Origin of the sequence: Pandoraea sp. SD6-2 (genome assembly GCF_000389825.1) — a bacterium.
GTDB classification, from domain to species: Bacteria; Pseudomonadota; Gammaproteobacteria; order Burkholderiales; family Burkholderiaceae; genus Pandoraea; species Pandoraea communis.
In genome coordinates this window covers 1-57,000 of the sequence record NZ_KB944431.1, presented here as the reverse complement: position 1 = coordinate 57,000, position 57,000 = coordinate 1, and the positions used below count along the sequence as shown (strand labels likewise).

The 57,000-nt window shown below is 63.5% G+C and carries 54 protein-coding genes and 2 rRNA genes; 31 read left to right on the top strand and 25 right to left on the bottom strand.

Translation table 11 applies throughout. The features are described from left to right. The first annotated feature begins 247 nt into the window (after positions 1-247). Positions 248-910, top strand: a complete 663-nt coding sequence (locus C266_RS27315) for a hypothetical protein (RefSeq protein WP_144265748.1) — start codon at positions 248-250, stop codon at positions 908-910. A gap of 12 nt (positions 911-922) precedes the next feature. Here the strand turns inward: C266_RS27315 and fba are convergent, their stop codons facing one another. The 5 genes from fba to C266_RS07760 all read right to left on the bottom strand — a co-directional run bounded on the left by fba (position 923) and on the right by C266_RS07760 (position 6,225). Further along, positions 923-1,987 carry a class II fructose-bisphosphate aldolase gene (fba, locus tag C266_RS07780; RefSeq protein WP_010808468.1) on the bottom strand — a complete coding sequence of 355 codons (1,065 nt, stop codon included), beginning with the start codon at positions 1,985-1,987 and terminating at the stop codon, positions 923-925. A 134-nt stretch (positions 1,988-2,121) separates the two neighbouring features. After that, positions 2,122-3,555: a pyruvate kinase gene (pyk, locus tag C266_RS07775; protein ID WP_010808467.1), complete on the bottom strand. Its 1,434-nt coding sequence runs from the start codon at positions 3,553-3,555 to the stop codon at positions 2,122-2,124. Positions 3,556-3,788: 233 nt separating this feature from the next. Next, complete coding sequence (locus C266_RS07770; protein ID WP_010808466.1) at positions 3,789-4,994, bottom strand: phosphoglycerate kinase; 1,206 nt, start codon at positions 4,992-4,994, stop codon at positions 3,789-3,791. Between the two features lie 86 nt (positions 4,995-5,080). Beyond that, positions 5,081-5,404, bottom strand: coding sequence for an AzlD domain-containing protein (locus C266_RS07765; protein WP_010808465.1), 324 nt, complete (start codon positions 5,402-5,404; stop codon positions 5,081-5,083). Continuing rightward, complete coding sequence (locus C266_RS07760; protein WP_010808464.1) at positions 5,401-6,225, bottom strand: AzlC family ABC transporter permease; 825 nt, start codon at positions 6,223-6,225, stop codon at positions 5,401-5,403. The genes C266_RS07765 and C266_RS07760 overlap by 4 nt, the downstream gene beginning before the upstream one ends. A gap of 456 nt (positions 6,226-6,681) precedes the next feature. Here C266_RS07760 and C266_RS07755 point away from each other — a divergent pair, with 456 nt between their 5' ends. The 5 genes from C266_RS07755 (at position 6,682) to C266_RS07735 (ending at position 10,267) form a co-directional block, all read left to right on the top strand. Next, positions 6,682-6,879 (top strand): zinc-finger domain-containing protein, encoded by a 198-nt coding sequence (locus C266_RS07755; protein WP_010808463.1) that lies wholly within the window; start codon positions 6,682-6,684, stop codon positions 6,877-6,879. A 111-nt stretch (positions 6,880-6,990) separates the two neighbouring features. Next, positions 6,991-8,016, top strand: a complete 1,026-nt coding sequence (gene waaF, locus C266_RS07750; protein WP_010808462.1) for a lipopolysaccharide heptosyltransferase II — start codon at positions 6,991-6,993, stop codon at positions 8,014-8,016. A 60-nt stretch (positions 8,017-8,076) separates the two neighbouring features. After that, complete coding sequence (locus C266_RS07745) at positions 8,077-8,532, top strand: nuclear transport factor 2 family protein (RefSeq protein WP_010808461.1); 456 nt, start codon at positions 8,077-8,079, stop codon at positions 8,530-8,532. Positions 8,533-8,548: 16 nt separating this feature from the next. After that, complete coding sequence (locus tag C266_RS07740; protein ID WP_036662111.1) at positions 8,549-9,580, top strand: YheT family hydrolase; 1,032 nt, start codon at positions 8,549-8,551, stop codon at positions 9,578-9,580. Positions 9,581-9,589: 9 nt separating this feature from the next. After that, the gene (locus C266_RS07735) at positions 9,590-10,267 is read left to right on the top strand and encodes a DUF2946 family protein (RefSeq protein WP_010808459.1); all 678 of its coding nucleotides are present in this window, start codon (positions 9,590-9,592) and stop codon (positions 10,265-10,267) included. A gap of 5 nt (positions 10,268-10,272) precedes the next feature. Here the strand turns inward: C266_RS07735 and C266_RS07730 are convergent, their stop codons facing one another. After that, on the bottom strand, positions 10,273-11,508 hold the full coding sequence (locus tag C266_RS07730; protein ID WP_036662052.1) for an MFS transporter: 1,236 nt from the start codon (positions 11,506-11,508) through the stop codon (positions 10,273-10,275). Between the two features lie 120 nt (positions 11,509-11,628). Between C266_RS07730 and C266_RS07725 the strand changes: the two genes are divergently transcribed. Beyond that, positions 11,629-12,126 (top strand): hypothetical protein, encoded by a 498-nt coding sequence (locus C266_RS07725; RefSeq protein ID WP_144265746.1) that lies wholly within the window; start codon positions 11,629-11,631, stop codon positions 12,124-12,126. A 173-nt stretch (positions 12,127-12,299) separates the two neighbouring features. Here the strand turns inward: C266_RS07725 and C266_RS07720 are convergent, their stop codons facing one another. Next, a complete protein-coding gene (locus tag C266_RS07720; RefSeq protein WP_246831156.1) occupies positions 12,300-13,787 on the bottom strand; it encodes a M48 family metalloprotease in 1,488 nt (495 codons plus the stop codon). A 378-nt stretch (positions 13,788-14,165) separates the two neighbouring features. Between C266_RS07720 and moaC the strand changes: the two genes are divergently transcribed. Then, a complete protein-coding gene (gene moaC / locus C266_RS07715; RefSeq protein ID WP_010808455.1) occupies positions 14,166-14,645 on the top strand; it encodes a cyclic pyranopterin monophosphate synthase MoaC in 480 nt (159 codons plus the stop codon). A 7-nt stretch (positions 14,646-14,652) separates the two neighbouring features. Here the strand turns inward: moaC and C266_RS07710 are convergent, their stop codons facing one another. After that, positions 14,653-15,528 (bottom strand): EamA family transporter, encoded by an 876-nt coding sequence (locus C266_RS07710; RefSeq protein ID WP_010808454.1) that lies wholly within the window; start codon positions 15,526-15,528, stop codon positions 14,653-14,655. Positions 15,529-15,605: 77 nt separating this feature from the next. On the opposite strand from C266_RS07710, the gene C266_RS07705 reads away from it, so the two are divergent. Next, positions 15,606-16,178 carry a MarR family winged helix-turn-helix transcriptional regulator gene (locus C266_RS07705; RefSeq protein ID WP_010808453.1) on the top strand — a complete coding sequence of 191 codons (573 nt, stop codon included), beginning with the start codon at positions 15,606-15,608 and terminating at the stop codon, positions 16,176-16,178. Between the two features lie 55 nt (positions 16,179-16,233). On the opposite strand, the gene C266_RS07700 is transcribed toward C266_RS07705, so the two are convergent. Next, positions 16,234-17,448: a nitrate/nitrite transporter gene (locus tag C266_RS07700; protein WP_010808452.1), complete on the bottom strand. Its 1,215-nt coding sequence runs from the start codon at positions 17,446-17,448 to the stop codon at positions 16,234-16,236. Positions 17,449-17,551: 103 nt separating this feature from the next. On the opposite strand from C266_RS07700, the gene C266_RS07695 reads away from it, so the two are divergent. Then, entirely contained in the window at positions 17,552-18,523 is a 972-nt protein-coding gene (locus tag C266_RS07695; protein WP_010808451.1) for a LysR substrate-binding domain-containing protein, read from the top strand. A 141-nt stretch (positions 18,524-18,664) separates the two neighbouring features. Here the strand turns inward: C266_RS07695 and groL are convergent, their stop codons facing one another. Both groL and groES read right to left on the bottom strand, forming a co-directional pair. Next, entirely contained in the window at positions 18,665-20,311 is a 1,647-nt protein-coding gene (gene groL, locus C266_RS07690; protein WP_010808450.1) for a chaperonin GroEL, read from the bottom strand. A gap of 50 nt (positions 20,312-20,361) precedes the next feature. Next, entirely contained in the window at positions 20,362-20,652 is a 291-nt protein-coding gene (groES, locus tag C266_RS07685; protein ID WP_010808449.1) for a co-chaperone GroES, read from the bottom strand. Between the two features lie 335 nt (positions 20,653-20,987). On the opposite strand from groES, the gene C266_RS07680 reads away from it, so the two are divergent. Then, positions 20,988-22,088 carry a hypothetical protein gene (locus C266_RS07680; RefSeq protein ID WP_144265745.1) on the top strand — a complete coding sequence of 367 codons (1,101 nt, stop codon included), beginning with the start codon at positions 20,988-20,990 and terminating at the stop codon, positions 22,086-22,088. Here the strand turns inward: C266_RS07680 and C266_RS07675 are convergent. Both C266_RS07675 and C266_RS07670 read right to left on the bottom strand, forming a co-directional pair. Further along, positions 22,072-23,562 (bottom strand): HAMP domain-containing sensor histidine kinase, encoded by a 1,491-nt coding sequence (locus C266_RS07675; protein ID WP_036662045.1) that lies wholly within the window; start codon positions 23,560-23,562, stop codon positions 22,072-22,074. The two genes, C266_RS07680 and C266_RS07675, sit on opposite strands and share 17 nt — an antisense overlap. Then, positions 23,559-24,299, bottom strand: coding sequence for a response regulator transcription factor (locus C266_RS07670; RefSeq protein ID WP_010808446.1), 741 nt, complete (start codon positions 24,297-24,299; stop codon positions 23,559-23,561). Before C266_RS07670 ends, C266_RS07675 begins: the two co-directional genes overlap by 4 nt. A 332-nt stretch (positions 24,300-24,631) precedes the next feature. Here C266_RS07670 and msrB point away from each other — a divergent pair, with 332 nt between their 5' ends. From msrB to msrA, 3 genes are all read left to right on the top strand, one after another. Next, positions 24,632-25,153: a peptide-methionine (R)-S-oxide reductase MsrB gene (gene msrB, locus C266_RS07665; protein WP_010808445.1), complete on the top strand. Its 522-nt coding sequence runs from the start codon at positions 24,632-24,634 to the stop codon at positions 25,151-25,153. A gap of 123 nt (positions 25,154-25,276) precedes the next feature. After that, complete coding sequence (locus tag C266_RS07660) at positions 25,277-27,139, top strand: cytochrome c biogenesis protein DipZ (protein WP_010808444.1); 1,863 nt, start codon at positions 25,277-25,279, stop codon at positions 27,137-27,139. A 116-nt stretch (positions 27,140-27,255) separates the two neighbouring features. After that, positions 27,256-28,047 (top strand): peptide-methionine (S)-S-oxide reductase MsrA, encoded by a 792-nt coding sequence (gene msrA, locus C266_RS07655; RefSeq protein WP_010808443.1) that lies wholly within the window; start codon positions 27,256-27,258, stop codon positions 28,045-28,047. Between the two features lie 64 nt (positions 28,048-28,111). Here msrA and C266_RS07650 read toward each other — a convergent pair whose 3' ends face one another. From C266_RS07650 to C266_RS07625, 6 genes are all read right to left on the bottom strand, one after another. After that, positions 28,112-28,486: a VOC family protein gene (locus tag C266_RS07650; protein ID WP_010808442.1), complete on the bottom strand. Its 375-nt coding sequence runs from the start codon at positions 28,484-28,486 to the stop codon at positions 28,112-28,114. A gap of 159 nt (positions 28,487-28,645) precedes the next feature. Beyond that, positions 28,646-29,329, bottom strand: coding sequence for a YafY family protein (locus C266_RS07645; protein WP_010808441.1), 684 nt, complete (start codon positions 29,327-29,329; stop codon positions 28,646-28,648). A gap of 46 nt (positions 29,330-29,375) precedes the next feature. Continuing rightward, positions 29,376-30,626 carry a cytochrome c gene (locus C266_RS07640; protein WP_144265752.1) on the bottom strand — a complete coding sequence of 417 codons (1,251 nt, stop codon included), beginning with the start codon at positions 30,624-30,626 and terminating at the stop codon, positions 29,376-29,378. A 187-nt stretch (positions 30,627-30,813) separates the two neighbouring features. Next, on the bottom strand, positions 30,814-31,500 hold the full coding sequence (locus tag C266_RS07635) for a (2Fe-2S)-binding protein (protein ID WP_010808439.1): 687 nt from the start codon (positions 31,498-31,500) through the stop codon (positions 30,814-30,816). Further along, entirely contained in the window at positions 31,497-34,481 is a 2,985-nt protein-coding gene (locus C266_RS07630) for a xanthine dehydrogenase family protein molybdopterin-binding subunit (RefSeq protein WP_010808438.1), read from the bottom strand. Before C266_RS07630 ends, C266_RS07635 begins: the two co-directional genes overlap by 4 nt. 554 nt (positions 34,482-35,035) lie before the next feature. Continuing rightward, positions 35,036-35,539, bottom strand: coding sequence for a GNAT family N-acetyltransferase (locus tag C266_RS07625; protein ID WP_036662101.1), 504 nt, complete (start codon positions 35,537-35,539; stop codon positions 35,036-35,038). An 89-nt stretch (positions 35,540-35,628) separates the two neighbouring features. Between C266_RS07625 and C266_RS07620 the strand changes: the two genes are divergently transcribed. Then, positions 35,629-36,219, top strand: a complete 591-nt coding sequence (locus C266_RS07620; RefSeq protein WP_010808436.1) for a helix-turn-helix domain-containing protein — start codon at positions 35,629-35,631, stop codon at positions 36,217-36,219. Continuing rightward, positions 36,219-36,770 (top strand): GNAT family N-acetyltransferase, encoded by a 552-nt coding sequence (locus C266_RS07615; RefSeq protein WP_010808435.1) that lies wholly within the window; start codon positions 36,219-36,221, stop codon positions 36,768-36,770. Before C266_RS07620 ends, C266_RS07615 begins: the two co-directional genes overlap by 1 nt. A 27-nt stretch (positions 36,771-36,797) precedes the next feature. On the opposite strand, the gene C266_RS07610 is transcribed toward C266_RS07615, so the two are convergent. Together C266_RS07610 and C266_RS07605 are read right to left on the bottom strand one after the other, a co-directional pair. Next, positions 36,798-37,793, bottom strand: coding sequence for an alpha/beta fold hydrolase (locus tag C266_RS07610; protein WP_051126192.1), 996 nt, complete (start codon positions 37,791-37,793; stop codon positions 36,798-36,800). Positions 37,794-38,057: 264 nt separating this feature from the next. Beyond that, positions 38,058-38,366, bottom strand: a complete 309-nt coding sequence (locus tag C266_RS07605; RefSeq protein WP_010808433.1) for a DUF4148 domain-containing protein — start codon at positions 38,364-38,366, stop codon at positions 38,058-38,060. A 213-nt stretch (positions 38,367-38,579) separates the two neighbouring features. Here C266_RS07605 and C266_RS07600 point away from each other — a divergent pair, with 213 nt between their 5' ends. After that, the gene (locus C266_RS07600) at positions 38,580-38,792 is read left to right on the top strand and encodes a hypothetical protein (protein WP_144265743.1); all 213 of its coding nucleotides are present in this window, start codon (positions 38,580-38,582) and stop codon (positions 38,790-38,792) included. 348 nt (positions 38,793-39,140) lie between these two features. After that, positions 39,141-39,869 (top strand): GntR family transcriptional regulator, encoded by a 729-nt coding sequence (locus C266_RS07595; protein ID WP_081636210.1) that lies wholly within the window; start codon positions 39,141-39,143, stop codon positions 39,867-39,869. A gap of 26 nt (positions 39,870-39,895) precedes the next feature. Here the strand turns inward: C266_RS07595 and C266_RS07590 are convergent, their stop codons facing one another. Beyond that, complete coding sequence (locus C266_RS07590) at positions 39,896-40,447, bottom strand: DUF4019 domain-containing protein (RefSeq protein ID WP_010808430.1); 552 nt, start codon at positions 40,445-40,447, stop codon at positions 39,896-39,898. Between the two features lie 119 nt (positions 40,448-40,566). Here C266_RS07590 and C266_RS07585 point away from each other — a divergent pair, with 119 nt between their 5' ends. Then, positions 40,567-41,745 carry a GGDEF domain-containing protein gene (locus C266_RS07585; RefSeq protein WP_036662041.1) on the top strand — a complete coding sequence of 393 codons (1,179 nt, stop codon included), beginning with the start codon at positions 40,567-40,569 and terminating at the stop codon, positions 41,743-41,745. 48 nt (positions 41,746-41,793) lie between these two features. Here the strand turns inward: C266_RS07585 and C266_RS07580 are convergent, their stop codons facing one another. Continuing rightward, entirely contained in the window at positions 41,794-42,513 is a 720-nt protein-coding gene (locus C266_RS07580) for a glutathione S-transferase family protein (protein ID WP_010808428.1), read from the bottom strand. A 146-nt stretch (positions 42,514-42,659) separates the two neighbouring features. Between C266_RS07580 and C266_RS07575 the strand changes: the two genes are divergently transcribed. The 12 genes from C266_RS07575 (at position 42,660) to C266_RS07520 (ending at position 55,900) form a co-directional block, all read left to right on the top strand. Next, positions 42,660-43,184 carry a DUF2471 family protein gene (locus tag C266_RS07575; protein WP_010808427.1) on the top strand — a complete coding sequence of 175 codons (525 nt, stop codon included), beginning with the start codon at positions 42,660-42,662 and terminating at the stop codon, positions 43,182-43,184. Between the two features lie 38 nt (positions 43,185-43,222). Then, positions 43,223-44,920 carry an exonuclease domain-containing protein gene (locus tag C266_RS07570; RefSeq protein ID WP_246831155.1) on the top strand — a complete coding sequence of 566 codons (1,698 nt, stop codon included), beginning with the start codon at positions 43,223-43,225 and terminating at the stop codon, positions 44,918-44,920. A gap of 385 nt (positions 44,921-45,305) precedes the next feature. Beyond that, positions 45,306-46,286 (top strand): LysR family transcriptional regulator, encoded by a 981-nt coding sequence (locus C266_RS07565; RefSeq protein ID WP_010808425.1) that lies wholly within the window; start codon positions 45,306-45,308, stop codon positions 46,284-46,286. Beyond that, the gene (locus C266_RS07560; protein WP_010808424.1) at positions 46,283-47,776 is read left to right on the top strand and encodes an NAD(P)/FAD-dependent oxidoreductase; all 1,494 of its coding nucleotides are present in this window, start codon (positions 46,283-46,285) and stop codon (positions 47,774-47,776) included. The genes C266_RS07565 and C266_RS07560 overlap by 4 nt, the downstream gene beginning before the upstream one ends. Beyond that, the gene (locus tag C266_RS07555) at positions 47,773-48,747 is read left to right on the top strand and encodes an ABC transporter permease (RefSeq protein ID WP_010808423.1); all 975 of its coding nucleotides are present in this window, start codon (positions 47,773-47,775) and stop codon (positions 48,745-48,747) included. Before C266_RS07560 ends, C266_RS07555 begins: the two co-directional genes overlap by 4 nt. Further along, positions 48,747-49,688, top strand: coding sequence for an ABC transporter permease (locus C266_RS07550; protein ID WP_010808422.1), 942 nt, complete (start codon positions 48,747-48,749; stop codon positions 49,686-49,688). The genes C266_RS07555 and C266_RS07550 overlap by 1 nt, the downstream gene beginning before the upstream one ends. Then, positions 49,685-50,692: an ABC transporter ATP-binding protein gene (locus C266_RS07545; RefSeq protein ID WP_010808421.1), complete on the top strand. Its 1,008-nt coding sequence runs from the start codon at positions 49,685-49,687 to the stop codon at positions 50,690-50,692. Before C266_RS07550 ends, C266_RS07545 begins: the two co-directional genes overlap by 4 nt. Before the next feature lie 68 nt (positions 50,693-50,760). After that, positions 50,761-51,759, top strand: coding sequence for an ABC transporter ATP-binding protein (locus tag C266_RS07540; protein ID WP_036662088.1), 999 nt, complete (start codon positions 50,761-50,763; stop codon positions 51,757-51,759). 80 nt (positions 51,760-51,839) lie between these two features. Beyond that, positions 51,840-53,408, top strand: a complete 1,569-nt coding sequence (locus C266_RS07535) for an ABC transporter substrate-binding protein (RefSeq protein ID WP_010808419.1) — start codon at positions 51,840-51,842, stop codon at positions 53,406-53,408. Positions 53,409-53,424: 16 nt separating this feature from the next. Then, complete coding sequence (locus C266_RS07530; protein WP_010808418.1) at positions 53,425-54,771, top strand: acyl-CoA thioester hydrolase/BAAT C-terminal domain-containing protein; 1,347 nt, start codon at positions 53,425-53,427, stop codon at positions 54,769-54,771. After that, positions 54,768-55,304, top strand: a complete 537-nt coding sequence (locus tag C266_RS07525) for a CMD domain-containing protein (RefSeq protein ID WP_010808417.1) — start codon at positions 54,768-54,770, stop codon at positions 55,302-55,304. The genes C266_RS07530 and C266_RS07525 overlap by 4 nt, the downstream gene beginning before the upstream one ends. Next, positions 55,301-55,900: a peroxidase-related enzyme gene (locus C266_RS07520; RefSeq protein WP_010808416.1), complete on the top strand. Its 600-nt coding sequence runs from the start codon at positions 55,301-55,303 to the stop codon at positions 55,898-55,900. The genes C266_RS07525 and C266_RS07520 overlap by 4 nt, the downstream gene beginning before the upstream one ends. Positions 55,901-56,369: 469 nt before the next feature. Here the strand turns inward: C266_RS07520 and rrf are convergent. Then, positions 56,370-56,482 (bottom strand): 5S ribosomal RNA (gene rrf / locus C266_RS07515). A gap of 146 nt (positions 56,483-56,628) precedes the next feature. Next, positions 56,629-57,000, bottom strand: a 23S ribosomal RNA gene (locus C266_RS07510); the annotation flags it as partial.

Sequence of the window (57,000 nt, the reverse complement as noted above, 5' to 3'; positions counted from 1 at the left end):
CGAGGCAACAGGCAACCACTTTGGTCAGGGATATGGGCATAGGCATTCTCCGGATGGTCTTGAGGGCGCGAGGGAATTTCCAGGGGGGCTCAGGAGCCTGCCACGCTGCCCGGCACCGATCTTCAGGATTCGGGGGATGACTGTCGTTTTGCTCCAGCCCCGGACATCGGCGCTGACGTCGTTACGCGCCGGCGGAGGCCGGGATTTCTCTGCCCTTCGTCTTGCCCGGATGTTGCCTAGAATGGAAATGCTCACCCGAACCAAGGGGACTGCCGTGACGAACCCATCGAATCCGAAAACTGTCCGGCAGACCTATGCCGGCAAGCTTGCCGCATGCCACCCCGGCGTCCGCCCCTGCACTTGCCTGGGAGCCCGTCTGGCGCTTGCTGCGGCGATAGCGTTCGCCGGCCTGCCCGCGTTTGCGCAGTCGACTCCCCCCGGTGCAACGCCGCCGGCAGCGTCGGCCCATGCCCCGGCCCATCGGCCCGGCACGGCACACACCGCCCCCGTAAGTCCCGCACCCCCTGCGGTCGACACCGCCGAGCGGCCCGTGCTGCCGCGCCTCGTCGCCATCGCTACCTCGGACGACGACGAGATTCCGCGTTTCGCCTTGTTCGCCGCGCGCGATATCGAGCTGTTGGGCTTGCAGTTCCCGGCACAAAAGGGCGACACGTACAGCGATACCGACGTCGTCATCACGATGAGCCTGCGCGAAGGCGCGACCACCCGGATGCGCGACTTCTCCCGTCAGCACATGAACGAGCCGATGACGCTGATTGTCGATGGCGTGGAAATGCTCACCGCCACGATCCGCTCGGAACTGGGTGGGAAGTTCCAATTACAGATGCCAAAAGAAAAGGCCCGGCGCTTGTTCCAGCGAGTGCTGGCAAAAGCCGGGCCTGCGACCTGAGCGGCGCGCTGATTACTTCACGATCTGCGCGAGATCACCGCTCTTGTACTTCTCTGCCATCTTCTCGAGGGCGACCGGCTTGATCTTGCCTGCCTGACCTTCGCAACCGAACGACAGATAGCGCGCCTTGCAAACCAGCTTGGCGGCTTCACGGGCCGGCTTGAGGTAATCGCGCGGGTCGAACTTGCTCGGATTTTCGAACAGATAGCGACGGATCGCGCCGGTCATCGCCAGACGGATATCGGTATCGATGTTGATCTTGCGCACACCGTGCTTGATGCCTTCGACGATCTCTTCGACCGGCACGCCATACGTTTCCTTCATATCGCCGCCAAATTCGCGGATCTCGGCGAGCAACTCTTGCGGCACCGACGACGAACCGTGCATCACCAGGTGGGTGTTCGGAATGCGGCGGTGGATTTCCTTGATGCGGTCGATGGCGAGAATGTCGCCCGTCGGCTTGCGACTGAACTTATAAGCGCCGTGCGAGGTGCCGATGGCGATGGCCAGCGCGTCGCACTGCGTCTGATGCACGAAGTCGGCCGCCTGATCCGGATCGGTCAGCAGTTGTTCGCGAGTCATCGTGCCGTCGGCGCCGTGGCCGTCTTCCTTGTCGCCCTTCATCGTTTCGAGCGAACCCAGCACGCCCAGCTCGGCTTCCACCGTCACGCCGATGTAGTGCGAGAACTCGACCACCTTCTTCGACACTTCGACGTTGTACTCGTAGCTGGCGACCGACTTGCCGTCGGCTTCGAGCGAGCCGTCCATCATCACGCTCGAGAAACCGCTCTTGATCGCGGCCATACACACCGCCGGCGACTGGCCGTGATCCTGGTGCATCACGACCGGAATGTGCGGATACGCTTCCACGGCCGCCGAGATCAGGTGACGCAGGAACGCTTCACCAGCGTACTTACGGGCACCGGCCGAGGCCTGCATGATGACCGGCGCACCGACTTCGTCGGCGGCGGCCATGATGGCGGAAACCTGCTCCAGATTGTTAACGTTGAAGGCCGGCAGACCGTAGCCGTTTTCGGCGGCATGGTCGAGCAGCTGTCGCATAGAGACTAGGGGCATGATGTTCTCCTTGGAATCACAAAACTAAGCAAATCTTTCCTCGATCCAGAGGCGCCCCTCATGACGACGGCTCGCGGGCGGCGCAGCGTGCGCTTTTGCTCGCACGCCTCGCCGCACTCGCGCGGCTCCTTTCATCATGCCTGGCCCACCTGGACGATCTTCAACGTATTCGTGCCGCCGGGTTGCCCCATCGGCTCGCCTACCGTCAATACGATCGTGTCGCCGCGCTTGACCACCCCACGCGCGAGCAGCAATTGCTCGGCTTGCTTGAGCGCGTGATCGCGCTCAAGCGTGGCGTCGGCCCGCATGGCGTAGACGTTGCGGTACAGCGCCATTTTGCGGTGGGTGCCGAGCTGCGACGTCAGGGCAAAAATCGGTACATGAATCTTGTGCCGGGACAGCCACAACGCGGTCGCACCCGACTCAGTGAGTGCCACGATCGCTTTCGCGCCAAGATGATACGCGGTAAACAGGGCACCGGCGGCAATCGTTTGGTCAATGCGCGTAAAAGTCTGGTTGAGCCAGTCGCGGTCGAGTTCCAGCATTTCCGAGCGTTCGGCTTCGACGCAAATCGCCGCCATCGTCTCGATCGTTTCGACCGGGTACTTGCCCGCCGCACTCTCGGCCGACAGCATGACGGCGTCGGTGCCGTCGAGCACTGCGTTGGCGACGTCCGACACCTCGGCGCGGGTCGGCACCGGGTTGTGGATCATCGACTCCATCATCTGCGTGGCCGTGATCGTGAGCTTGTTCATCTCGCGCGCGAGCTTGATCATGCGCTTTTGCAGCCCCGGCACCGCCGCATTGCCCACTTCGATGGCCAGATCGCCACGCGCGACCATGATGCAGTCCGACGCCGCCAGAATTTCTTCGAGCGCCGGAATCGCTTCGGCACGCTCGATCTTGGCGATCATGCGCGGCTTGATGCCGTAGGGCTCGCCCGCCACGTTGGCCAGACGGCGCGCCATTTCCATGTCGGTGGCGTTCTTCGGGAAGGAGACCGCAACGTAGTCGGCGCCCAGCGCCATCGCCGTCTTGATGTCTTCCATGTCCTTGGCCGTGAGCGCCGGCGCCGTCAGCCCGCCGCCCTGGCGATTGATACCCTTGTTGTTCGACAGATCGCCGCCGACCTTCACCGTGGTGTGGATCTCACTGCCCAACACGCGCTCGACGATCAGCACGATCAGGCCGTCGTTGAGCAGCAGCACGTCGCCCGGACGCACGTCGCGCGGCAGTTCCTTGTAGTCCAGGCCGACGCGCTCGTCGTTACCCAGTTCGCAATCGGCATCCAGAATGAACTTGGCGCCCGCCTCGAGCGTGGTCTTGCCGTTCTCGAATTTGCCGACGCGAATCTTCGGGCCCTGAAGGTCGGCCATGATGGCCACTTCGCGGCCCGCCGCCTTGGCAGCCGCACGCACCATCTCGGCACGCTCGATGTGATCCTGCGCCTTGCCGTGCGAGAAGTTCAGCCGAACGACGTCGACGCCTGCGGCGATCATGCGCGAGAGCACTTCCGGCGTGCTCGATGCCGGACCGATGGTGGCGACGATCTTGGTGGAGCGGTTCATTACATCCATCTCTTCATCCTCTTTTGGTGACAGCGCGTTCGACATTGCTGGCGCTTAGAGGTTTGTAGCGCATTTAGGCCACCGCAGGTTAACCAAAAAGTTCGTATTGTCCGTACGAAATCGTTTGATTCGATCTCTGACGTTCGCAATAAGACGACCAAGATCGCCGTTTGCCAACGGCTTCCGGACCGTCGAACCGGCCTGCGAGCCCCGCTCCACCTGGCTTTACGCGATCAGTTGGCTTGCGCCGCGCGTTGTTGCAGCACGTCGACGGCCGGCAGCGTCTTACCCTCGAGGAATTCGAGGAAAGCGCCGCCACCGGTCGAGATATAGCTGACCTGATCGGCAATGCCGTACTTGGCGATGGCGGCGAGCGTGTCGCCGCCCCCGGCGATCGAGAACCCCTTGGCGGCGGCAATGGCGCGCGCCAGCGTCTCGGTGCCGTGACCGAATTGGTCGAATTCGAACACGCCGACCGGACCGTTCCACACGATGGTGCCCGCGCCCGCCAGTTGCTCGGCGAGCTTGGCGGCCGTTTGCGGGCCGATGTCGAGGATCATGTCGTCGGCGGTCACGTCGGCGGCAGCCTTCACCGTTGCCTGCGCCGTGGCACTGAATTCCTTGGCGCACACAACGTCCGTCGGGATCGGCACCGACGCGCCGCGCGCTGCCATGGCGTCGATGATCGCCTTCGCCTCACCGACCAGATCGGCCTCGGCGAGCGACTTGCCGATGGGCAGACCGGCGGCCAGCATGAACGTGTTGGCGATACCGCCGCCCACGATCAGTTGATCGACCTTGTCGGCGAGCGTCTTCAGAATGGTAAGTTTGGTCGACACCTTGGAACCCGCCACGATGGCCACGAGCGGACGGGCCGGGGCGTTCAGCGCCTTGCCGAGCGCTTCGAGTTCGGCGGCGAGCAGCGGGCCGGCACAGGCGACCGGCGCGTACTTGGCGATGCCGTGCGTCGTGGCTTCGGCGCGGTGAGCGGTGCCGAAGGCATCGTTCACATAGATGTCGCACAGCTTGGCCATCTTCTGCGCCAGTTCGTCGTTGTCCTTCTTCTCGCCCTTGTTGACGCGGCAGTTCTCCAGCAGCACAACCGTGCCCGGCGCCACGTCGAAGCCGCCGTCGACCCAGTTAGCAATCAGCTTCACGTCGCGGCCGAGCAGTTCCGACAAACGCTTCGCCACCGGCGCGAGCGAGTCGGCAGGCTTGAATTCGCCTTCGGTCGGACGGCCCAGATGCGAGGTGACCATCACGGCAGCACCGGCGTCGAGCGCCATCTGAATGGCCGGCACCGAGGCACGAATACGCGTGTCTTCCGTGATACGGCCCTCATCGTCTTGCGGCACGTTCAAATCGGCGCGAATGAAGACACGTTTGCCTGCCAGGCGGCCTTGAGCAATCAAATCGGAAAGACGTACGACGGAAGCCATGAGAATCCGGAATAAATAGTGGGAAAAACATGCATTTTAACTGATCCCACCCGCCGGTTGCCCATTTTGGAGCTTGGGGGTTCTGCCTACAGAAACAAGCGGCCGAGCGTGTACACGGCCATGCCGACGACGATCATCTCGATCATGTTGCGGCGCCAGACGAACCAGCCCGTGGCCGCCACGGCCGCCGCCAGCTTGTGGTTGCCCAGATGCAGCGCGAACTGGTGATCGAGCAGCAGCACCTCAGGCACCACGATCACGGCGAGCGCCGCCGCCGGAGCGTAGCGCAGCGCGCGTTGCAGCCGCTGCGGCAACGTCACCCGGTCGCCCGCGAGCAGGAAGAAGGTACGGGTGACGATGGTGATCGCCGTCATCGCCACGAAGGCAAACCAGATCTCGAAGGTGCTCATGAGCGCCGCTCCCCTGTGGCACGGTTTTTCGCACTCTCTTGTGCGTCATCGCGCGCCCCCACGTGCGCGCTGCCGTCGTTCGCCGCCGCTTTCGGACTCGCCAGGGCAAGACGCTTCGCGTGCCGCGCGGTCAGTTCGTCGCAGACCATACCGGCGGCGAGCGCACCGAACACCCCGAGCACGAGGTTGAGGCGATAAGGCAGATCGAACGCGAGCAGGCCGATGACCGACGCGAGCGCGACGGTCAGCAGGGTCGAGCGGCTCGTGATCGTGTGAACCATCATGGGAATGAGGGCGAGCGTGCCCGCGAATCCCAGCCCCCAGCTATCGGGCACGAGCGCGCCGAGCATGATGCCGAGGATCGACGACACATGCCAGACGGCCCAGTTGCTGATCGTGATGCCGTAGTAGGTCCCCTCTTTGCCCGGTACATACCCGCTCGCGAAGTTCTGGTTCATGAACATGACGAAGCCGAGATCGCCATTCACGTACCCGAGCACGATGCGCCGAGGCAGCGACAGATAGGAGAAATGAGGCTGGAGTGCGGCACTGAAGATCACGAAGCGCAAATTGACGATGCCGACCGTGAGCAGGATCGTCCACAACGGCATGCCGGCAGCGAATAACGGCAGCGAGGCCAACTGAGCGGAGCCCGCGTAGAGCATCAGGCTCATGCCGATGGCCTGCGGCACTGTCAGTATCGACTTGCTCATGGCGACCCCGGTCACGAGTCCCCACGAGAAGATGGCAGGCAGGAGCGGCGAAATAATGCGGAAACCGGCCGCGAACCCTTGACGTTCGGCGGCTGGCAGACGAAGCATTGGCATGGTCTGTTGGGGGGCAAGCGCCGAAGCGTCCGGCACAGTGTCTGGCATTGCGGGGCAAAGCGGTCCCGACGGCGCCCGGCACGCCCGAAATGGCCGCTAGCGGCCATGGCACCCGCCAGGGTTGCCGGAGTATCTCCTGAATATATTCATCGTTGGCGGCGGGCGACAGCCCATTATAGCTATGGTAAATACTTGCTTACTACGTTACCGGCGTATATCTGTTCGTTTTTGCAGGTGCAACACGCGAGGTGTCGCATACGCGCCACGCGGTGGGTTCTCTGTGAGGCCGAAACGGGTAGGCGGCGCGTCTGCTGGCGCTGCGAGCCATCCGCAAAGGGCTGCGGCTGCTTTACAATAGCGTCTTTTGGTGGGCAGACAGCCAGCGGTTTCATCCTTGGCGCCGGCCCTGCAATCCCCGAAATTCCGAATACCCATCACGGTCCGAACCCCATGAGCGAAGTCAAACAAATGCCGGTCGTCGAAGTCGGCGCCGAAGATCTGCCTGTGCACTGCCCGAATCCGAAGATGGAAGCCTGGAGCGCCCATCCGCGCGTGTTCATCGATGTGACCCACGGCGAAGCGGCTTGCCCGTACTGCGGCACGCGCTATCGTGTAAAGGCGGGTGTCGTGCTCAAGGGCCACCACTGAGCCGGCTGCCGTTGCCCCGACCGGTCAGGCGCCGTGCCAAGCTGGCGCAATGCGCCGCCCGGTCGCCTGTCCGTTTCATCGCTACGCTTAACGTTTTGAGTCTCCGCCACGATGCATAAAGCCTTGGTGATCGCCCCCAACTGGATTGGGGACGCGCTGATGGCGCAGCCGTTGTTCACCCTGCTCAAGCGTCTGCATCCGCGTCTGACCATCGACGCGATCGCGCCCGGCTGGGTCGCCCCGGTTCTGGAACGCATGCCGGAGATTTCGCGCGTCGTCGCTACCGACCTCGCGCACGGCAAATTGCAGCCGCTCGAGCGCTACCGGCTCGCGAGCGTGCTCGCCGACGAGGGTTACGACGCCGCCTATGTGCTGCCGAACTCCCTGAAGTCGGCGCTGATTCCGTGGCTGGCGCGCATTCCGTTGCGCATCGGCTACAAGGGCGAGCAGCGCTACGGCCTGCTCAACGTGCGCCACGCCAATCCGCGCAAAGACGAGCGCCCGCCGATGGTGCGGCACTACGCTGCGCTCGCGTTCGCCCCCGGGGCCAAGCTGCCCGAGACGCTGCCCACACCGCGCATTGAGGCCGATCTGAACGAGTCGGCCCGTGTCTTCGCGCGCTTCGGCCTGGATCTGCGCGTGCCGCTCGTGGTGTTTTGCCCAGGTGCCGAGTTCGGGCCGGCCAAGCGTTGGCCGCCGGGTCATTTCGCGCAGTTGGCCCAGTTGGTGCGCCGCTCGTTCCCGTATGCGCAGATCGTCGCGCTCGGCTCGGGCAAAGATGGCGCACTGGCACAGCAAATCGCCCTGGACGCCCCGTTCGTGCGCAATCTGTGCGGACAGACGTCGCTGGCCGAAGCGTGCGCGCTGCTGGCACGCGCCAATGCCGTGGTGAGCAACGATTCGGGGCTGATGCACGTGACGGCGGCGTTGCGCCGCCCGCAGATTGCCCTGTTCGGTTCGTCCGATCCGCGCCACACTCCGCCGCTGTCCGACCAGGCGCATATCCTGTGGCTACAATTGGAATGCAGTCCGTGTTTTGCCCGCGAATGTCCGTTGGGCCATACGCGCTGCCTCAACGAGCTGATGCCTGAGCATGTGTTCGCGAATGTGCGCAACATTCTGCTCACGCAGCGCTGATCCAGCCTACGGCGGAGCCGCGTTCAGCCCGATCCCGGTAACACTCAACGGTAAATTCTCATGCCACGTTTTGTCCGTCTGTTCGATGCCGCCGGTGAGACCATCATCGCTTTTTATGACGCGCTGAGCCGTGGGCAGACGGATCGCGTGATGTCGCTTTGGGCCAACGAGGATTTCGTCAGCTACATTCGCGCCGACGGCACCCGCTGGGACGGTCTGGAACAGATTCGCAGCGGTCTGGTTGCCCAGTTCTCGCAAAGCGTGGTGCTAATCGATTCGCTGGACACGACCGAGTACGACACCGTCGGCACGGTCATGCACACGGCGACCGAAGCGATGCGCGTCGGCAAGGAAGACGCCGGTCAGACGGTCGCCCAGCTCATCCACACAACCTATGTGCTGGTGCATGAGCAAGGCGACTGGCGCTTCGCCCATATCCACTCCAGCCCGTTGCCGCCGCAAGCCGTTGAGCAATTCAGCCTGATGATGCACGCGCGTCCGGATGGGCTTCACTGACCGGTACGGTACGACGATGACGGCGCGTCAGGCGACGTTTCTTCCCCTGGACTACCAGCCGCCGCGGTGGCTGCCCGACGGGCACAGCCAGACGATTTACCCGGCATTGCTCGGCCGCCGCCCGTCGGTCGAATTCCGGCGCGAGACGTGGGACACGCCCGACGGCGACTTCGTCGATGTCGACTGGCTAGTCGCCCCGCCTGCCGCAGAGAAATCTCCGCCCGCCCCCGAAGGTCTGGTCGAAACGCCGCTCGTCGTGCTGTTTCACGGCCTCGAAGGCGGCTCGGGCAGTCACTACGCCCGCACCTTGATGCGCGAGGTCGAAGCGCGGGGCTGGCGTGGTGTGATCCCCCACTTTCGCAGTTGCAGCGGCCGCATGAATCACGCGCCGCGCTTCTATCATTCAGGCGACAGCACCGAGGTCGACTGGATGCTGCAACGGTTGCGCGCGAACACCTCGGGCCCGATCTTCGCGGCCGGGGTGTCGCTGGGTGGCAATGTGCTGCTGCGCTGGCTGGGCGAGCGCGAGGGGCATGCAACGCAGGTGGTGAGTGCCGCGTGCGCGATTTCGGCACCGCTCGATTTGCGGGCGGGCGGACTGGCGCTCTCGCACGGCTTCAACATGGTGTACACACGCAATTTTCTGGGCACGCTCAAGAAAAAAGCGCTCGTCAAGCTCGACCAGTACCCTGGGCTTTACGACCGGCACCTGATGATGGCCGCGCGCGATCTCGGCGAATTCGATCATGTGGTAACGGCGCCATTGCACGGTTATCACAGTGCGTTCGATTACTACACGCGCGCGTCGAGCAAGCCGATTCTGCCGGCAATCGAAGTGCCGACGCTGGTGATCAATGCGCGTAACGACCCGTTCCAGCCCGCCAATGTGCTGCCCGGCCAGGACGATGTCGGGCGTTATGTCCAGTTGCTGCAACCGGCCAACGGCGGGCACGTCGGCTTCATGAGCGGTCCGTTTCCCGGCGGCATGACGTGGATGCCGCGCACGGTGCTCGACTACTTCCGTCAATTTCTGCCGAGTGCGGCCTGAGGATGCACCATGGATGAAATCGTTCGACAGGCGATGGCCAAATGGCCCAACGTACCGGATTGCTACGGCTGGCTCGCCCTCGACCGGCGCGGACAGTGGCGCATGCGCGATGAAGCGGCGCAGGCGGCGGGCACCGCCGGCGATCCGATCCGTCATGCGGCATTGATCGCGTTCATTGCCCGCAACTATGCTAGCGACGACGCCGGGCGATGGTACTTCCAGAACGGGCCGCAACGCGTGTACGTCTCGCTCGCCTATGCGCCGTTCGTGGTGCGGCTCACGTGGGACGCCGCCGCGAACGACGGCCGCGGCGCGCCGGAGCTGACGGACCAGTTGGGGCATCGGTTCGTGCCGCAGGCGTGTCTGCTGGACGAAGACGGGAATGTGGCGTTCGTGGGTGCGCCATCCGGCGGCGGGGGAGATGGCACGACGGTGGAAAAAACGCAGAGGAGCGCACCGCTCGCGTTGCTGCACGATCACGACATCGATCTGCTCACGCAGGTGTCCGATCTGGCGCAAGCCTTCGAGATCGAGCAAACGTCGGACGACACCGCCGACGCCAAAGGTGCAGTACGACTGCATTGGCGCAATGGCACCTCGCTGCCCTTCGCGACCGTTCACGCCGGCACTCTGCCGCAGGCCTATGGATTCGAGCGCGATCCGCAGGCCGACGGTCAAGGGGCATGATTTCGTTACGCCGCGCCGTCCCGCGCCATAGGGTCAGCCTCGTCAAACGCTTCGGGATATCGGTCGGTATAGAACGTCTCAACGGCGTCGCCTGCGTCATTCTCGGCAAGTAGTTTCCACGGCTCACTTGCGAGGCACGACGACAGCGCAGCGATGGCAACCAGGCCGCCATACAACCACCATCGCCCGTCCAAGGTATCGGCTGAATAGGTGACGCCGTACAGCGAGAACGACAGCATGCTCGCCATCTGTGTCGTCAGCAACGTTGCACTGGCGACTCTGATACGTACGGAAGATGGCATCGCGATCACGCGCCGGTCGATGCCGTTCATAGACAGGCATGCGCCGAACACGCCCGCTGACATCAAACTCGCCCCCAGCAAGACGACGCTGTCTGCAACGGTTGCGACTGCGAGGCTAATGCCCAGTGCCGCCCAAATCACGACATAACCCAACCTTCGTCGCAATACACCGGAGAGGACCGGGTGAAAAATGACGACGCCCGCGATCGATCCAACGACGAATATCGCGATCAGCCAACCCGCCTGCGATGCCGGCAATGCCGCCTGTTGCACGAGTTGAGGTATCAACATCGGCACAATCCCCGCCGTCGCGACACCAAGCAACATATCGCAGAGCGTGAAGCATCGTTCTGCCGGCAGCCGGACTTTCAATGCGAATCCGGCAAACGCGCGACGAAACGCCACGCTTATAGTAGCGGGGGCCGATGTTCCAGGGGGACGCGACGTCGGGAGTCTTGGCAGTCGCGGCAAAAGGAGCAGCGCACAACACCCGAGCGCTGCGACGCACCATAAAGCGTATTGTCGGGGAAAGAAAAGTAAAGCCGTACCGGCCAATAATGGCCCACCGATACGACCGAGATTGGCCGTGACTCGCTTCAGGCGAAATGCGGCTAACACGCGGGTCTTCTCGACAGTCTCTGCCGGATAGACACCAAGCAGCGGCTGCACGACGGCGAAGGCCACCACGGCAATCATGTCGTTCAGTATCCAGAAAGTGACGCCATGCGTTACGCCCGCAATGACCATCCGCGATATGCCTGATAGCGCGATGGTCACGCACGCGCACTGCATGACCCGGCCACGCGGCAAACGCTCCGTCCATGAGGCCGCCACCGGCAGTGCGATGACGGCACACGCGGCAAGCGCAATCTCATACGCCACGACACCTGCGGTGCCGAAACGGTCGAGCAACACGATGGGCACCATCGCGTTCCACATACCGAGGTAGGCCGCGAGGAGGAAATCCAACGACAGGTAAGCGAAGAGTGGAGACACGGTGTGAGCCGGGAGAATCGCCACGACCGAACGTAGATCGTGGCGACCATGAGGCGAAAATTAGTGAGAAGCTACGAAATGCTCAACGTTTGCGTCGGCCATATCGACACCAAATTGATTCAGCAACCGCTTATGCATTTCGTTCAGATAGACATCCCTATGCTCGGAAAAATACTTGGCATCAAACCAGCGCACGCCAAAATGCAGAGTATTTCCTCGAACCCCGACTGGATTTTGCCAATCGTACTGGACGTCCTCCTCCGGCCTCAAACTCAGCCTAAGATCAGACTTTCGAATCTCTTCAACACATTGGTGCAGACTATCGCGATCACGGAATTTGATTTGGCATTTAGTCAACGCAACCACCGGCTTGTTGATGAACCGCTCATTGTCTATCACGACTTCGTAACTGCAATTCTCTATACTTCACCCCACTCCGTGAATATTGGTCGAAAAGCTCGCGGCGAGAATTCACTGCGAGGCAAGCACGGTACCGTGTCGTCATACTCGCCAAAGGGGGCACTGTTCGCAATGGGGAATGTCAGAATCCCAAATAGGTAAGATCCGAACTTTCCATCTTGTTTCGATCCTACAGAATCATCATTCAATGGACCACTAAAAGATGGTGATCACCTTGCTTTGCATACTGCGTATAGATCGCAAATTTCGAAAGCTTCGAAGCGTTGTTTTTGCGCTCAACCCAACGATGTACGTAACTACGCGGTATGCACCCCTCACCCGAACTGCTTGTTGAAGTCCTTCTCGTCTTCCTTGTCTTCCCGGTAGCGACGCTGGAACTCGTGCAGTCGGGCGTCGATCGTCGACATCTCGTAGAAATCGGCGTCGCCCGCGTCGCGTGCGAGTTTCAACTGACTGATGGCCGCCATCCACTGGCCTTGCAGCGCGTACTGCTCGGCTAACGCGGCGTGCTGACGCGCCTGCCTGCCACCCGCAGCCCATGCCCCTGCGAGAGCCCGCCACCAGATCGGCTCGCCGCGATAGCGCTCCACCTGCGCCTGGAGGAACTTCGTCGCCTCGGGAATTCGCTGGCTGGCGACCAGCGCGTCTGCATAGGCCATGTCGGCAGCCTGAGACAGCGGGAACGCGGCGCGCGCCTGTGTGGCCATCTGCAGCGCTTCTTGCGCGTGCCCCGACGAGCGTGCGATATCCGAGGCCAGAACAGCCAGACTCGGCGTACCCGGCCCGGTGCCACCGAACGCCGCACGCGACTTCTCAAGCGCCTCGCGTGCAGGCTCCCAACGGTGCTGCTTGAACTCCGCGAGCGCCACCGCATACCAGGCCCCCGCCACACTCGGCGCAGTCTGCGAACGGATCGCCGTGCGTTGTGCCTCGGCAATCGTCGCGAAATCGCTCGCCGACTTCTGTTGCAGGACCAGCGAACGCGCACGCACAAATACATACTCGGGCGACTGTTCGGGCTGGCGATATCCGGCGTTGCGCGAGCGATTGAGCATGTCGGCAATGCGATCGGTCGTGAGCGGGTGAGTCCGCACATATTCCGGCACACCGGCTTCGTTGATGGAGTCCGCACGTTGCAGGCGCTCGAAGAACGTCGGCATGGCATACGTGTCGAATCCCGCCGCCTGAAGCAACTGGAAGCCCACGCGATCGGCTTCGCGCTCCGCATCGCGCGAGAACCGCAACTGCCGGTCGACGGCCAGCCCCTGCCCGCCCATCGCGATCCCCATGCCGAGATCCGAGCTGCGTGCGCCGATCCCGGCGAGCAAACCGAGCAGCAGGCCGCCAAGCGCAATCCACGAGTTCTGAGACTGCTGGCCGAGCATCCGCGCGATGTGATGTTGCAGAACGTGACCCGTCTCGTGTCCCACGACCGACGCCAGTTCCGACTCGGTGCGCGTGGTCACGATCAGTCCCGTGTTGATGCCGATAAAGCCGCCGGGCAGCGAAAAGGCGTTGATCGCGGGATCGCGCACAACGAAGAACTCGAAGCTCTGACTGGCGTCAAGCCCGACTTTGCGCGTGGCCGACACGAGCTTGCTGCCCAACGCATTGACGTAATCGGAGAGCAGCAGGTCGGACAGATAATCGGGATCGGCGCGAATCTCGCGCATCACGCGCTCGCCCAACTTGCGCTCCATGGCGGGGGAGAGATCGGAAGCCGAACTTTGGCCCAGCGTAGGCAGCGACTGCGCCGCAGCCTGCGTCGGAAGCACGGCCGCGGCAAACGTCGCCGCGGTCATGACGGGAAGCATCGCCCACGCGAAAACGCGCCGCCAGCGAGCATCAACGCGCGTGCACCGATCTGACGGACGTGAACGCCTCGACATGACGGTCATGCGCGCCATGAGCGACGTGACGAGAAAAAGCGAAGCACGGGAATCATGCGGGATATGCCAATGGAGGCGCTGAACGAACGTGACGAACGCGTCATGGAAATGGGCGCCGCGTGGCGCTGATCATTCGGGGCTGCTGCTATGATAGCAGCCAGACGTGGACGTTCCGCGGCATCGACCGAACGTCCGGAATGCAGACGAAACATCGCCGAATTCACGCTCGCGAGCCGCGCAACTGTGCCCCCTCGTGCCAGAACTTCCGCAATACCTTCTCAGCATCGACTCATGGCAGAACTCACCCATTTCGACACCGCCGGACAGGCCCACATGGTTGACGTCGGCGGCAAGGACAGCACGCATCGCATCGCAGTCGCGCGCGGCACCATTCTGATGAAGCCGGAAACGCTCGCGCTGATTCGCACCGGCACGGCCAAAAAAGGCGACGTGCTGGGCATCGCACGCATTGCGGCCATTCAGGGCGCGAAACGAACCGCCGATCTGATTCCGCTGTGTCATCCGCTGGCACTCACGCGCGTGACGGTGGAGTTTCTGGTGGACGACGGCGCGAACGCCGTGCATTGCCGCGCGCAGGTCGAAACCATCGGCCGCACGGGCGTCGAGATGGAAGCCCTCACGGCCGTTCAGGTGGGCCTGCTGACGATCTACGATATGTGTAAAGCCGTCGACCGCGGCATGACCATCACCGACGTGCGCGTGCTGGAAAAGCACGGCGGCAAGTCGGGCGACTGGGTCGCGCAGGACTGAGGCGGCATCAGGAACGCGACGCCGTCCACTGCACCGCCAGAATGCTCGCGAACACCATCGCGAGCCCAACGAATGCGACACCCTTGATCGCCTGACCCAGCAATACCCAGCCCAGCACCACGGCGGTCAACGGGCTCAGCAAGCCGAGCGACAACACCGCCACCGGCGCCAGACGCGCAATGCCGCGAAACCACAACGCATAAGCCAGCAGCGCCCCCGCGATCGATAGATACAGGTAGCCCAGCGTCTGCCACATCGTGAGCGCGGGCAGCGGCGCATCGGCCAACCATGCAACGGGCGCGAGCATCAATCCCCCCAAGAGCAATTGCCATCCCGTGAGGGCGAGCACCGGCATGTCCAGACGCCACCGGCGCGTGAGATAAGTGCCCATCGCCATACTCGCCGCGCCCGCCAGCGCTGCCAGAATACCCACCGGCTCGAACACCGTGCCCGGCGACAGCAACAAAACGCCCATACCGACAACGCCCGCGAGTGCCGCCCAGGCCGTCGTCGCCAACGGGCGCCGCTGCTCCACGCCCCACGCCAACCCCATCACCAGTAACGGCTGAATCGCCCCGACCACGGCCGCCAGCCCGCCCGGCAAGCGATACGCCGCCACAAACAGCAATGCCTGGAACGCGCCGATGTTGAGTGCCGAGAGCACCACCAACCGCCCCCAATCGCGACGCGCGGGCCAACGCCGTGCGTAAAGCAGCAACAGCAGACCGGACGGCAGCACACGAATCAACGCCGCCGTAAATGGCCGGTCCGGCGGCAACAGTTGCGTTGTCACGATATAGGTCGAGCCCCAGATCATTGGCGCCAGCGCCGTGAGCAATGCATCGGCCCAACGGATCGGCAACGGGGAAGTTGTAGTCGTCATCGCCATTTATCTTCAATTCAAGATAAATGGCAGTTTGGTATCCTTTTACCTTGAAGTCAAGATAACTGGAGTCACCCATGGGAAACCGGCCAAAGGGAAGCCGCACAACGCGCGCAGCAACTGAGCCCCATCAGACGGCGCAGCTCGAAGAGAGGCATGGCGATGCCGTCGACAGCATCCTCGCGCAATGGCATCGCGAGCGCCCCGATCTGGATGTGTCGCCGATGGGCGTCATTGGCCGCCTCAAGCGCTGCGCGGCGCTCATCCAGCAGCAACTCGATGTCACGTTCGCCGAGTTCGACATGAGTGGGTGGGAATTCGACATGCTGGCGACATTGCGTCGCTCGGGCGCGCCCTATCGTCTCGCACCGACCGCCTTGTTCTCGACGCTGATGGTGACCTCGGGGACGATGACGCACCGGCTGCAACGTTTGGAAGCGCGGGGCTGGATTGCCCGCGTGGCCAATCCGGACGATGCCCGCAGCACGCTGGTGCAACTGACTGCCGCCGGATTCGCACTGATCGAACGCGCCGTCGAGGCGCACGTCGCCAACGAGCATCGAATGCTGGCGCCGTTGCCGAAAGCGGCCCTCGCGGACATCGAGTCGGGCTTGAGCGTCTGGTTGCACGCGCTCGAAAACGGGCATTGAGCAAGACGGCGGCGCCACAGTACGGCCCGCCGCCTCACATCGCGTCAGGCATGCATCATGCTGCCGCGGCCACCTTCCCGACGCGCTGGCGTTGCGGCCAGAAGTACCACACTGCCCCCAGCACCTGCAGCACGATCAGCACCGTCCACGCAGAGAAGTGCGCCTGTGTACTGTGCGCGGCATAAGCCCCGAGCATGGCCCCCACGCCCACCTGACAAAAGAAGATCAGCAGGAAGATGACTAGCGTGAGCGAGGTATTCACACGTCCGATCAGGGTACCGTGGAAGTGCTCTGCGAGCACCGCGTACGACAGAATGCCCGAGCCGCCGAAGATGCCATACGCCGCCCACAGCCAAACCGGCGGAATCGGCGCACGCATCATCAGCAGTGACTGCACGACAACGAACAGCACCATGCCGACGCCGGAAAACGCGAATACGCTCACACCGCGACGCTCGAGCCAGCGCGCAGCCGCACCGAAGACCACGCTGCCGCCCATCATCGCAAGCCCCACGACCGACACCAGCGACGCCGCCTGCACTTCCGACAGCCCCTCTACATCACGCATGAACGGCGCCATCCAGAGCGATTGCATCGCATAGAACACGCCCTGGGTGATACCGGAGAGCGACGTCACTTTCCAGAACATACCGCTTCCCAGCACCTGACGAACCCCCTTGAGCGCCTCGAACAGGCCTCCTTGCGCATGTGAACCCGGTTTCTCCGGCGCACCGAACCACAGCGCGACCGACATGAAGACTGTCAGCGCCGACAGTCCGAATGACACGATGCGCCAGTCCGTTAGCCCAAGCAGCCAGTTCAGCGGCGTGCCGACCACAACACCGCCCATACCGCCCACGGCCATCACCAGACCGTTGAGCAATGGCAGACGCGCCACCGGAAACCATTGCGCCAGCGCCTTGAACGCACTGCCCAGACACACCGACACGCCCACGCCGATGAGCAGGCGTCCCACCATCAGCGCGCCGACGCCGTGCGCCAGACCGAATAGCGCAGCGCCGGCAGCCGCCAACAGCAGCACGAGCGACGCCACCCGGCGCGGGCCGAATTTGTCGAGCAGCACGCCGGCAGGCAATTGCGCGCCCGCGAAACCAAGGAAATAAAGGCTCGTCAGCAAGCCGAGATCGGCGGGCGAGAGACCGAGTTCGCGTGTCATAAATGGTGCAAACCCAATGTTCACACCGCGATACACGTATGAGACGAAGTATCCGCAGGCGAACAGCACGAAGATGCGAAGTGCTTTCGACATGAAGCCATACCCAAGTAAATTGCTCGGGTATGGATTGTCGGCGGAACGACGCCATGAATCCAACGAAACCTTTGCGCGCACATTGTGAGTAGAATTTGACATCATGTTCAAACACCTCCCTCCCCTCCAATCGCTGCGTGCGCTTGAAGCGGCTGCGCGCCACCGCAGCTTTACGCGTGCGGCAGAGGAATTGAATTTGACGCACAGTGCGGTGAGCCATCACATGCGCTCCCTCGAGCAGCAGCTCGGCACGGCGCTGTTCCGTCGCGTGGGCGCCCGGATGGTACCGACGAGCGTCGGAGCGCGTCTGGCAGAGCGGGTGCGCATCGGTATGTCGGAACTCGACGAAGCGATCACCGAAGCGCGGGCAGGCACGGCGCCTGGGGCGTCGCCGGCCACGGTGCGCCTGGAAATCAGTGTGATGACCGATCTGGCGGCACAGTGGCTGATACCCCGGCTCGACCGCTTTGGCGAACAGCACCCCGGCATCGACCTGATGGTGCGAATTCACGCAGACATTGCGGCCCCCGACCCGTATTCGGTCGACGTGGGTATCTGGCATCAACGCGTGGAAGAGACAGGATTCGTCACGCGCAAACTGCTCGACGACTACGTGATTGCCGTATGCCATCCCGACCTGATCGCACGCGTGCCGGGGTTCACTATTGCGGATACGGACAAACTGCCGATGCTGCGCTTCGCACATCGATCGTGGCGCGACTGGCAAGTCGCTGCGGGTTTGCCACCGCACGAACCCACGCGCGGACCGATTTTCGACGATTCGGGGTTGCTCTTGCGGGCGGCGATTGCCGGACAGGGCGTCGCCACGACACGCAGTTTGCTCGTGCGCGATGCGCTCGCAGCGGGTGAGTTGGTGCAAATCGGCGATGTGCGCATTCCGCCGAGCCTCGAATATCACGTGAATTGGCGGGAAAATCATCCGCGCGAGCGCGCGATTCACGCCTTCTGGCAGTGGCTGCAGGACGAGATCGCCGCCACGACACCGCTCGTCGCACCGCGCATCCGAGGCGGCAACGACAGTGCACCTGACGCTGCGACATCCACTCAGGCATAAAAAAAACGGCAACGAATTCCGGAGAACTCGTTGCCGTTTGGTGCGGGCTTCAACCGCGGAATCGAAGATTCTGTGGCGAAGCCCGGCGACCCGGCATTCGGGGTGCCTTGCGCCCCCCCGTCATGCAGTCTCTTGCGAGACTTACATGCCCATGCCCATGCCGCCCATACCGCCCATGTCACCCATGCCGCCAGCCATCGGAGCATCTTCCTTCGGCAGTTCGGCAACGGCGCAGTCGGTCGTGAGCAGCAGGCCCGACACCGAAGCGGCGTTTTGCAGTGCGGTGCGGGTGACCTTCGTCGGGTCGACAACGCCCATTTCCACCAGATCGCCGTACTCGCCGGTCGATGCGTTGTAGCCGTAGTTGCCCTTGCCGGCAATTACGTTGGCCACAACGACGCTGGCTTCTTCGCCGCCGTTGGCGACGATCTGGCGCAGCGGCTCTTCCATGGCGCGCAGAACGATCTTGATACCGGCGTCCTGGTCAGCGTTGGCGCCCTTGATGTCGGCCACGGCCACGCGAGCGCGCAGCAGTGCAACACCACCGCCGGGGACAATGCCTTCTTCCACGGCAGCGCGGGTAGCGTGCAGTGCATCTTCCACGCGAGCCTTCTTTTCCTTCATTTCGACTTCGGTCGCAGCGCCGACCTTGATCACGGCAACACCGCCGGCCAGCTTGGCCACGCGCTCTTGCAGCTTTTCACGGTCGTAGTCGCTCGAAGCTTCTTCGATCTGAGCACGGATTTGCTTGACGCGCCCTTCGATGTTTGCGGCTTCACCGGCACCGTCGATGATGATGGTGTTTTCCTTGCCGATTTCGATACGCTTGGCTTGACCCAGCTCGTTGAGCGTGGCCTTTTCCAGCGTCAGACCGATTTCTTCGGCGATGACTTGGCCGCCCGTCAGGATGGCGATGTCTTCCAGCATGGCCTTGCGGCGGTCACCGAAGCCCGGAGCCTTGACGGCGCAGGTCTTCAGAATGCCACGGATGTTGTTCACCACCAGCGTTGCCAGGGCTTCGCCCTCGACGTCTTCCGCGATGATCAGCAGCGGACGGCCAGCCTTGGCGACTTGCTCGAGCACCGGCAGCAGATCACGGATGTTCGAGACCTTCTTGTCGAACAGCAGGACAAACGGGTTCTCCAGGATCGCGACTTGCTTTTCCGGGGTGTTGATGAAGTACGGCGAGAGGTAGCCGCGGTCGAACTGCATACCTTCGACGACGTCCAGCTCGTCTTGCAGCGACTTGCCGTCTTCGACGGTGATCACGCCTTCCTTGCCGACCTTGTCCATCGCCTTGGCGATGTAGTCACCAATCGAGGTGTCGCTGTTGGCCGAGATCGAGCCGACTTGTGCGATTTCCTTGTTGGTCGTGCAGGGCTTGCTGATCTTGCGCAGTTCTTCGATGGCGGCAGCAACGGCCTTGTCGATACCGCGCTTCAGGTCCATCGGGTTCATGCCCGAGGCCACGAACTTCATGCCTTCGCGCACGATCGACTGGGCGAGCACCGTTGCGGTGGTGGTACCGTCACCGGCGTTGTCGCTGGTCTTGGAAGCCACTTCCTTGACCATTTGCGCGCCCATGTTCTGGAGCTTGTCCTTGAGTTCGATTTCCTTGGCGACCGACACACCGTCCTTGGTCACGGTCGGGCCGCCGAAGCTGCGCTCGAGCACGACGTTACGGCCCTTCGGGCCCAGGGTCACCTTGACGGCATTGGCGAGGATGTTGACACCCTCGACCATCTTGGCACGAGCGGCATCGCCGAAAACGACTTCTTTAGCTGCCATTGCAATAACTCCTTGAATACTTTACGTAAGATGTCTGGGGGCAGACAGACTTAGGCGGCCACGACGGCCATGATGTCTTCTTCGCGCATGACCAGCAGTTCCTGGCCATCGACCTTGACGGCCTGGCCGGCGTACTTGCCGAACAGAACACGGTCGCCCACTTTCACGTCGAGTGCGATCAACTTGCCTTGATCATCGCGCTTGCCCGGGCCAACCGCCAGGATCTCGCCCTGATCCGGCTTTTCAGCAGCGGCGTCAGGGATCACGATGCCCGATGCGGTCTTCGTTTCGTTGTCCAGGCGCTTGACAATAACGCGGTCATGCAAGGGACGAAGGTTCATTACAAGCTCCTCTTTCTCTCAGTGTGAGATCGTCAAAACTAAATATGCAATCATTTGCATATTGGGTGAATTCATGGCGTTAGCACTCTGCGCCAACGAGTGCTAATTATAGGGACGGGGTTTTACGATTTCAAGACGCGGGGTTTTCCCTAACGCAAACTCTTTTGCCATTTCCCTGAACCCGAGTCCCTGGAACGGGCATAAAAAAGCCCCGAGAAGCCCTATTCCAGGCCTTGCGGCAGACACGTCACACGGAGCCGGTACAATCGGGGAAGAAATTTCTCCGGCAATTACCTGCGATGACGTCAGCTTTATCTGTCCGAACTGTCCGTTCCGTGCTTTCCCGATGTCCTGCCCGTAGTGCACTCGCACTCGTCACGCTGGCCGCAGCGCTGGCCGGTTGCGCTGGCCCTCCGCCGGGCACCGCCCCAGTGGTGAGTCTCCCGGCAGCCAATACACCGACACCCCCGCCCCAGAATCCTCAGACGGCCGCCGAGGCGCCCCAGGCCACCGTCCCGTTGCCGTGGTGCGTACAGACCTCCCTGCGCGAGGAAGACGATCTGATGCGCAACTTCGGGGGGATTCCCGCCGGTGTCCGCCGTATCGAGGAAACGCGCTTTATCGCCAGTTATGACCGCAACACCGGTAAAGTCGGCCCACTCGACAACGGCAATCGCTTCGTCATGGAGTTCGACGCGCAAGGTCATCTGCTCTCGAGCACCGACCGAGGTCGATATACGTACGACACCGACGGGCGGCTGCACAGTATCGACGGCGCTCCGGTCGATTGGCAGAGTGCCGATGCCTGGATCGTGCGCGGCGCCTCACGACGCGGGACATGGAAAGAACAGGTGCATCAGGAAAGCGACGGTCAACTGGAATGGACCCGTCGCATCGTCGATGCGGCGAACGGCGCACACCATCGCCGCGCAGGCAGCCTGCAAGCGCGCCTGTTCGACGACGAATGCTTCGCGCTCTCGCGCCAGTGGGAAGCGCCCAACGAGGCACGTCAGGTGGTCACCGCAGACGGCAAGGCACGCCCCGCGCCGAAGGTCGTCTCCTACCGCACCTTTGCGAGCGTGGAGCGCAAGCCCGACGGCGGCCGCATCGTGCGCGACAACGGCGCGGCGGCCTTCATCGACGGGCAATGGCTCCCGCTGGCATGGGACAACGAGGTTTCGGAATACTCACCTCGCCACGAGTTGACGCGTGTCACCCGCACCGACGCCGCCACCGGCGAGCGTCATGTGTCCGAGTATCACTACAAGTACGACAGCCACGGCAATATCGTGCGCGTAGTCATCACCTCACCTGCCGCCCCCGGCGAAAAGGTCGAAAAGATCGACCCGTTCGCCAATGTCTTCGTGCGCAAGCTGACCTATTTCGACGCCGTGCCGAGCGCATCGGCAGACAACAGGATCACGTCGGCAAAGTGAAGCGGAACGTGGCGCCCTGCCCTGCGTGACCGGCAGCGTCCACCAACGTAATGCGCCGGCCGTGCAGTTGCAGAATGCGGTGCACGATACGCAAGCCCAGCCCGCCCTCGCGGCGGGCGCCTCCCACCGTGAACGGCCGCTCGAAGAGACCTTCTCGCGCACTCTCGGGAATGCCCGGTCCGGTATCGCTCACCTGCACCTCGATTTCCGTGCCGACGGGGGCCACCGCCACCGTGATCTCCCCCCCTGACGGCGTGTAGCGCAGCGCGTTGTCGAGCAGGTTCGTGAAGACTCGCTCGATCAGCCCAAGATCGGCACAGGCGACGGGAATTTGCGGTGCGAGTTGTGCACGCAGCGCCACGCCGCGCGACTCGGCGCTCAGCTCGAATTTCTGGAAGACGTCCTGTATCAGATCCGTGACAGAGAACGGCTCGGCCTCGGGCTGCACGAAACCATGTTCGAGACGCGCCAGTTCGAACAACGACTGCGCCAGCGCACCGACCTTGCGGCTCTGATCGAGCGCAATGCCCAGATAGCGCCGCCGCTCGGCCGGTGTCAGCGTGGCGTCCTTGAGCGACAACGTTTCCAGATATCCATGCAGCGACGACAGCGGCGTGCGCAAGTCGTGCGAGATGTTGGCGATGAGTTCACGCCGCTCCTGATCCTGACGCGTGAGCGTGCGCCATTGCGCCCCCAATCGCTCGACCATCTGCCGGAAAGCGCGCTCCAACACCACGATCTCGTCGCTCGGACGCGCCTGCTGCGACGCCAACTCGTCGGCCGATACCGCAGGCAGCGGCATCGGGGCCGCGTCGATATCGAACTCGCGTACCGAATCCGTCAAGCGCCGCAACGGCCGGGTGATGAGCGCGAACGCCGCCAAACCGGCGATCAGACACAGCGCAGCCACCAGTCCGATAGACCACAACGCGGTATTGAGCGCGACGCTCGTCGCCCCTCGCTCGGCGAATCGGTCGTGCGCTTCGCCCAGCAGCACAACGTACACGTACCCGACCTCCCGACCGTCCACACGTAGCGGCGCGGCGCTGAATACCTTGCGCACATCGGTGTTACGCGGATCATCGCCGTAAATCGGCAACGCCTCGCCATCGAGCAGCCGGTGCACGGGCGCCAGATCGACCTGCATGCGCCGCAAATGGCCTTCGGGTGCGGCGTGACCGGTGATGCGCCCTTGCATGTCGAGCAGATAGACCTCGACACTCGGATTCACGACCATCAACTGGCCGAACAGACGCCGCACGGCATCGGGCTTCATGCCGTTCGAATCCATCAGTTGCGCGTTGGCGGCAATGTGCTCCGCAAGCCCGCGCGAGAGCCCTTGAATCACCTCGGCTTCATGCATGCGGTTGGCGCGCACCTGCATCCAGGCCGACGTACCGCAGCACACCAGCAGCAGTGCGGCGAAGACTAGCGACAGGCGCTGGGTGAGTGTGAGATTCCAGCGGCGCATCATGCGGCTCCTGCGTCGGCACTCTGACCGTCCGGCGCGTCGGTCGCGAACTTGTAACCCCGCCCCCAGACCGTGAGAATGCGTGTCGGCTGCGCCGGGTCCGCTTCGATCTTGGCGCGCAGTCGATTGATGTGCGTATTGACGGTGTGCTCGTACCCCTCGTGCTGATAGCCCCACACCGCATTGAGCAGGTCCATGCGCGAGAACACCTTGCCGGGCTGACGGGCGAAGAAATACAGGAGATCGAACTCACGCGGCGTGAGATCGAGCCGCTTGCCGCTGAGCGACGCCTCGCGGGCGATCGGATCGATGAACAGCCCCGCCATCGCCAGACTCCCTGCCTCCATGCGTGCGTTGCGGGCCAGCGCATCCACCCGCCGCATGAGCGCCTTGACCCGCGCCACCAATTCCAACACGGAAAACGGCTTGGCCAGATAGTCGTCCGCGCCCAGCTCCAGCCCGAGAATGCGGTGGACCTCACTGGAGCGCGCACTCGTGATGATGATTGGCGTGTAGCGGGTCATTTCCCGCGCCCGGCGGCAGATTTCCAGCCCGTCCACGCCCGGCAGCATCAGATCGAGGATCAGGGCATCCCAGCCGCCTTCAGACAACCGGCGCAGGCCTTCGTCGCCATCGGCGCAATGCACGACTTCGAATCGCTCGTCGCGCAAATGCAGCGTAAGCAGGTCGGCGATATGCACGTCGTCCTCGACGAGCAAAACACGGCGCGGCGATTCCATCGCGGGGGCAACTCCCAGGCAAGTGGCGAAAGTGGGTCTTCAAGCCCCCATTGTGCGCAGTTCGCGCACCGCGAGGTATCACGAATTGTTTAATTTTACGTGAGGACTTTGGCATCGCTGGCGCACTACGCTTCAGTCATCGATCCGGCGCGGATCCCTGCTGTGCCCTGCTGGCGCCGTCCCGCTCCCCTCAACCCGTGACGGCAGGGGGCCAGCCCCGCCCCGGATCGGCCTACTGACCGGAGGATGTCATGAGTTTGTCCGAAAACGATCCACGCACCCCAACCGAGCTATCGCCGCCGCGCCGCGCGGGTGTCGCGAGCACCGGCCCGATGCCATCGCGCCGTGTGTTCCTGCTGAGTGCTACCGCAGCAGCGGCGGCCATCGCTGCCGGGCTGGTGCCACGGCTCATGCGTCCTGCGCTGGCCGGCGACGCCCCCCGTACCAGCGCCCCCGAGCACTTCGAGGTGGCCTACAGCGATGCCGAGTGGCGCAAGCGCCTGACGCCCGGACAGTACGAAATCCTGCGTCAGGAGGGGACCGAGCGCCCCTATTCGAGCCCGCTTAACGACGAACACCGTGCCGGCACGTTCTCGTGCGCCGGTTGTACGCTGCCGCTCTTCTCATCGCGCACGAAGTTCGATAGCCACACCGGCTGGCCGAGCTTCTGGACGCCGCTTGAACATGCCGTGGGCACACGCACCGACACGACTTTCGGCATGGTGCGCACCGAAGTGCATTGCCGGCGCTGCGGCGGCCATCTGGGCCACGTGTTCGACGATGGTCCGAAGCCGACCGGTCTGCGCTACTGCATGAACGGCCTTGCGATGACGTTCAGTCCGCAGGCCGCCTGAGCACCGATCCCCCTGGCCGACACGCTGAGAAAGAGGCTATCCCGCCCGGTCGCCAGATCCGATCACCGCCAACCCATCAAAGGCGCAACGCCCGGCATTCGAGTGTTGCGTCAGGAGCGCTTCATGACCCTGCTCATCCTCGCCTACCTCGGCGGGATTCTGACCATCGTCAGCCCGTGCATTCTGCCAGTGCTGCCCTTCGTCTTCTCGCGTGCGGGCCAGTCTTTCGCCCGCAGCGTGCTGCCCATGCTCGCCGGCATGGTGCTGATGTTCGCGCTGGTCGCCACGCTCGCGGCTGTGGGCGGCAGTTGGGTCGTGCAGGCGAACCAGTATGGCCGCTGGCTCGCGCTCGCGCTGGTGGCACTCTTCGGTGCGACGCTGCTCTTTCCGAAGCTCGCCGAACGGCTCACGCATCCGCTCGTGTCGCTGGGCGACCGTCTGTCGCAGTCCGCGCAAGGCGACGGCGCCGCCGTCGGCTCGGCTACCGGCCCGCGCCCCGGTGCATCGTTCCTGCTCGGCATTGCCACCGGCCTGCTCTGGGCGCCGTGTGCCGGCCCGATCCTCGGCTTGGTGCTCACGGGCGCGGCGTTGCAAGGCGCGAGCGTCGGCACGACACTGCTGCTGGTCGCCTATGCCGCAGGCGCAGCTACGTCGCTCGCACTGGCACTGCTCGTCGGCGGACGCGTGTTCTCCGCCATGAAGCGCTCGCTCGGCGCAGGCGAATGGATTCGCCGCGGGCTCGGTGCACTGATGCTCGCGGGGGTTGCCGCGATCGCGTTCGGCCTCGACACCGGCGTGCTTGCGCGGATTTCGACAGCATCGACGGGCGGCATCGAGCAAAAGCTCGTGGAACAGTTGGGTGCACGCCGGAACGACGATGCCAATGCCAACGCCCCCGCACAAAACGCCCCGGCGGCAAATCAGGCCAATGCCGGCGCTGGCACCAACACCGGTGGCTCTGCCATGACGGCCACCGGCAGCGCAATGATGCGCGCCGCCGTCGATGCGCCCGCCCCGCTGCCGGTCGAAGGCCAGTTGCCCTCGCTCGACGGCGCCGTGCAATGGCTGAACTCGCCGCCGCTCACAGCACAAGCCCTGCGCGGCAAGGTCGTGCTCGTCGACTTCTGGACGTACTCGTGCATCAACTGCCTGCGTACGCTGCCATATGTGAAGGCTTGGGCACAGAAGTATCGCGATCAGGGCCTCGTTGTCATCGGCGTGCATGCGCCCGAGTTCGCGTTCGAACGCGATATCGGCAACGTGAAGAAGGCCGTGCACGATCTGGGCGTTGACTACCCCGTCGCTATCGACAACAACTACGCCATCTGGCGCGGCTTCAACAATCAGTATTGGCCGGCGCACTATTTCATCGACGCACAGGGCCGCGTGCGCTACCACCACTTTGGCGAAGGCAATTACGCCGAATCGGAGCGCGTGATCCAGCAACTGTTGCGCGAAGCGGGAGCCAGGCAGGTCACAGGCGGCATTACCGACGTGCAAGCCAACGGCATCCAGCAGGCCGCCGACATGCGCGACGTCGGTTCGCCGGAAACCTATGTCGGCTACGAGCGCGCCGATCACTTTGCTTCCCCTGGCGGTACCGTGCGCGATCAGGCCAATGACTATCGTGCGCCGTCGATGCCGTCGCTCAACCACTGGGGACTGGCCGGTCGCTGGCGCGTCGGGCCGGAGCAGGCCACCGCAAGCGAGGCGGGTGCGCGCATCGTCTACCGATTCCACGCCCGTGACCTGCACCTCGTGCTCGGCCCGGACGCCAGCGGCAAACCCGTGCGCTTTCGCGTGACGCTTGACGGTGAAGCCCCCGGCGATGCCCACGGCACCGACGTCGCTGCCGATGGCACCGGCACGGTGACGTCGCAACGCCTTTACCAATTGGTGCGTCAGTCGGGCGATGTGCGCGACCGGACGTTCACCATCGAGTTTCTCGATCCGGGGGTATCTGCCTACGCCTTCACGTTCGGTTGAGTACGAATACGTCAGACAGATCACACGACCTGACGCCGGCGCGCATGAACCAGTACAGAATCTGCATTACCAATGACATTGCCACCGAGGCGTCCGTTGACGCCGGGAGTTTTCAAATGACCCAATTCGATCCGCTTTCCCCGTCGCAAGCCCGCGACGAAACTTCAGGCCAATCGCCACGCCGCACGTCGCTCGTCTCGCGAGCCCGGCGCGTGCTGGTCGGTGCCGCCGCAGCCGCCGCCGGGGTACTCGTCTGGCAAGTCGGCGCTTACGCGTTCGGCGGTGCCGAAGCGGCCGTGGTCATCCCCGCGCCGAAACTCGATGAGCCCACCACCGGCGCGCACACCGAAAAGGCGGTGTTTGCCGGCGGTTGCTTCTGGGGAGTGCAAGGCGTGTTCCAGCACGTGAAGGGCGTGACAAAGGCCGTGTCCGGCTACGCGGGCGGTACGGCAAAGACCGCCGATTACGAAACCGTCAGTAGCGGCTCGACGGGCCATGCCGAATCGGTGGAAGTGACGTTCGATCCGCAGCAGATCTCCTACGGGAAGTTACTGCAGATCTACTTCTCCGTGGCGCACAATCCGACCGAGCTGAACCGTCAGGGGCCCGACAGTGGCACGCAGTATCGCTCGGCCGTGTTCCCGATGAACGATGCGCAGCGCAATGTCGCCAACGCGTATATCGCTCAACTCGACACCTCGCACGCCTACAGCAAGCCCATCGCGACGAGGGTAGAGAAGTACACGGGGTTCTTTGCCGCCGAGACCTATCATCAGGACTTCCTGACCGAACATCCAACGTATCCGTACATCGTCATCAACGATCTGCCGAAGGTGAACGACCTCAAACGACTGTTCCCCTCGCTGTATCGCGACACCCCAGTGCTCGTGAAGGCAGCCACAAAATAATCGCCGCTGCGGCAAGGGCGGCAGGCGTGCGTTCACACGCCCGGCTCGCCCTAGCGACATGTCATCAGCGATTCTCGGCGAGCTTGTACACGCGCAACCGGTGGCCATCGGGGTCGGATGCCACGAACGTGCGGCCGAAGTTCATCGTCGTCGGGGCCTGCACGATAGTGATGCCCCGGGCGCGCCAGTCTTCCCAGGTGGCATCCACGTGTGCGTCGGACGCCGCCGGTATCACGAGTTCGCTGCCACCTGGCGGGGCGATCGCCGTCGGCACCAAGGCAAAACGCGCCCACAGCCCCAGCTTCAGTCCCGAGGGAAATTCGAACAGCGCATATCCGGGCGACGCTTCGATCGGCTCCAGGTCGAACAGATCGGCGTAAAACGCCGCACTCTCCGGGGGACTCGCAACATACAGATTGACCATGTTCGGATGCAGCATGACTAGCTCCTGTCGATAGTGATGAATGACTGCCGCCCCGTCAGCCCCGTGGTGCCGGTGCTGCCGTGCGCTGTCATGAATGCCATCGTACGAAGGGATACTGTCAGATTTTGTCAGTAGTCGAACGTCGATTCGAAACGCCGCGAAGACTGGCGGCTGTCATTGCCGGCCGGTCGTTTCTCGCCACGTCTTGAGTAACGCTCGCCGCCCGCGCGGGTAGCGCGTTTCGGTCACGGTCATGGCTTCGATGCGATCCGCGCGGAAGTGACGGAAACCGTTGCGCAACTCACACCACGCGACGATCATGCGCACCCGGTCGAAGAAGCCGAGCGCGAACGGCCAGATGACGCGCTCGGACATATGACCCGCTTCATCCCGGTAGGACAAGTGGAGTTTGCGCTCGGCACGAATGGCCTCACGAATGACGGTCAGATCGACGATCATGGGGGGCAACGGATCGCCCGGACCAATGAGCAGCGTCGACGCCTCGAGCGATGCGCGCAGATCCGACGGCAGCACCGCCGCGATCTTGGCCAACGCGTTCGTCGCGGCGTCGGCCAGCGCCCCGTCGGTACGCTTGGCCACCCAGCGCGAACCCAGCACGATCGCCTCGATCTCTTCTTCCGAGAACATCAGCGGCGGCAGCAGGAAACCCGGCTTGAGCACATAGCCCAGCCCCGGCGCGCCTTCGATGTGCGCACCCTGCGCCTGCAATACGGCAATGTCCCGGTAGAGCGTGCGCAGGCTCACGCCAAGCGAGTCGGCCAGCGCCGCGCCCGCCACGGGGTAGCGGTGACGGCGCAGCAACTGCATCAGAGAGAAGAGACGTTGTGTGCGGGACATGGCGCGTCATTATGCGCCATGCCGTCCCGCGGGGTGACGCATCGGATTACTTCTGACGCAGTTGCTTGACGATCTCGGAATTCACGTCGCCCGCCTGCCCGCCATAGGCTACGCGCAGGTAGTTGCTCAACTCGGCGATCTGCGCGTCGGTGAGACGCTTGTCGAACCCCGGCATGTCCTGCATGGCCTCCAGCCCCGGGAATTTCTGCGGCTCGATGCCGTCGAGGATCGCGACGATCAGATTGCGCGGATCTTTCTGACGCACCGTCGAATTGCCCAGCATCGACACCGCGACATGCGGCTTGCCCGTGCCATCGGCCGCGTGACATCCCGCACAGACAGCCAGATACAGATTGCGGCCGGCCATCAGCTTGCTCGTGTCGGGCTTGTCGGGCAACGGCTTCGGTGCAGGTGCTGCGTCGCCGAGCAGGTACGTCGATAGCGAGCGCAGATCGTCAGGCGTGAGGTATTGCGTGCTCAGGTGCACTACCGGATACATCTCGCCGAACGCCGACCCTTGCGGGGCAATGCCCGTGCCGAAGAACGTTTGCAGATCCTTCACCGTCCAGCCGCGCGCAGCCAGCGCCTCGGGCGTCAGATCGGGCGCGGCAATGCGCGCGAGCGCCGCGCCGCCGAGCGGCTTGGCCTTGTCGAGCTGCCCGAACGTGCCGCGCGGCGTGTGACATTCCGCGCAGTGGCCCAGGGCGTTGGCGAGATAGCGTCCACGCAGCCAGTCCGCCGACTGCCCCTTCGAGGCGTCGGGCAGCGTGTCCTTCAGGAACATCCAGCCCCACACGCGCATGCCGAAACGCATGTTGTACGGAAACGAGAGGTCGTGCTTGCGGTTGGGCACGGCGGCCGGCTTCACCGACATCAGGTACGCGTAGATGGCGTCGCTGTCCGCACGGGTCATCTGACGATAGGATGTGTACGGCATGGCCGGGTACAGCGCCTTATCCGGGGCAACGCCGTCGTGCAGGGCGCGGTAAAAATCGTCGGCCGTCCAGCCACCGATGCCGTTCGTCTTGTCCGGCGTGATGTTCGTGCCGTAGAACGTGCCGAACGGCGACTTGAGCGGCACGCCCCCGGCAAACGGCGCCCCGTCCGCACTCGTATGACAGGCCGCACAATCGGCCGCACGCGCCAGATACTTGCCCCGGGTGATCAGTTCGGACGAGGCGTTCACCGCCGGTGCAGGCGATGCCGTTGGTGCCGTTGGTGCTGTTGACGCTGACGGCGCAGACGCCGACGCACCACTGGCCGCGGATGCCGTAGCGCTCGGGGCATCTGCGGCCATCGCGCTCGTGACCAGCGACGGTACCATCGACGTCTTCGGTCTTGGCGGCTGTGCGGGCTCGGGAGGCTTGGGCGCTGTCGAGTCGTTGCAGGCGGCACTCAGCAGCACAACGGCAACGCATGCCGCACGTGCACTCCATCGGGTGACGCGATTCAGGCGCATGGCATATCCCTTCATTTCGCGTCCTTCATTTGGCATCCTTGATGCATCCGGGCGTGCGGAGAACGACGTCGCGCACGGCTTCGTAGTAGCGCACGTAGCCCGTACAACGGCAGATCTGATCGTTGAGCCCCGCCGTGATCGCGGCTTCGAGATCCGCGCGGGCGACCGGATTACGCTTGAGTCCCTCGATGAGCACCGTCGCCGCGTTCACGAAGCCCGGCGTGCAGTAGCCGCACTGAAAGCTGAAGTGATCGAGAAACGCCTGTTGAATCGGTGCGAGCGTGAGCTTGCCGTCGGTGCCGGGCACCGCATGACCCTCCACGGTGCGCACGGTCTTGCCGTCGAAATAGTTCGCCCCGGTAATGCAGGTGCGTACCGTCTCGCTGCTGCCGTCGGCATGATCGACGATCACCACGCATGCGTGACAGATGCCCTGTCCGCACCCCAGACGCGAGCCCGTCAGGCCAAGGGTCTCGTGCAGGAAGTCGATCATCATCAGGCCCGCCGGCACGTCCATCGGCCCGTGCGATATGCCGTTGACCTTCACGGTCACAGGCAGTGTTTCCCACGGCTTTTTGCCGTTCGCCGGTGCTGCCGGTGCGCTCGCGGGCGCCGGGGCCGATGCAGCGCTCGCGCCGCTCACATCTTGTACCGCCCCCGTCGTCGCCGTGGCGTCCGACGCGGCCAGCGGTGCGCTCGAAACGTCTGTCATGCCAGTACCTCCTGGATCTTCTCCGGCGTCACCGGCAAATCCGTAAATCGATGGCCAATCGCATGTGCGAGGCCGTTCACAATCGCACCCACCACGGGGATCATCACCACTTCAGCGATGCCCTTGGGCACATCGGTCTCGGAAATCGGCGGCAACACCTCTCCCGTTTGCGTCCACACCGCGACGTCGACCGCGCGCGGCAAGTGATAACGGTTGAAATTCCACGTACCGTTGCCCGGACCGTCTTCATACAGCGGCAAATACTCATGCAATGCATGGCCTATGCCCATCGCGAGACCACCCTGCAATTGGCCCGAGACGAGTTGCGGCGAAATCTGGTTGCCGCATTCCATGATGGAATGGTGCGTGAGCAACTCGACCTTGCCGCTTGCCTCATGCACCGACAATTCGACGAGCGTGCCCACGGCGCTGTAGTAGGTCACCGCAGCGTTGTTACGCTGCACCGGCGGGTAATACACGCGCTTGCGGTCGATCGTGCGGTAACCGGTGCCCGGTGTCGGCGCCGCAACCTGCATGCCCGCGCTTCCCGCATTGAGTGACGGTGCGCCTTTTGCGCCCTTGCCCGCTGCGGCGTCGGCCGATGATGCCGCGGCCCCCGATTTCGCCTGTGCGTTGCCGCTGCTGCGATGGGCCGCCTTGGCTGCGGGCGTTGGTGTGAGCGGCGTTGGTGCGGCAGGGGCAGCGTTCGTGCCGCCCTTGCCGAAGCGCAGCGCAATGCCGTCGACGGGCAGGCGCTGCGTCACACCGTCGCCCAGATCCCAATCGGCTTCGGCCCACTGCCAGCGATTGAAAACATGCACCGTCGCGCCCGTCACCAGTCCCAGTTCGTGTGCAGTCTTGGCGAGCATGGGTAACGGCAGCGCTTCGAGTCCTGCGGCCGAGAGCTTGCCCTCGACCCAGCGCGCGTCTTCCGCACGCACCACGAGCGGTGCCGCCTGGCCGCCGCCGAGTCCGCGACGCCAGATCGAGAGCGCCGCCGGCCACAGTCCTTGCAGGAACAACAACCGTGCGGCCTCGCGCGTGCTGTGCGTGAAATAGAAAGCGGAGTTCGTCGCGCTCGATGGCGACGCATACCCCGGCGACCATCGCGGATTGGCGGCGAGCTTGTCCTGATCGGCCTGCGACATCAGATACGGATCACCGCTCGTCACGACCGGCAGTTCCGGCCAGTCGGTGATCGCGATGTGCACATCCGTCGCGGGCATGCCGAGCCACTTTGCCACGGCAACCGCCTGCGATGTCGAGGTGCCCGTGCCGATCTCGGCCGCTGTGTGACGCAACGAGATCTTGCCAGTCTCGTCGATCTCCACCCGCGCGAACGAGGTCTCGGCGCCAGTGCCGAAGTCCTTTTGCACGCAGGCAAACCCCACACCGTAGCGACGCCCCGGATGCGCGGCTTCGTACTCTGCCTTCTTCTTGTCCCGCTGCGTCCACAGCGGGTGCGCCTTGGCGCGGGCGAGCACTTCGTCCACCCGCACGGCCCCTGCCGGAATGGCGCCCTGCGTGTTCTTCATGCCCGAGCGCAGCGCGTTCTTGAGACGAAAGTCGATTGCGTCGACACCGAGTTGCGCCGCCATCTCGTCGATCATCATTTCGGTGGCGGCCATCGACTGCAACGTACCGTAACCGCGCGCCGAGCCTGCGTCGATCGCACGCGAGGCAATCGCCACGCTCGCCAGATCGCTCTGCGGGAAGTAGTAGATCGATTGCGCCGCCGTTGCCCCGACCATCGCCACAGAGGGCGAGAAGTTCATTCGCCCGCCGCCGTTGCATTCCATATCGGCAGCGAACGCTTGAAGCAAGCCACTTTCCTTGTCGACGCCGATGCGATAACGCATGGTGAACGCGTGCCGCTTGAGCGACGTCTGGAACTGTTCGTAGCGATCGTTGGCCAGCCGCACGGGCAAGCCATCGCCGTACAACGCGGCGGCCAGACCGTAGAACGGCATGTTGTAGTGGTCCTTCGAGCCGTAGCCTACCGTGTAGCACGGGTAGACGATCAGGCGCTTGACCGGGAAATGGCCCTTGGCTGCCATCGCTGCCGCGTTCTCGGCAACTTCCGATGGCGATTGCGTGGGCACCACCATGTGCAACGTCTGCGTGGCCGCGTCGTACCAGCAGTTGGCGTTATCGGGCTCGAGCGCCGCCGTGTCGACTGACTGCGTGCGGTACTCGCGCGACATCACCAGCCAGTTCGCGGGCGGGTGCGTGAGCGACTCGCCGATCTTGCCCGCATAGGCCATGCCTTGCTCATCGAGCTTGCCGTGGTCGTTGCCGTCGGGCCAGACGGGCAAATGCTTGCGCATCATGCTCGGGAAGATCGGCGCGTCCTTCAGACTTGAATAGACGTCATCGTCGTACGCCGTTTTGCCCCCGACGCGCACGTAACGGAAACTACCCCACGGATCGCGCTCGAGCGGGCCGGTCACGTCGCCGTAGCGAATGATCTCGTTGTGGAACTTGAGCTTGTCCTTGGCGAAACGAAAACGCGCAAAGTCCCGATAAATCAGGATCGCCACCGCATGCCCGAGATAGGCAGGTGTCTTGCCGGCCGGCAGCAACATGTCCTCGCCGTAGAACTCGGGGAAAGCCACACCGTCGCGCGCGAGATCGTCGGCGCTCACCACTCGATCCGGTTGCAGGCCGTCGTCCAGACGCGAGAGATCGAAGCCGAGGTATGGACGGTCGGCGAGCGTCGTGCGCAGGATAAAAGCGTGCGCTTGCTGCGCAGGCCACCCCGGCATGTCGCGCGAACGCACGTCGCGCGCGAAGATCTTGGCGCCGGTGACTTTGGCAGTGCCATCGATGCGGAATTTGGCTTGTCCCTTCGCGGCGTCCCACGCGACAGGCGTGAGGTTCTTGTCCTCGAACAGCGCAGCGAACGCGCGGCTGCCCAACGGTGCGATGTACACCGAAATGCCCGCAACGACCGAAGCCTTGAGAAACCCGCGACGCGACATGGCCAAGCCAGGCGCGGCATCGGGACTCTGCGAGGGTCGGGAAATCGGAGGGAATTCGGCAGCGGCATCAGGACGAGCGTCATCGCTCGACACAGCCGCAGGTGGACAGTGTTTTCTTGGCAGGCGCGGCATAAGCGTTCCGTCCGTCTTGTTTTGGGGGGGATGAATCACGATCACAAAGCTCGCGAACCGCAAAACAGCACTGCAACGCTCACGGGGCCGCGTCGTCGGACTTCACGCCGTCGACCCACGATGCATGTTCACAATGCGTGACATTCACCTGCCGTGATGCGCTCGTGAAGTTCTATACGAACACGCTTCATGAGTGACATCGGACGTGCCAAGGCTACACGTCGACTCCAGGAATGACAAGGTTGGTCATGCCGCACTGCGTGAGAACGTGCGCAACATGTCACGCATGGCGCACTACGCAGCGAGCAAGCGCGGGCGATATTCGAACGGCGTGATGTTGCCTATGCCCGATGAGAAATGCCGCTATATCTCACGAGACATAGCGGCATCGGATTTATTGTGCGGCGCGTGTTTTCACACGTTCATTCGATACGCAATTCCATGCACGTGAGGTCGAGCCAGCGGCCGAATTTCGTCCCGACTTCGTTGAACGTGCCGACCATGCGGAAGCCGAGTTTTTCGTGCAGACGAATCGACGGCGCATTCTGCGCTTCGATGCTCGCGATCATCACGTGAATGCCGAGCGCGCGCGCGCGTTCGATGAGTTCGCGCATCAGCGTTTCGCCAATGCCGCCGCCGCGCGAGTGCTTGTCCACATAAATCGAATGCTCGACGGTATGGCGATAGCCATCGAAGGCGCGCCAGTCACCGAACGACGCGTACCCCGCAACCTTGCCGCCGCACTCGGCCACGATCACGGGAAACCCTCGCGCCACACGCGCCGCCAACCACTCGCGTCGATTGTCGACGTCGACCAGCCCCTCGTTCCAGATGGCGGTCGTGTACTCGACGGCGTCGTTGTAGATGTCGCGAATGGCGATGAGATCGGCGTCGGCGGCGTCGCGAACAATGAGCGAGGAGGTCATTTGGGGGTTCCGCAAGCAAAAGCCGTGAATGGCGGCATGAACAATGCCATCCATTTTACTAGAAATATATTTCCAGTAAAATGGATAGCATGGATATCAACGAACGCATCGCCCGCCGTGTGCGCGATCTGCGCAGCGAGCGGGGCTATTCCCTCGACACACTCGCAGAGCGCAGCGGGGTGAGCCGCTCGAGCATCTCGCTCATCGAGCGCGCGCAGACCAGCCCGACGGCCAACGTGCTCGACAAGCTTGCCACCGCGCTCGATGTCACGCTCGCCTCGTTGTTCGACGGGCACGCGCGGGACGACGCACCGCCTTCACCTCTGGCTCGCCGCGCCGACCAGCCAGTGTGGACGGACCCCGACTCGGGCTACGTAAGACGCAATCTTTCGCCGGCACAACCTTCACCACTGCAATTCGTCGAGGTGCAGTTCCCGGCCGGGGAGCGGGTCGCCTATGACACCGGCACGCGAGACAACGAAGTCTGGCAACAAATCTGGGTGATCGACGGCACCATCGAAATCACCCTGGGCACCGCCACGTGGCGGCTCGATACGGGCGATTGTCTCGCAATGCGGCTCGATCAACCGATCGGTTTTCATAACCCTGCGTCAGTGACCGCACGTTATCTCGTCGGACTCGTGACGCTGCCGTTTGTCGCGGCAAGGAGAACATCGTGATGTCTGCTTCGTCGTCCATTGCCCTGCAACGACTTGACGGCACGCAAGCGCTTGCGGCCATCGACGCACTCGCCGACGTGCTGATCGATTGCGTGGAAGGCGGCGCGTCGGTGAGCTTCATGCTGCCGCTCACGCGCGAGCGCGCCGCAGCGTTCTGGCGCAAGGTGGCCGACGGCGTGGCGCGTGGCGAACGCGCGTTACTCGTTGCTCGCCGTTGCCCCCCCGGCGCGGCGGGCGATGGCGAGATCGTCGGCACGGTGCAACTGATTCTCGACCTGCCCGAGAACCAGCCGCATCGCGCAGATGTCGCAAAGATGCTCGTCCATCGCGCCGCACGGCGTCAGGGGGTGGCACAGCAGTTGATGGCAGCCATCGACGATGTCGCACGCGATGAAGGCCGTGACGTGCTGGTGCTCGACACCGTGACGGGCGGCGACGCCGAACGGCTTTACCAGCGTAGCGGCTGGCAACGCGCGGGCGACGTGCCGAAATTCGCACTCATGCCCGACGGCGCGTTCTGTGCCACAACGTTCTATTACAAGCACCTCTGACGCGTCGCCGGAACGGCCTGCGATCTATTAATGCAGCGCCGTCAGACCGCTTAGCAACGCTTTGTGGAACGTCGTGGGGTCCTGCATCTGCGGCGCGTGGCCCAGTTCGGGGAACGCCACGAGCGTAGCGCCGGGAATTGCCGCCTGTGTCGCCCTGGCGAGCACGGGGTAGTGCCCGAGACGCGCCTGCACTTCCGGTGGCGAAAAGTCCTTGCCGATGGCCGTGGTGTCTTTGTCACCGATGAGCAGCAGCGTCGGCACGCGAATCTGTCCCAACTCGTACACCACCGGCTGCATGTAGATCATGTCGTAGAGCAGCGCCGAGTTCCACGCAACGATGCGTTTGCCCTGGCCTCGATACATCCCGGCCAGCATCTGCACCCACGGCTCGTAACGATCGCTCCATTGACCGGCGTAGTACGTCGCCTGCTCATAACGGCGAATGCCCGCCGCAGTCGTGCGCAGCTCACGGTCGTACCACTCGTCCACGGTCTTCGACGGCACGCCCAACGCCTTCCAGTCTTCAAGACCGATCGGATTGACGAGCACGAGTTGTTGCGTCTCGCCGGGATACATCAGCGCATAGCGCGCGGCCAGCATCCCGCCCGTCGAGTGTCCCACGATGGTCGCCGTCTTGATACCGAGCGAAGCCAGTAGCGCATGCGTATTGTTCGCGAGTTGCTGGAAGCTGTACTGATATTGCGCCGGTTTGCTCGACTTGCAGAATCCGATCTGATCCGGGGCGATCACACGATAGCCCGCCCCGGCCAGGGTATCGATGGTCTCTTGCCACGTGGCGGCGCAAAAGTTCTTGCCGTGCAACAGCACAACGGTTCGCCCGTTGGCCTGCGCAGGTTTCACGTCGAGATACGCCATATGCAGCGGCAAACGCTGCGAGGTGAAGTCGAATCGATTGACCGGATATGGATAGTCGAAGCCCTGCAACTCGGGGCCATAGGCCGGACCGGCGTTGCTCTGGGCGGTTTCCGATACTGTGTCGGCGGCGCGCACAGGCGCGACCATCAGGGCAGCGCTCAGAAACACGAGGCAGGTGAGACGGGCCAGAGCACCTGCGTGCAGCGTCGCAGCGGCTCGATGCGACACGCGGTGCATGCGTTGGCTAAGCGATGACGTCATGAAAGAGAGGCGCGCCGTAGCACGCGAAGTGGCACAAAGCAGAATGGGATTGTGCCACGCGGCCCGCATACGCGAACGCCACGCAAAAAGCCCGCCCGGGGCGCTGCGGCACCCTGAATATCCGGGGCTGCCGCGCGTGCCGTGTGAGACTTAGTTACCGAAGTAGGTCGTGCCGGCACGTTGCAGGCCGCCGACCGAGCCAGCCACCACCGATGCTGCCGGCGCTGCCGGTTGTGCGCTGGGCGTCGCCTTCGGATAGACGGTATCGTGTTGAACCACGAGACCTGCCTTCTGCGCCTGGATCAAGTCCTCACGCACCTGGGCGCGGGTGAGCGCGCTGGTTTGGGGCACCCACGAGAATTCCGACGGGCCATCGAAAGCATCGCTGGCAAAGGCCGAACCGGCCGACACGGCCAGCATGGCTGAAATCAGGGCAGAGGTAATAAGAGTGCGCTTCATGGTCTTTCTCCTGTCTTATTGAAGGGGGGCGATGCTTAACTCATCGTCGACAGTTACAGTCTATTGATGCGCAATTTGACAATAAACACGAATATTTATAATCAATAATTTCTTATTTAGAAATAATTGGACGTGAAGGGGGGGCGAATGCGATTTCACGTGCATCACACCCATCTCCATCCCGGCGCACGATTGACGGCACACGACGGGCCGATGGCCTCGACAGATGATGTGGTTCTGGAATTCAGCGATGGGGCGGGCAGCGTCGGGCAATATCAGTCTTTCGCCGACGGCTCGCTGATACTAGATGTTGCGCCGTACCGAACGGTCGCGGGTGCGCAGCTACCGGCCAAGCGCTGGCGACTCAGGCTCACCGGCGAACGCGACATCTGGTGTGTCGAAAAGAAACTCGACGCCGGCCAATAACCATTTCATTGAAGTGGTTATTAAGGTCCACTGCTTCATATCTTCATTAACTCTCCCAAGCTTTCCACGACGCATGTTTCGGTACCCGCAACGCTAAGGCCTCGAGTGCCCGCATGACATGTGAGTAAGCGCGAACGCCGCTGCGGTGGGCGTTATGGTACTTTTTTCACGCACTTCAAACGTACGTATAAGCAAGCACTCGCTTCGGAAGCCGAAAGAATTGCGCGAAATCTGATGTCATTGATGCATCCCACGCATGAGTGCCACAACATTGACGCTCCCAGAATGGTTTTGAAGGCGCGGAAAGAAACTCGGTAAAATCCGCTGCGGCGTGGGGGTGCCCGCTGAATGCGGCCCGTGCCCGAGATGCCAGGCACGGCTGCGGCATCTCGCCGAAGTACACGGCGCGCGCGCCGCTCAATGGAAGACATGCATCAGATGAAAGCGCCCAGCAACCTGATTACTGGAGAAGTGCGGACCCGGATCCGCAGCATGATTCTTACCTCGGAACTCAGGCCGGGGCAGCGCCTCATCGAAGACGATCTGATTCAGCGGCTTGGCGTTGGACGTACCCCCGTGCGTGAGGCCTTGCTCATCTTGCAAGGCGAGGGCTTCATCGCCCGCAATCGTGGCTGGGAAGTTCAGGGGGTCGACCACCTGCAAGTGCACGCGATCTTCGAGAGTCGTGCGGCCATCGAGGCCGAAACGGCGCGACTCGCCGCGCGCAAAATCACGCCCGAAGCCTGCGACGCCCTGGCCGCGCTCATCGATCAGATGGAGCCGGGTGGTCATTTACCGCGTCTGGCCCTCAATCGCCTGAACACGGAATTTCACGATCTGATCGTGAAGGCAGCCGATAACATCGTGCTGGCGCAGTTTCACGATCGGACGCAGTTCTATTACTGGGCGTTGCGCATCCCCGTCATGTTCTCCGACGAACAACTGAGCGCCACCAACGCCCAGCACCGTGAATTGCTCGCCGCCCTGCGAGCCCATGACGACGAACGGGCAGCGCAGATCGCGCGAGCCCATGTCGAGACGACGATGGACATCGTCGAGCCCGCCCTGCCGCGCTGAAGAAGCGCCTGCGGGCACTCGCCGCCTCAGCGCACCAGATAGCCGGCTACCCGCCAGCGGCTATCGATGCCCAAGACCATCGTCACCATTTCATGGGCGTCGGCCTTGCGCTCAAAGACCGTGTCGTACTGAATCACCACATACTCGCCTTCCGGCTGCCCCGGAATGGTGCGCGTAAATACGGCGTCCTTCGTCTTGCGCGACTTCACCTTCCCCAGCGGCGAACGCGCTGTGCTCAGACTTTGCGCCCAGTCCTCGGCCGAGATGGCGCGTTGGAACGCCGGCGCGGCCTGCTCCCAGCTTTGCAGCCCACGATTAAGATCCGTGAGTCCAAGCCAGAGGTTGGCGGCTTCAAGCGCCGGGCGCACGTCGCGGTTGATATCGGCCGCCGGTGCGGTCGCACCGCTTGCAGGAACCGAGAAAAGCGGCGGCTGTGCCCTGCGGCGCTCCATTGGCTCCTGCTGCGCCTGCACCGGCAGGGCACTCAGGCTGCCGGCCACACTCGCGGTCAACGCCAGGATGTGCAACAGACGGAAACGGCGGGCACGATGCGGCGCGAAAGACTGGGTCGTCAACATTGACGCAAACTCCTTGAAACGAAAAAGACTAACCCGCTCATTCTACTGGCGTGTAACGCGCGCAGCCGCGTACATTACAATGCACAACACATGCTCGTTCCCCCCCGTTGGTCATCGCCATGTTGACGACGTCTTTGCTCGCGATCACCTCCCTGCTCAGCTTCATGATGTTGCTGATCGTGGGTTCCCTTCTACGTTCGCGCGTGGCAGGCATACGTGAATGGTGCCTCGCCAACGTGGCGGTACTTATCGCCCTGCCGCTGTTCGCCCTGCGCGGCGTCGTGCCCGACTTCCTGTCGATTCCCGTTGCTAATATCGCCCTCGCCGGCGGTCTGCTGTCTTACTACGCCGGGTGTGCCCGTTTTCTCGGTCAGCCGACGCATTGGCGCGTGCTGGGCGCGTCACTGGGTGTTCTCGCCACCGCGATCCTGTTCTGGTTCTACGGCACGGACAATCCGCAAATGCGCGTGATCTTCGTCTCCGCCTATCACACGACGATGCTGCTGGCCATCGCCCAGCTCATTGCACGGCACATCCCGCCGCGCCGCCATCCCTATAACTATTGGCTGACGGCGGGCCTTGCAACGGTGTTCGCCATCGGACATGCCGTGCGCGGCGCGGTCTTCGGCCTGACGCCGGCCCCCGGTCCGGAACTGTTCGCACCGACGGCATTCAACGCCGCGATGCTCACGATCGGCTCAATCGTCATGCCCGCCATGACGATGGGCGCGGTCATGATGATTCACGATGCCATGCTCGCGACCGCCGAAGAGGCCGCCAACCGCGACTATCTGACCGGCGCGCTCTCACGCAAGCATTTCGACCTGCTGGCGCGTCAGGAAATGGCACGCGCCCTGGCGCGCAGTCTGCCGCTGTCGATCGTGGTCATCGATCTCGATCACTTCAAGCAGATCAACGACACGCACGGCCACGCCGGCGGCGACACGGTGCTGCGCGAATTCGTGAAGCTCGTGCGTGACGTCCTGCGCGAGGGCGACATCTTCGGGCGATTGGGCGGAGAGGAATTCGCGGTGTTGCTGCCGGGCACGGACACGCCTGGCGCCATCCGCATTGCCGAGCGGCTGCGCACACAGGCGAGCCGTCATCTGGTGGCCGGCCCGTTCGGCGTGTGTCATTACACGTTGAGTGGCGGCGTGGCGACGTGGCACGCACATGAAAGCCTCGAAGCGCTGTGCATGCGGGCCGACCGCGCCCTGTATGCCGCGAAGATCTCCGGACGCAACCTCGTGCTCTCCGACGTTCTCTCCAGCGACGAGACGGCGCCCGAGGCGGGCTGAGTCGGCGCGGCCTGCCTCACCGCATCGCCGCATCGCATCCGCCGCCGCTCAAGCGCGCGAGCCGTCGCCTGCATCGCCGAAGAACTCATGGCGCATGCGCGCCACGTACGCGCTCAGATTCGGATGGTTCTCGATCTCGTCGCGCAATGTCATCCGGAAGTCCGGCGACATGGCGCTTGCGATGAATCCGAAGGCCGTTGCATCGGCACCGCATGGCGCCGGCCCGAAAAAGTACGGTTTGTCGCCCAGCAATTGGGCCGCGGCCTGCGTGCCGCGCTTGAGCAGTTGGGCTTGCTCCTGCTGCGTATAACGCCCCGTCCCCTGCCCGTGCAACGTGTTTCTGACCTTGCGACGGATGAACGCCTGCGCGAGGGGACGCACCGGCCAGGGAATCGCCTTGAAGAACGACGCGGGACCTTTGGCGAAGTTCTCGTCGTCGCACCAGCGCGCCTGCACCACGTGCCAATAGAAGTGATCCTCCAGCGCCTTCTCGAACATCCACGCGGCACCTCGTTGCTCAGGCGTGAGACCCGCGTCGAAATCGAACCCGTACTTGCGTTCGATGTGCAGCCGGATCAGCGTCGAGTCCGCCACGATCTCGCCGTTGTCATCGATATAGGGCAGCTTTCCCTTAGGTGCCCGCCGAAAGCCGCCGCGATTCGTCTGATACGGCAGCCCGGCGAGCTTGAGCAGCATTTCCGCTTTGACCACGAACGGGCTGGCGTCCGGCAGCCCGAATGCCGGGCCGAAGGTGTACAGGGTCAACATCGAGGGCAGGCTCCTGCGCAATAGGAATGGAATGGCGCAGAGTATTACATGCGACGATGACGGCGACCCCGGTAATCGGACAGGGTTACCTCACTCGCGCACTGTGATTTTATACAGTATTATGTTCCTCAATCGAGGAATGTCATATGGAAACCATCGACTGGGATCAACTGGCACTGAGCGCCGCCGAGCGGGACCTTGCCGGTATCGTGCGCGAAATCGCCGCGCGTTATGCGCAACAGGGCCAGAGCATCACGGAAGTGTCGCCGCCCGCCGCTCTCGCGGCGGAACGCTCGGGCAGGTCGAACGCCCCTGGCAAATTGAGCGAAACCGCACCGGCACTGGCGCTGGACTGGCGCACGCTCGTGGCCATTGCCGATGAAGCGGAGGCCGATATCGGGCTGCACGCGCGCCATGAGCCGTGGGTTCTGGCGCGACTGCTGCGCCTGCCCGGCGACGAGGCCTTGCGCCGCGACGGCGCACTGCCGCCGCTCGATGCGCCCGTCGATCTGCACTGGCCGGATGCGCCGGCCCCCGCCGTGTTCCGTGCCATCGCCGCCGCGTTCGCCGATGACGGCCTGGACGATGCCGCATCGTTCGCGGCGCAGCCATCGGCACGGCCCATCGCAGCACGGCCCCATGGTTCGAACGGTCCGGCGTGTGCGGCCTGACAGCCACCGGAAATTCAAAGATCAACGAGGTTCACGAAGTGCCTGAATTCGCCGTCGAGGACGCCAACGCGCAAGCCATCCCCGAGGTCACGGACCCGGATGTACTCGCCCGCTCCCTGCCTGCGCCGATGGTCTTCGTCGATCTGGAGACGACCGGCGGCAACGCGCTCGAAGACCGCATCACGGAGATCGGCGTGGTCGAAGTCGGCCCGCACGGCGTTGAACAGTGGAGCACGCTGCTCGACCCGGCCGAACCGATTCCGCCATTCATCCAGCAGTTGACGGGGATCACCAACGAGATGGTGCGCGGCCAGCCGTCGTTCGAAACGCTGGCCCAAGGGCTGGCGGAACGTCTGCACGGCAAACTGTTCGTCGCCCACAATGCGCGCTTCGACTACGGTTTTCTCAAGAACGAGTTCCGGCGTGCCGGCATCGGCTTTCAGGCTGACGTGCTTTGCACGGTGCGTCTGTCGCGTCTGCTCTTCCCCTCGGCGGCCCGTCACGGGCTCGATGCACTGATTGCCCGCTTCGGCCTCTCTCCGCTGGGCCGCCACCGCGCGCTCGCCGACGCCGATCTGCTCTGGCAGTTCTGGCAGAAACTCCACACGATTTACGCGCCCGATCTGATCGGACAAGCGGTGCAGCGTGTGACCAAACGATCGAGCCAACCGCCGCAGTTGCCGGACGAAGCGATCGACGCACTGCCAGACAGTCCCGGCGTTTATCTCTTCTACGGCGAAGGCGACACACTGCTTTACGTCGGCAAGAGTGTCGATATCCGCTCACGCGTGCGGTCGCATTTTTCCAGCGATCACCAAGTCGCGAAGGACCTGCGCATCTCGCAGGAAATCCGGCGCGTGGAGGCACGCCAAACGTTGGGGGAACTTGGCGCATTGCTGCTTGAGTCGCAATTGGTTAAGCAACTGCAGCCGGTGCATAACCGTCTGTTGCGTCGTGCGTCGAACCTCTACAGTTGGCAACTCACAGCGCCCAGCGATACGCCGCAGCTCGTGAGCGCAAAGGCAGTCGACTTCGCCAGTGCCGAGTCGTTGTATGGCACCTTCTCCTCGCGTGTCAGCGCGCAGAGTGCGCTGCGGGCGCTGGCCGACGAACATCGTCTGTGCTGCGCGCAACTCGGGCTGGAGAACATGGCGGCCGGGCGCCCATGTTTCGGGTATCAGGTCAAACGATGTGACGGCGTGTGCGTCGGCGACGTGCCGCTCGCCGTGCATACCGAGCGGGTTCGCGAAGCCCTCACGACGCTGCAACTCGACACCTGGCCCTACGACGGCCCCATCGCCATTGAAGAGCATGGCGCAGGGAATCGCGCCACCGAAGTCGAATACCACGTCATCGATCGTTGGCAGTATCTCGGCAGCGTGGCGTCGCGTGAGGCATTGGACGCTCTGGTTGACAGCATGCCCGCCGTGACGGGCTTCGATCCCGACATCTATCGTCTGCTGGGCCGGCGTCTCGCCGCCTCCCGGCAAGGCACCGATCCGGCCGCGCTCGACACCGCCACAGCGCAGTCGCCGGACGAAGCGCCGGTGCCGATACCCGCACGCCGCCAGCATGCGCCGCTGGTCGTTCTGCCACTGAGCCGTCCGGCGTTTCGCCTGAGCCCGGTCGCCCCGCCGGAAAGCGCCCCCAAGAAACGCAGCGCCGCATTGTTGCGCCGCCGCCAACCGCGTCCCGAAGACCCGGCGCAATTTCGTCTGCCGTTCGACGCGCATTAAGCCTGCGGAGGCGCTCGCGTGAGCGCGATTCCCCCCCCCACCTGCATCGCCCCTCCTCGATGCAGTACCCCGCGCCACGCCCCCGCCAGCAACAGCCAGCGCTGTCCCGCTCGAAGGCTTCGGCTTCGCCCCTCTTTCATGCAACGCGATGCACTCGCGGTGCCCTCAATTTATTTCTCCCCGGCGTCCACCTAGGCAAAACCCTCCTTTCCACACCACGGAATGAGCATATAAATATTAAGTATTTGCAAGACGCATGCTAAAGGTCAAAGAATACGCAATCCGAATACAAAAGGCATTGCGACATTGGCGACTTCGGCGTCGTCGATGACGGGGTGCCGGCGCGTGGGGTACGCGCCGGCACCCCGTCCCCACACAGAGCCAGATGGAATTACGCCAACTCGAAGCCTTCGCAGCGGTCATGTCGACCGGCAGCATCACTGCTGCCGGGCGTCTGCTCGGGCGCTCGCAGCCTGCCATTACGCGGATGATTCAGGAGCTGGAGGCCGAAATCGGCTACGCCTTGTTTGCTCGCAGCGGTCCACGTGTCACGCCGACCGAGCAAGGCTTTCTGCTCTTCGAGGACGTCGAGCATGTGCTCGCCGGCTTGCAGCAGATCCGCGCCCGTGCCGACGAAATCGCGCGCGGCCAGACCCGTCCATTGCATATTGCCGCCACGTCGGCACTTGCCGCCGGCCTCGTGCCCGCCGCCCTCGCTCTGCCGGGACTCGCTCGTGACAGTGTCCAGATTCAAATGCGCAGCACATCGCCCGAGCAGGTCGTGCATGCCGTACTCACGGGGGCGGCAGATATCGGCGTCACCAGTCTGCCGCTTGAACATCGCGGCATTGTCGTGCACTGGATCGGCGAGGCCGCCTGTGTCGCCGCCGTGCGCAGCGACGACCCGCTGGCCAGTCACGACCGCCTGCCGCTCGCCGCATGTGCGGGGCGCCGCATCATCACCATGCAGAACCCGTACCGGTTGCGCCGCCGTCTCGATCAGGCGTTCGTGCAAGCGGGTGTCGCCCCCGTCGGGCTCATCGAGACCAACGCGTCGATCAATGCAATGACGGCGGTTCGCGCCGGACTCGGCGTCGCTGTGCTCGAGCCGGTCACCGCCTACGGCCTGCCGCTCGCCGACGTTGCCGTGCGCCCGATCGACGCCGACATTCCTTTCTTCTTCGGCGTCATCACCCGTGACGCGCGCGAGCCGTCGCCCGCCGCACTCGCGCTCGTCAGCGCACTTGCCGACGCCGCGCGCCACCTGCTGCCCGATTTCGTGCAGCGTGCCGCCACCGAACACGCTCAAGTCTTGCAGTCGCTCTATGGCGACTTGCCCGCTCCCAAGGAAGCTCTGTCGTCATGACCCAGTCCCCGACACCCGCCACCGGCCTGCCCGCGCTCGAAGCGCGCCTGCGTCAGGATCTCGCCTGGCTCGAACTGCCCGCCAAGCACTGGGTGCCCGAGCGCACGCACAACGGCCAGCCCGTGCTCGACGTCGCCATCATCGGTGGCGGCATGGCCGGTCTTGCCGCCGCCACGTCGCTCACGCATCTCGGCGTGGGCGCCGTGATCTTCGATCAATCACCGCGCGGCTTCGAAGGCCCGTGGGCCACCACCGCGCGCATGGAAACCCTGCGCTCGCCCAAGCAACTCACCGGTCCGGCGCTCGGCCTTCCCGCGCTCACCTTCCGCGCATGGTTCGAAGCCCAGTTCGGCCTCGAAGCGTGGGACGCCCTCGACAAGATTCCCCGCCTGCAATGGATGGATTACCTGCGCTGGTATCGCGACGTGCTCGCCATCGACGTGCGTAACGACCATCGGATCACTGCCGTGACGCCCCAAGGCCGCGACGGTCTCGTTGCGCTGTCGCTTACATCGCCCGCCGGGGAACACACGATCTATGCACGTCATGTGGTGCTCGCCACCGGTCGCGATGGCCTGGGCGGGCCGACCGTACCGGCGTTCGCCCGCGAATTGCCACGTCGCTTCTGGGCGCATTCGTCCGACGTGATGGACTACGCAACGCTGCGCGGCAAGCGCGTAGGCGTGATCGGCGCAGGGGCGTCCGCCATGGATAGCGCCGCCACGGCCCTCGAAGCCGGTGCGGCCAGCGTCGACCTGCTCATTCGCCGCGCCGATATTCCGCGTATCAACAAGGGCAAGGGCGCCGGCAATCCGGGCCTCACGCACGGTCACATCAACCTGCCCGACGAATGGAAGTGGCGCATCCGTCACTACGTCAACGTGCAACAGGTGCCGCCGCCGCGCGGCAGCACGCTGCGCGTTTCGCGTCATGAGAACGCACGCTTCAACCTCGGTGCGCCGATCCTCGACGTCACCCCGGTCGGTGACGAACTGCATGTTCGCACCGCAAAGGGCACGTTCGTGCTCGACTTCCTCGTCTTCGCGACCGGCTTTCGCATCGATATCGAAGGACGTCCGGAATTCGCCGCGTTCTCGAAGTTCGTGCGCAAGTGGAGCGACCGTTACTCACCCGCCGCAGGGGATGAAGACGTTGAACTGTCCGATTCGCCCGACCTTGGCCCGACCTTCGAATTCCTGGAGAAGACGCCCGGCGATTGCCCCGGACTGGAGCGCATCCATTGCTTCTGCGCACCCGCTACGCTATCGCACGGCGCGGTCTCAGGCGATATCCCGGCGGTGAGCGAAGGCGCAAAACGTCTGGCACAAGGGCTGGCGGGCACGTTCTACCGTGAAGACGTCGCGCATCACTACACGAACATGGAGGCATACGCCGAACCGGAAGTCTATGGCGACGAGTGGACACCGGCACCGCCGCCCCCTGCACTCGACAGCGAGACCGCCACGAAGGGCGAGGAGCGCATCGCATGACCGCCTGGATTCTGCGCCGCGCGCTACAAGCGGTCTTCGTGGTCTGGCTGATGACACTGATCGTGTTCGTCGGTCTGCACGCGATCGGCAACCCCGTCGACATCCTGATCGGTCAGGACGTCGATCAGGTCGACCGTGCGCGCATCATCGCGCAACTCGGCCTCGACCAGCCGTTGTGGCGTCAATACCTGTCGTTCCTCGGCGGCGCGCTGCACGGCGAGCTGGGCAACAGCTTCGTCTACAACGTGCCGGCCATTCAGTTGATTCTGCAACGCCTGCCCGCCACGCTTGAACTGGCCTTCGCCGCACTCATCCTGGCGGTGTTCATCGGCATTCCGCTGGGTCTCTTCGCGGGCCTTTACCCGCGCAACCCGATCTCGAAGCTGCTGATGACCGGCAGCATCGTCGGCTTCTCGCTGCCGACGTTCTGGGTCGGCCTCATGCTCATCATGTTCTTCTCGGTGCATCTGGGCGTGCTGCCCGCGAGCGGCCGGGGCGAAACGGTACGCGTGTTCGGCGTTGAGTGGTCGTTTCTGACCATTGACGGGCTGCGTCACCTGATCCTGCCCGCGCTCAATCTGGCGCTGTTCAAGATCTCGCTGGTGCTGCGTCTGACGCGTGCCGGCGTGTCGGAAGTACTGCCGCAAGACTTCGTGAAGTTCGCCCGCGCCAAGGGACTGTCACCACTGCGCGTGGTGCTCGTCCATGTGCTGCGCAATACGCTGATTCCGCTCGTGACAGTGCTTGGCCTGGAGTTCGGCTCGACGATCGCGTTCGCCGTGGTGACGGAGAGCGTATTCTCGTGGCCCGGCGCCGGCAAACTCATTCTCGACAGCATCAACTCACTCGACCGCCCCGTGATCGTGGCGTATCTCATCGTCGTGGTGTGCCTGTTCGTGTCGCTCAACCTGATCGTGGACGTGCTCTACAAGTGGCTCGATCCGCGTGTGCGCGTGGAGGCCGCCGCCTGATGTCGCCCAATCTGTCTCCCAACGGCACCCCCGCCGCGCTCGCGCCCGAGCCGGTGCCCATGCGTCGCGAATCGCCCTGGCAGCAGGGCCTGCGCGAGTTCGTCCGCTCGAAGAGCGCCGTGCTTGGCCTCGTCTTGCTCGTCGTGCTGATCGTCGCCGCCATTACCGCCCCGTGGATCACGCCGCAGAATCCGTATGACCTGATGCAGCTCGACGTGATGGATGCGCGCCTGCCGCCTGCCACGGCCAACGGTGCCGCCACGTACACGTACTGGCTCGGCACCGACGGTCAGGGCCGCGACCTGCTCTCCGGCATCATCTACGGGCTGCGTATCAGTCTGGGCGTCGGTGTCGGCTCTGCACTCATCGCCGGCATTCTCGGCACGATTCTCGGGCTGATCGCCGCCTACGCCGGTGGGCGCGTCGACGCCGCCATCATGCGTCTGGTCGATCTGCTGCTGTCGTTCCCGTCGATTCTCGTGGCGCTGATGATCCTCGCTTACGTGGGCAAGGGCATCGGCAACGTGGTGCTCACCCTCGTCGTGCTCGAGTGGGCGTATTTCGCCCGCACGGCACGCGGGCAGGCGCTCGTGGAATCGCGGCGCGAGTATGTGGAAGCCGCACGCTGCCAAGCCATTCCGAACTGGCGCATCGTACTCGGTCATATCCTGCCGAATTGCCTGCCGCCGCTGATCGTCGTGGGCTCGTTGCAAGTCGCCCGCGCCATCACGCTCGAAGCCACGCTGTCGTTCCTTGGCCTGGGCGTACCGGTGACGGAGCCGTCGCTCGGCCTGCTCATCGCCAACGGTTATCAGACGATGCTCTCCGGCGAATACTGGATCAGTCTGTATCCGGGTCTCGCGCTGCTCGTCACGGTCGTCGCCATCAATCTCGTGGGCGACCGCCTGCGCGATGTGTTCAATCCAAGGTTGCAGAAATGAGCGGCGCAGTGTCTCCCACGTCTCCCCTCACGTTGGAAGTGCGCCATCTGCGCACGCAATTCATCACGCGCGCCGGCACGCTGCCCGCCGTGGACGACGTGTCGTTCTCGCTGCCGCCGGGCCACATCATGGGCCTCGTCGGTGAGTCGGGATCGGGCAAGTCGGTGACCGGCTTCTCGATCATGGGGCTGGTCGATGCGCCGGGCCGAATCGTCGGCGGTGAAGTGCTGTTTCAAGGCCGCGACCTCACGAAGATGTCGCCCGCCGAGTTGCGTCACCTGCAAGGCAATCGCATCGCGATGATCTTTCAGGACCCGATGATGACGCTCAACCCGGTGTTGCGCGTCGACGTGCAAATGATCGAGGCCGTGCGCGCGCACCAGCGCGTGTCGAAGGCACAGGCGCGTGATCTCGCGCGCGACACGCTCGGCATGATGGGCATTCCGAGCCCCGACGAGCGTCTGCGCGCCTATCCGCATCAGCTCTCCGGCGGCATGCGCCAGCGCGTGGCGATCGCTATTGCCATGCTGCACCGCCCCGATCTGATCATTGCCGACGAGCCGACCACCGCGCTCGATGTCACGATTCAGGCGCAGATCCTCTCGGAAGTGCAGAAGCTCGCGCGTCAGCACGGCACGGCGCTCATCTGGATCACCCACGATCTGTCGGTCGTGGCCGGTCTGGCCGATACGCTCGCCGTGATGTACGCGGGACGCATCGTCGAGCAAGGTACCGTCGACGCCGTGCTCGACGCTCCGCAACACCCCTACACGTCGGGCCTCATCGGCAGCCTGCCCAGTCTGAACAAACGCGGCCAGCGCCTGCGCCAGATTCCCGGCATGACGCCGAATCTGCTCGCCATGCCGGCCGGATGCGCGTTCGCGTCGCGGTGCGCGTACGCGAGTGCTGCCTGTGCCGTGCGCCCCGAGATGACGCAGACGTCGCCGGGCCGCCTCGTGCGCTGCTTCCACCCGGGCGCCGCGTTGCAAAAGGAGATGGTATGAACACGCCGCTGACGCAAAGCCAGCCTGTCAGCGCCGGCCACGGCAAATCGAATACTCCGAGCGCCACGCTGCCCGCGCCCATCGTGGCGTTGCGCGGTGTGAGCAAGCGCTTTGGCGACCGGCGCGTCGGTCCCGCCGGACGCCTGCTCGAACGCGCCGGTCTCGCACATCCGCCCGCCGTGGTGCGCGCGGTCGATCACGTCGATCTCGTCGTCAAGCCGGGCGAGGTCGTGGGTCTCGTGGGCGAATCGGGCTGCGGAAAATCCACACTCGGGCGCATGCTTGCAGGTTTGCTCAAGCCGTCGTCCGGAGAGGTGCAGATTCACGGACGTCCGGCCGAGTCGTTGTCCGCGCAAGAGCAACGCGATGCGCGTCTGAAGATCCAGATGATCTTTCAGGATCCGTACTCGAGCCTGAATCCGCGCTTGCGCGTCGACCGTATCGTCGGCGAGGGGGCACTCGTGCATGGTCTGACCGATCGCGCAGGCTTCGACGACTACGTGAGCGCTCAGTTGCAGCGCGCGGGGCTCGATCCGGCGCTGCGCCATCGATACCCGCACCAGTTCAGCGGCGGACAGCGCCAGCGCATCGGCATCGCCCGGGCATTGGCCGTCTCGCCCGATCTGCTGGTGTGCGACGAAGCGGTCGCGGCACTCGACGTCTCGATTCAGGCGCAGATTCTCAATCTGTTCATGGATCTGCGTGAACAACTGCATCTGACGTATGTGTTCATCAGCCATGACCTCGGCGTGGTCGAGCACCTGTCCGATCGCGTGGTCATCATGTATCTCGGCCGCATTGTCGAGAGTGCACCGGTCGAGGAGGTCTTCCGTCGTCCGAATCATCCGTACACACAGGCGCTGCTTGCCGAAATTCCGCGCATCGACGTGCGTCACAAGACGTTCTCCGCCATTCGCGGCGAGATCCCGAGCCCGATAGCGCCGCCGGGCGGTTGCCACTTCCATCCGCGATGTCCGCACGCCATGCCGCGTTGCCGCACGGAGGTGCCGACGCTTCGCGGCGTGGCCATCAATCATGTGAGTGCGTGTCACCTGAACGACATCTGATATATCCGCAGACGCCGCCGTCGATACTCGCGGTTGCGCCCGCCTCTTCTCTTCATCATCAACGACCAGGATTGCCGATAATGAAACGCTTCTTGTTGTCCTCGCTGGCTGCTGCACTGCTCGTGACGAGCGCGGCGGCTTCCGCCCAGACACTGCGCATCGCCTTTGCCGACCCGCTTTCGTCGCTCGATCCGCAACTGAACAACCACGCCGGTGACCGCTCGGTCGACCTGCATTTCTGGGATCTGCTCGTCGAGAACAAGTGGAACAAGCTGCAACCGGGGCTTGCCGTGTCGTGGAAAGCCCTCGACGCCAAGACCTGGGAATTCAAGCTGCGCCCGAACGTGAAGTGGCATGACGGCCAGCCGTTCACCGCCGCAGACGTCATCTATTCGTATCAGCGCGCACGTAACGTGCCGGGCAGCGTGGCCACCTTTGCGGGCTACCTGCGCACCATCGACACGATGAGCGCGCCGGACCCGCTCACGCTCGTCGTCAAGACCAAGATCCCGAACCCGGATCTGCCGCTCAATCTCGCCTCGGTGCACATCGTGAGCAAACACGTTGGCGAGAAGTCGAACACCGACGACTACAACGCCGGACGCGCCATGGTCGGCACGGGCCCGTTCAAATACGTCTCGTACACGCCGGGCGACCGCGTGGAGATGGTGCGTAACGACAATTACTGGGCGGGCAAGTCCGAGTGGGAAAAGGTCGATTACCGCTACATCAACAACGGTGCCGCGCGCACGGCGGCACTGCTGGCCGGCGATGTGGATGTGATCGACAAGGTGTCGGCCTCGGACATTCCGCGTCTGAAGAAGGCGCCGAACGTGACGGTGTTTCCGTACCCTGGGCTGCGCGTGATGCTGCTGCAACCGACCTTCCGTGAAGGGTCGAATCAGTACATCACCGATAACGCCGGCAAGCCGCTCGCGAAGAATCCGCTGCTCGACGTGCGCGTGCGCCGTGCGCTCTCGCTCGCCATCAACCGCGAGGCGATCGTCACGCGCATCATGCAAGGCACGGCCAGCGTGGCCAACCAATGGATGCCGAAGGACACATTCGGCTATAACCCCGACGTCAAGGACATTCCGTTCGACGCCGCGCAAGCGAAGAAGCTGCTCGCCGAAGCCGGTTTCCCGGAAGGCTTCAAGCTGACGATGCATGTGCCGAACGACCGCTATCCGCAAGGTCCGGAGACCGCACAGGCCGTGGCGCAATTCTGGACGCGCATCGGTGTGAAGACGCAAGTGGAAGTGGTGCCTTGGGCCGTGTACTCAGGTCGCGCGAACAAGAACGAATACGCCATGTCGATGCTCGCGTGGGGTAACGGTACGGGCGAAGCCAGCTACGCGCTGGTGAACGTGCTGGCGACGGTAGATGCCAAGAAGGGGCTCGGTGCCTCGAACTGGGGTCACTACAGCAATCCGGCCATCGACAAGGCACTCGACGCATCGACCGCCGAGTTCGACGAAGGCAAGCGTGAAGCGATTCTGCGTCAGTCGGTCAAGGTCGAGACGGACGACGTCGGCACGATTCCGCTGTATCACTACCAGAACATCTGGGCCGCGCGTAAGGGCCTGAAGGTCACGCCGTTCACGAGCGATCGCACCGTTGCGATGCAAGTGACCAAGGCCGCCAAGTGAGCCGGCCCGCCGCGTTATGACGTCATCGCTCACTCTCACGGCAACCCCTGCCGACGCGCTGATCGACGTGCCGCGCCACCTCGTGGTGCGCGGCGCGGCGCCCGGCGCCCATGTAACACTCACCGCCCACACCGCGCGCGCGGGTGGCGTGGTCTGGCATGCCGAAGCCACTTTCGTGGCCGACGCAGACGGCGTTGTCGACGCGTCGCGCGACGCGCCGGTCAGCGGCAGTTATCAAGGCGTATCGGCGATGGGCCTCATCTGGTCGCAGGTACCGGAAGACGGCAAGAGTCGCGACGTATTTCCGCAGCCCGTCATGGCGCCGCTCGTGACGACGGTGGTCGCTCAGGCGGGTCATTCGGCGGGACAAGACGAAGATAACGTCGCGATGTCGTCTTCCGTGTCCTTCACGCAGCGACTCGCCGTCGAGGGTGTGACGCGACGCGAGGTGCGCGAAGACGGACTCGTCGGCACGCTGTACCTGCCGCCCGGCGACGGCCCGCATCCGGCCGTGATGATCCTCAACGGGTCGGGCGGCGGCATCAACGAGCCGCGCGCGGCGCTGTATGCGTCGCACGGTTATGCCGCTTTTGCGCTCGGGTACTTCAAGGGACCGGGGCTGCCCGACTACATCTCCAATACGCCGCTGGAGTACTTCGCGAAGGGCATGGACTGGCTGCGCCGCACGGTGAAGCCAGCGCATGACTTCGTGGCGCTCTCGGGGCAATCGCGCGGCGGCGAGTTGGTGCTGCTGCTCGGCGCCACCTTCCCCGACGCCGTCTCGGCCGTCATCGGCTATGTGCCCAGTGCGCTGATTCATAGTGCGCAAAACGCCTGCGATCCGGCAATCGGACGCGAGGGTCCGACCTGGCTGCTCGACGGTAAGCCGTTGCCGCACATCTGGGAGAACAACCGGACAGCCTCGTGGGCACCGTTCGACGAAGGTCCGCCCCCGCATCGACATGCCAAGGCGATGCTCACTGCACTGGACGACCCCGAAGCCGTCGAGCGCGCGCGCATCCCCGTGGAGAAGATCCGCGGCCCGGTCATGCTGCTCTCTGCGGAAGACGATGGCTCGTGGCCATCGAGCCGTTATTCGCGGATGGTGACGGAGCGGCTCGCCGCGCACGCGCATCCGTACCCGGTCGAGCATCTCGATTTCGGCGATGCGGGACACGCCATCGTATTCCCGTATGTGCCCACGACGCAGCTCGTCTACGCGCATCCGGTCTCCGGAAAGATCAGCACCGGTGGCGGCGAGCCGTGCGCGAATGCCCTCGCAGATGAGCGTTCATGGACGGCTGTGCAGGCATTCCTCGCGCAGGCTGTGGCCGAGCGCGCCCGATCACAAGGACAATCATGACCGCCAATACTCAATACGACATCGCTAACGATCTCGTCGATCGCGTCGCCGGTCTGACACCCGGCACTGCCATGCATACGTTGCGTCACGCTCGCGACAAAGTCGCAGTGGCTACGCAAGGCAGCTACGAAGGGCTGTTTGATCCAGCACTCGAGGGTATATCGCTCGTCGAGCGTCTGCTCGTCGCGCTGTACGCGAGCCGTCTGACGCCTTCGCCGTCGCTCGTGGCTCACTATCGCGCCGAGTTGGCCAGGCACGCAGTCGACGCCACGCAGTTGAGCGCCGTCGAATCCGGTCAACTGGACGATGTGACGGACACGCGTCTGCGCGCGATCCTGACGTTCACACGTACGCTCATCGAGAATCCGGTGGCGGGAGACAAGGCGGCTTTGCAGAAGCTGCCGGCAGCCGGGCTCACGACGCCCGCTGTCGTCGCGCTGGCTCAACTCATTGCATTCCTGTCGTATCAGACGCGTCTGGTCGCGGGTCTGCAGGCCCTTAAACAACTCGCGCCGCAGGAGACGACAGCATGAGCGACATCATCCGTTCCCATGGGTTTACCAACGAGTCGCTCGACTGGGATGCGTGGCTCGACGTCGTGGAACTCGATAAGGCCACGCCCGAACAGGTGGCGGTGCTGGAGGAGAGTCATCCGAAGGCAAAGACATCGGATTACTACCTCTTCCTCGTTCATCAGCCCGAGATTCTTCGTCAACGTTCTGCAGCGTTCAACGCCATCATGTACGCACCGGGTGGTATGCCGCGTGCCGAGCGTGAGCTGTCGACGACGGTCGTCTCACGTATCAATGGCTGCGTGTATTGCGCATCGGTGCACGCACAGCGCTTCGAGCAATTGGCGAAGCGCAACGACGTCATCCGCGAAGTCTTCGACGAGCCGCGCACTGCGGGTACGACTGACCGGGAGAAGGCCATCTCCCAGTTCTCGATTGCGTTGACGGAAAAGCCCGGCGACGTGCGCCCGGAGCAGTTGCAGGCACTGCGTGATGCAGGACTGACTGACGCCGAGATCCTGGACTTGATTCACTCCATCGCGATCTTCGCGTGGGCGAACCGTCTGATGCTCAATCTCGGTGAGCCGGTGTTCCCGGAAGCGGCATCTGTGGCCTGAAGCCGAGTCGATGGGACACACTGACATGTTTTGGACATGTCTTGCTCGTCCCCATGCAATGCCAAAGAAAAAGCGCTGCCCAACCGGGCAGCGCTTTTTTGTTGAGTGAGTGGTATAGGCTGGAGTCCTTCGGCTCGTTCTGTACGGGCATCAACAAGGCCACCCGTGATGACGTCCACCATTTCACCATCCGCGCGATTACGTCTGAAGACATCCCGTCATGGTGCACGCTCAGGCATTGTCTTTGGCCTCAGGCGACGGCAGACGAGCATGAACGCAAGATTGCGGAAATGCTTTCGGCACCGGAACGTTATGTGGCGTTCATGGCATTTTCGAAGACGAAGACATCACTTGGCTTCGTCTTAGGGCGTAGGCATCGCCGGCGTCGCGCGCAAGGGTACAGCAGGCCAAGTGTGAGCACAAAGCAAAAACCCCTTGCTACGCGCTGTAGCAAGGGGTTTTTAGGGGAGCCTGACGATTACCTACTTTCACACGGGTATCCGCACTATCATCGGCGTGGAGTCGTTTCACGGTCCTGTTCGGGATGGGAAGGGGTGGTTCCAACTCGCTATGGTCATCAGGCATAACTTGTATGTTCTGCTGCACGATGAGTGCAACAAAACCAATTCAGAAGAAGCGTAGTACAAACATGTCGTTGGGTTGTGAGGGTATCAGCGCCCGGATTGGGGCACACACGCAACTCACACCAGGAAAAACACACTGGTTATAGGATCAAGCCTCACGGGCAATTAGTATCAGTTAGCTTAACGCATTACTGCGCTTCCACACCTGACCTATCAACGTCCTGGTCTTGAACGACCCTTAAGGGGAATCGAGTTCCCAGGGAAGTCTCATCTTAAGGCGAGTTTCCCGCTTAGATGCTTTCAGCGGTTATCTCTTCCGAACATAGCTACCCGGCGATGCCACTGGCGTGACAACCGGTACACCAGAGGTTCGTCCACTCCGGTCCTCTCGTACTAGGAGCAGCCCCCTTCAAACTTCCAACGCCCACGGCAGATAGGGACCAAACTGTCTCACGACGTTTTAAACCCAGCTCACGTACCTCTTTAAATGGCGAACAGCCATACCCTTGGGACCGG

Bases quoted from the DNA above. Each gene is read 5' to 3' on its own strand.
- C266_RS27315 (WP_144265748.1), top strand. From the start codon at position 248: ATGCTCACCCGAACCAAGGGGACTGCCGTGACGAACCCATCGAATCCG.
- fba (WP_010808468.1), bottom strand. From the start codon at position 1,987: ATGCCCCTAGTCTCTATGCGACAGCTGCTCGACCATGCCGCCGAAAAC.
- pyk (WP_010808467.1), bottom strand. From the start codon at position 3,555: ATGAACCGCTCCACCAAGATCGTCGCCACCATCGGTCCGGCATCGAGC.
- C266_RS07770 (WP_010808466.1), bottom strand. From the start codon at position 4,994: ATGGCTTCCGTCGTACGTCTTTCCGATTTGATTGCTCAAGGCCGCCTG.
- C266_RS07765 (WP_010808465.1), bottom strand. From the start codon at position 5,404: ATGAGCACCTTCGAGATCTGGTTTGCCTTCGTGGCGATGACGGCGATC.
- C266_RS07760 (WP_010808464.1), bottom strand. From the start codon at position 6,225: ATGCTTCGTCTGCCAGCCGCCGAACGTCAAGGGTTCGCGGCCGGTTTC.
- C266_RS07755 (WP_010808463.1), top strand. From the start codon at position 6,682: ATGAGCGAAGTCAAACAAATGCCGGTCGTCGAAGTCGGCGCCGAAGAT.
- waaF (WP_010808462.1), top strand. From the start codon at position 6,991: ATGCATAAAGCCTTGGTGATCGCCCCCAACTGGATTGGGGACGCGCTG.
- C266_RS07745 (WP_010808461.1), top strand. From the start codon at position 8,077: ATGCCACGTTTTGTCCGTCTGTTCGATGCCGCCGGTGAGACCATCATC.
- C266_RS07740 (WP_036662111.1), top strand. From the start codon at position 8,549: ATGACGGCGCGTCAGGCGACGTTTCTTCCCCTGGACTACCAGCCGCCG.
- C266_RS07735 (WP_010808459.1), top strand. From the start codon at position 9,590: ATGGATGAAATCGTTCGACAGGCGATGGCCAAATGGCCCAACGTACCG.
- C266_RS07730 (WP_036662052.1), bottom strand. From the start codon at position 11,508: ATGTGGAACGCGATGGTGCCCATCGTGTTGCTCGACCGTTTCGGCACC.
- C266_RS07720 (WP_246831156.1), bottom strand. From the start codon at position 13,787: ATGACCGCGGCGACGTTTGCCGCGGCCGTGCTTCCGACGCAGGCTGCG.
- moaC (WP_010808455.1), top strand. From the start codon at position 14,166: ATGGCAGAACTCACCCATTTCGACACCGCCGGACAGGCCCACATGGTT.
- C266_RS07710 (WP_010808454.1), bottom strand. From the start codon at position 15,528: ATGACGACTACAACTTCCCCGTTGCCGATCCGTTGGGCCGATGCATTG.
- C266_RS07705 (WP_010808453.1), top strand. From the start codon at position 15,606: ATGGGAAACCGGCCAAAGGGAAGCCGCACAACGCGCGCAGCAACTGAG.
- C266_RS07700 (WP_010808452.1), bottom strand. From the start codon at position 17,448: ATGTCGAAAGCACTTCGCATCTTCGTGCTGTTCGCCTGCGGATACTTC.
- C266_RS07695 (WP_010808451.1), top strand. From the start codon at position 17,552: ATGTTCAAACACCTCCCTCCCCTCCAATCGCTGCGTGCGCTTGAAGCG.
- groL (WP_010808450.1), bottom strand. From the start codon at position 20,311: ATGGCAGCTAAAGAAGTCGTTTTCGGCGATGCCGCTCGTGCCAAGATG.
- groES (WP_010808449.1), bottom strand. From the start codon at position 20,652: ATGAACCTTCGTCCCTTGCATGACCGCGTTATTGTCAAGCGCCTGGAC.
- C266_RS07675 (WP_036662045.1), bottom strand. From the start codon at position 23,562: ATGATGCGCCGCTGGAATCTCACACTCACCCAGCGCCTGTCGCTAGTC.
- C266_RS07670 (WP_010808446.1), bottom strand. From the start codon at position 24,299: ATGGAATCGCCGCGCCGTGTTTTGCTCGTCGAGGACGACGTGCATATC.
- msrB (WP_010808445.1), top strand. From the start codon at position 24,632: ATGCCATCGCGCCGTGTGTTCCTGCTGAGTGCTACCGCAGCAGCGGCG.
- C266_RS07660 (WP_010808444.1), top strand. From the start codon at position 25,277: ATGACCCTGCTCATCCTCGCCTACCTCGGCGGGATTCTGACCATCGTC.
- msrA (WP_010808443.1), top strand. From the start codon at position 27,256: ATGACCCAATTCGATCCGCTTTCCCCGTCGCAAGCCCGCGACGAAACT.
- C266_RS07650 (WP_010808442.1), bottom strand. From the start codon at position 28,486: ATGCTGCATCCGAACATGGTCAATCTGTATGTTGCGAGTCCCCCGGAG.
- C266_RS07645 (WP_010808441.1), bottom strand. From the start codon at position 29,329: ATGTCCCGCACACAACGTCTCTTCTCTCTGATGCAGTTGCTGCGCCGT.
- C266_RS07640 (WP_144265752.1), bottom strand. From the start codon at position 30,626: ATGGCCGCAGATGCCCCGAGCGCTACGGCATCCGCGGCCAGTGGTGCG.
- C266_RS07635 (WP_010808439.1), bottom strand. From the start codon at position 31,500: ATGACAGACGTTTCGAGCGCACCGCTGGCCGCGTCGGACGCCACGGCG.
- C266_RS07630 (WP_010808438.1), bottom strand. From the start codon at position 34,481: ATGTCGCGTCGCGGGTTTCTCAAGGCTTCGGTCGTTGCGGGCATTTCG.
- C266_RS07625 (WP_036662101.1), bottom strand. From the start codon at position 35,539: ATGACCTCCTCGCTCATTGTTCGCGACGCCGCCGACGCCGATCTCATC.
- C266_RS07620 (WP_010808436.1), top strand. From the start codon at position 35,629: ATGGATATCAACGAACGCATCGCCCGCCGTGTGCGCGATCTGCGCAGC.
- C266_RS07615 (WP_010808435.1), top strand. From the start codon at position 36,219: ATGTCTGCTTCGTCGTCCATTGCCCTGCAACGACTTGACGGCACGCAA.
- C266_RS07610 (WP_051126192.1), bottom strand. From the start codon at position 37,793: ATGGTCGCGCCTGTGCGCGCCGCCGACACAGTATCGGAAACCGCCCAG.
- C266_RS07605 (WP_010808433.1), bottom strand. From the start codon at position 38,366: ATGAAGCGCACTCTTATTACCTCTGCCCTGATTTCAGCCATGCTGGCC.
- C266_RS07600 (WP_144265743.1), top strand. From the start codon at position 38,580: ATGGCCTCGACAGATGATGTGGTTCTGGAATTCAGCGATGGGGCGGGC.
- C266_RS07595 (WP_081636210.1), top strand. From the start codon at position 39,141: ATGCGGCCCGTGCCCGAGATGCCAGGCACGGCTGCGGCATCTCGCCGA.
- C266_RS07590 (WP_010808430.1), bottom strand. From the start codon at position 40,447: ATGTTGACGACCCAGTCTTTCGCGCCGCATCGTGCCCGCCGTTTCCGT.
- C266_RS07585 (WP_036662041.1), top strand. From the start codon at position 40,567: ATGTTGACGACGTCTTTGCTCGCGATCACCTCCCTGCTCAGCTTCATG.
- C266_RS07580 (WP_010808428.1), bottom strand. From the start codon at position 42,513: ATGTTGACCCTGTACACCTTCGGCCCGGCATTCGGGCTGCCGGACGCC.
- C266_RS07575 (WP_010808427.1), top strand. From the start codon at position 42,660: ATGGAAACCATCGACTGGGATCAACTGGCACTGAGCGCCGCCGAGCGG.
- C266_RS07565 (WP_010808425.1), top strand. From the start codon at position 45,306: ATGGAATTACGCCAACTCGAAGCCTTCGCAGCGGTCATGTCGACCGGC.
- C266_RS07560 (WP_010808424.1), top strand. From the start codon at position 46,283: ATGACCCAGTCCCCGACACCCGCCACCGGCCTGCCCGCGCTCGAAGCG.
- C266_RS07555 (WP_010808423.1), top strand. From the start codon at position 47,773: ATGACCGCCTGGATTCTGCGCCGCGCGCTACAAGCGGTCTTCGTGGTC.
- C266_RS07550 (WP_010808422.1), top strand. From the start codon at position 48,747: ATGTCGCCCAATCTGTCTCCCAACGGCACCCCCGCCGCGCTCGCGCCC.
- C266_RS07545 (WP_010808421.1), top strand. From the start codon at position 49,685: ATGAGCGGCGCAGTGTCTCCCACGTCTCCCCTCACGTTGGAAGTGCGC.
- C266_RS07535 (WP_010808419.1), top strand. From the start codon at position 51,840: ATGAAACGCTTCTTGTTGTCCTCGCTGGCTGCTGCACTGCTCGTGACG.
- C266_RS07530 (WP_010808418.1), top strand. From the start codon at position 53,425: ATGACGTCATCGCTCACTCTCACGGCAACCCCTGCCGACGCGCTGATC.
- C266_RS07525 (WP_010808417.1), top strand. From the start codon at position 54,768: ATGACCGCCAATACTCAATACGACATCGCTAACGATCTCGTCGATCGC.
- C266_RS07520 (WP_010808416.1), top strand. From the start codon at position 55,301: ATGAGCGACATCATCCGTTCCCATGGGTTTACCAACGAGTCGCTCGAC.